At 67.0% G+C, this 57,671-nt stretch carries 50 protein-coding genes, 2 tRNA genes and 2 pseudogenes (2 of these 54 running past the window's edge); 25 read left to right on the forward strand and 29 right to left on the reverse strand.

Annotated elements, in window-relative coordinates; translation table 11 throughout:
• The 8 genes from E1269_RS13625 to E1269_RS13660 all read left to right on the forward strand — a co-directional run.
• On the forward strand, positions 1-1,042 hold the final stretch of the coding sequence (locus E1269_RS13625; RefSeq protein WP_131895331.1) for a GH116 family glycosyl hydrolase. It extends 2,711 nt beyond the left edge of the window; 1,042 of the gene's 3,753 nt are visible here — the last part of the coding sequence; its start codon lies off the left edge, out of view; its stop codon occupies positions 1,040-1,042.
• The gene (locus E1269_RS13630) at positions 1,039-2,229 is read left to right on the forward strand and encodes a GTP-binding protein (RefSeq protein ID WP_131895333.1); all 1,191 of its coding nucleotides are present in this window, start codon (positions 1,039-1,041) and stop codon (positions 2,227-2,229) included. The genes E1269_RS13625 and E1269_RS13630 overlap by 4 nt, the downstream gene beginning before the upstream one ends.
• 89 nt (positions 2,230-2,318) lie before the next feature.
• The gene (locus E1269_RS13635; RefSeq protein WP_131895335.1) at positions 2,319-3,869 is read left to right on the forward strand and encodes a sugar ABC transporter ATP-binding protein; all 1,551 of its coding nucleotides are present in this window, start codon (positions 2,319-2,321) and stop codon (positions 3,867-3,869) included.
• Positions 3,866-4,906: an ABC transporter permease gene (locus E1269_RS13640; RefSeq protein WP_131895337.1), complete on the forward strand. Its 1,041-nt coding sequence runs from the start codon at positions 3,866-3,868 to the stop codon at positions 4,904-4,906. Before E1269_RS13635 ends, E1269_RS13640 begins: the two co-directional genes overlap by 4 nt.
• 20 nt (positions 4,907-4,926) lie before the next feature.
• Positions 4,927-5,946, forward strand: a complete 1,020-nt coding sequence (locus E1269_RS13645) for a substrate-binding domain-containing protein (protein ID WP_131895339.1) — start codon at positions 4,927-4,929, stop codon at positions 5,944-5,946.
• Between the two features lie 7 nt (positions 5,947-5,953).
• Positions 5,954-9,160 carry a DUF2961 domain-containing protein gene (locus tag E1269_RS13650; protein WP_131895341.1) on the forward strand — a complete coding sequence of 1,069 codons (3,207 nt, stop codon included), beginning with the start codon at positions 5,954-5,956 and terminating at the stop codon, positions 9,158-9,160.
• 156 nt (positions 9,161-9,316) lie between these two features.
• A tRNA-Gln gene (locus tag E1269_RS13655) sits at positions 9,317-9,388 on the forward strand.
• Between the two features lie 90 nt (positions 9,389-9,478).
• Positions 9,479-9,551 (forward strand) — tRNA-Glu (locus E1269_RS13660).
• 371 nt (positions 9,552-9,922) lie between these two features.
• On the opposite strand, the gene E1269_RS13665 is transcribed toward E1269_RS13660, so the two are convergent.
• The 11 genes from E1269_RS13665 to E1269_RS32240 all read right to left on the reverse strand — a co-directional run bounded on the left by E1269_RS13665 (position 9,923) and on the right by E1269_RS32240 (position 22,654).
• Positions 9,923-10,921 (reverse strand): LacI family DNA-binding transcriptional regulator, encoded by a 999-nt coding sequence (locus tag E1269_RS13665; protein ID WP_131895343.1) that lies wholly within the window; start codon positions 10,919-10,921, stop codon positions 9,923-9,925.
• A 129-nt stretch (positions 10,922-11,050) separates the two neighbouring features.
• Entirely contained in the window at positions 11,051-11,764 is a 714-nt protein-coding gene (locus tag E1269_RS13670) for a gluconate 2-dehydrogenase subunit 3 family protein (RefSeq protein ID WP_131895345.1), read from the reverse strand.
• 24 nt (positions 11,765-11,788) lie between these two features.
• Positions 11,789-13,432, reverse strand: a complete 1,644-nt coding sequence (locus E1269_RS13675) for a GMC family oxidoreductase (protein ID WP_131895347.1) — start codon at positions 13,430-13,432, stop codon at positions 11,789-11,791.
• 5 nt (positions 13,433-13,437) lie between these two features.
• Positions 13,438-14,409 carry an aldo/keto reductase gene (locus tag E1269_RS13680; RefSeq protein ID WP_131895349.1) on the reverse strand — a complete coding sequence of 324 codons (972 nt, stop codon included), beginning with the start codon at positions 14,407-14,409 and terminating at the stop codon, positions 13,438-13,440.
• Complete coding sequence (locus tag E1269_RS13685) at positions 14,406-15,464, reverse strand: LacI family DNA-binding transcriptional regulator (RefSeq protein ID WP_203433512.1); 1,059 nt, start codon at positions 15,462-15,464, stop codon at positions 14,406-14,408. Before E1269_RS13685 ends, E1269_RS13680 begins: the two co-directional genes overlap by 4 nt.
• Positions 15,461-16,432: a Gfo/Idh/MocA family protein gene (locus tag E1269_RS13690; protein ID WP_162606403.1), complete on the reverse strand. Its 972-nt coding sequence runs from the start codon at positions 16,430-16,432 to the stop codon at positions 15,461-15,463. The genes E1269_RS13685 and E1269_RS13690 overlap by 4 nt, the downstream gene beginning before the upstream one ends.
• A 69-nt stretch (positions 16,433-16,501) precedes the next feature.
• Positions 16,502-17,602: a nitrilase-related carbon-nitrogen hydrolase gene (locus tag E1269_RS13695; protein WP_131895353.1), complete on the reverse strand. Its 1,101-nt coding sequence runs from the start codon at positions 17,600-17,602 to the stop codon at positions 16,502-16,504.
• Positions 17,603-17,641: 39 nt separating this feature from the next.
• Positions 17,642-18,673 (reverse strand): substrate-binding domain-containing protein, encoded by a 1,032-nt coding sequence (locus tag E1269_RS13700; protein ID WP_131895355.1) that lies wholly within the window; start codon positions 18,671-18,673, stop codon positions 17,642-17,644.
• A 132-nt stretch (positions 18,674-18,805) separates the two neighbouring features.
• A complete protein-coding gene (locus E1269_RS13705; RefSeq protein ID WP_338033573.1) occupies positions 18,806-19,948 on the reverse strand; it encodes an ABC transporter permease in 1,143 nt (380 codons plus the stop codon).
• A 21-nt stretch (positions 19,949-19,969) separates the two neighbouring features.
• Complete coding sequence (locus E1269_RS13710; RefSeq protein ID WP_162606404.1) at positions 19,970-21,478, reverse strand: sugar ABC transporter ATP-binding protein; 1,509 nt, start codon at positions 21,476-21,478, stop codon at positions 19,970-19,972.
• A 1,020-nt stretch (positions 21,479-22,498) separates the two neighbouring features.
• A complete protein-coding gene (locus E1269_RS32240) occupies positions 22,499-22,654 on the reverse strand; it encodes a hypothetical protein (RefSeq protein WP_162606405.1) in 156 nt (51 codons plus the stop codon).
• A 529-nt stretch (positions 22,655-23,183) separates the two neighbouring features.
• Between E1269_RS32240 and tgmA the strand changes: the two genes are divergently transcribed.
• The 5 genes from tgmA to E1269_RS13735 all read left to right on the forward strand — a co-directional run bounded on the left by tgmA (position 23,184) and on the right by E1269_RS13735 (position 27,801).
• Positions 23,184-23,429 (forward strand): putative ATP-grasp-modified RiPP, encoded by a 246-nt coding sequence (gene tgmA / locus E1269_RS13715; protein WP_131895361.1) that lies wholly within the window; start codon positions 23,184-23,186, stop codon positions 23,427-23,429.
• Positions 23,430-23,437: 8 nt separating this feature from the next.
• On the forward strand, positions 23,438-24,403 hold the full coding sequence (gene tgmB, locus E1269_RS13720; protein ID WP_203433516.1) for an ATP-grasp ribosomal peptide maturase: 966 nt from the start codon (positions 23,438-23,440) through the stop codon (positions 24,401-24,403).
• The gene (gene tgmC, locus E1269_RS13725; protein ID WP_162606406.1) at positions 24,400-25,611 is read left to right on the forward strand and encodes an ATP-grasp peptide maturase system methyltransferase; all 1,212 of its coding nucleotides are present in this window, start codon (positions 24,400-24,402) and stop codon (positions 25,609-25,611) included. Before tgmB ends, tgmC begins: the two co-directional genes overlap by 4 nt.
• A 106-nt stretch (positions 25,612-25,717) precedes the next feature.
• Positions 25,718-27,244, forward strand: a complete 1,527-nt coding sequence (locus tag E1269_RS13730) for a helix-turn-helix domain-containing protein (protein WP_131895365.1) — start codon at positions 25,718-25,720, stop codon at positions 27,242-27,244.
• The gene (locus E1269_RS13735; RefSeq protein WP_162606407.1) at positions 27,241-27,801 is read left to right on the forward strand and encodes a flavoprotein; all 561 of its coding nucleotides are present in this window, start codon (positions 27,241-27,243) and stop codon (positions 27,799-27,801) included. The genes E1269_RS13730 and E1269_RS13735 overlap by 4 nt, the downstream gene beginning before the upstream one ends.
• A gap of 433 nt (positions 27,802-28,234) precedes the next feature.
• Here the strand turns inward: E1269_RS13735 and E1269_RS13740 are convergent, their stop codons facing one another.
• Positions 28,235-28,510, reverse strand: a complete 276-nt coding sequence (locus tag E1269_RS13740; protein WP_131895369.1) for a GntR family transcriptional regulator — start codon at positions 28,508-28,510, stop codon at positions 28,235-28,237.
• A 69-nt stretch (positions 28,511-28,579) separates the two neighbouring features.
• On the opposite strand from E1269_RS13740, the gene E1269_RS13745 reads away from it, so the two are divergent.
• The 4 genes from E1269_RS13745 to E1269_RS33810 all read left to right on the forward strand — a co-directional run bounded on the left by E1269_RS13745 (position 28,580) and on the right by E1269_RS33810 (position 30,709).
• The gene (locus E1269_RS13745; protein WP_131895371.1) at positions 28,580-28,891 is read left to right on the forward strand and encodes a hypothetical protein; all 312 of its coding nucleotides are present in this window, start codon (positions 28,580-28,582) and stop codon (positions 28,889-28,891) included.
• 310 nt (positions 28,892-29,201) lie between these two features.
• Positions 29,202-29,732 carry a hypothetical protein gene (locus E1269_RS13750; protein ID WP_131895373.1) on the forward strand — a complete coding sequence of 177 codons (531 nt, stop codon included), beginning with the start codon at positions 29,202-29,204 and terminating at the stop codon, positions 29,730-29,732.
• A 306-nt stretch (positions 29,733-30,038) separates the two neighbouring features.
• Positions 30,039-30,533 carry a relaxase domain-containing protein gene (locus E1269_RS13755; protein ID WP_203433518.1) on the forward strand — a complete coding sequence of 165 codons (495 nt, stop codon included), beginning with the start codon at positions 30,039-30,041 and terminating at the stop codon, positions 30,531-30,533.
• Positions 30,446-30,709: a relaxase domain-containing protein gene (locus E1269_RS33810; protein ID WP_203433520.1), complete on the forward strand. Its 264-nt coding sequence runs from the start codon at positions 30,446-30,448 to the stop codon at positions 30,707-30,709. Before E1269_RS13755 ends, E1269_RS33810 begins: the two co-directional genes overlap by 88 nt.
• An 82-nt stretch (positions 30,710-30,791) precedes the next feature.
• On the opposite strand, the gene E1269_RS13760 is transcribed toward E1269_RS33810, so the two are convergent.
• The 4 genes from E1269_RS13760 to E1269_RS13775 are packed head-to-tail and all read right to left on the reverse strand — an operon-like array spanning position 30,792 to position 34,958.
• The gene (locus tag E1269_RS13760) at positions 30,792-31,727 is read right to left on the reverse strand and encodes a carbohydrate ABC transporter permease (RefSeq protein ID WP_131895374.1); all 936 of its coding nucleotides are present in this window, start codon (positions 31,725-31,727) and stop codon (positions 30,792-30,794) included.
• Positions 31,724-32,647 (reverse strand): carbohydrate ABC transporter permease, encoded by a 924-nt coding sequence (locus E1269_RS13765; RefSeq protein ID WP_131895462.1) that lies wholly within the window; start codon positions 32,645-32,647, stop codon positions 31,724-31,726. The genes E1269_RS13760 and E1269_RS13765 overlap by 4 nt, the downstream gene beginning before the upstream one ends.
• Before the next feature lie 13 nt (positions 32,648-32,660).
• Positions 32,661-34,139, reverse strand: a complete 1,479-nt coding sequence (ngcE, locus tag E1269_RS13770) for an N-acetylglucosamine/diacetylchitobiose ABC transporter substrate-binding protein (protein ID WP_131895376.1) — start codon at positions 34,137-34,139, stop codon at positions 32,661-32,663.
• 54 nt (positions 34,140-34,193) lie between these two features.
• Positions 34,194-34,958, reverse strand: coding sequence for a sugar isomerase domain-containing protein (locus E1269_RS13775; RefSeq protein ID WP_203433524.1), 765 nt, complete (start codon positions 34,956-34,958; stop codon positions 34,194-34,196).
• 229 nt (positions 34,959-35,187) lie between these two features.
• Between E1269_RS13775 and E1269_RS13780 the strand changes: the two genes are divergently transcribed.
• A complete protein-coding gene (locus E1269_RS13780; protein WP_162606408.1) occupies positions 35,188-36,159 on the forward strand; it encodes an N-acetylglucosamine kinase in 972 nt (323 codons plus the stop codon).
• 80 nt (positions 36,160-36,239) lie between these two features.
• Here E1269_RS13780 and E1269_RS13785 read toward each other — a convergent pair whose 3' ends face one another.
• The 3 genes from E1269_RS13785 to E1269_RS13795 form a co-directional block, all read right to left on the reverse strand.
• A complete protein-coding gene (locus E1269_RS13785; protein WP_131895380.1) occupies positions 36,240-38,207 on the reverse strand; it encodes a 3-keto-alpha-glucoside-1,2-lyase-like domain-containing protein in 1,968 nt (655 codons plus the stop codon).
• 291 nt (positions 38,208-38,498) lie between these two features.
• Positions 38,499-39,944 carry a hypothetical protein gene (locus E1269_RS13790; RefSeq protein WP_131895382.1) on the reverse strand — a complete coding sequence of 482 codons (1,446 nt, stop codon included), beginning with the start codon at positions 39,942-39,944 and terminating at the stop codon, positions 38,499-38,501.
• Positions 39,945-40,125: 181 nt separating this feature from the next.
• Positions 40,126-41,073, reverse strand: coding sequence for a MurR/RpiR family transcriptional regulator (locus E1269_RS13795; RefSeq protein WP_131895384.1), 948 nt, complete (start codon positions 41,071-41,073; stop codon positions 40,126-40,128).
• A 358-nt stretch (positions 41,074-41,431) separates the two neighbouring features.
• Here E1269_RS13795 and E1269_RS34235 point away from each other — a divergent pair.
• Both E1269_RS34235 and E1269_RS13805 read left to right on the forward strand, forming a co-directional pair.
• Positions 41,432-42,039: pseudogene (locus E1269_RS34235) on the forward strand (SDR family NAD(P)-dependent oxidoreductase).
• A 26-nt stretch (positions 42,040-42,065) separates the two neighbouring features.
• Positions 42,066-43,070 (forward strand): aldo/keto reductase, encoded by a 1,005-nt coding sequence (locus E1269_RS13805; RefSeq protein WP_203433530.1) that lies wholly within the window; start codon positions 42,066-42,068, stop codon positions 43,068-43,070.
• Positions 43,071-43,088: 18 nt separating this feature from the next.
• Here the strand turns inward: E1269_RS13805 and E1269_RS13810 are convergent, their stop codons facing one another.
• The 8 genes from E1269_RS13810 to E1269_RS13845 form a co-directional block, all read right to left on the reverse strand.
• Positions 43,089-44,138 carry an Ldh family oxidoreductase gene (locus tag E1269_RS13810; RefSeq protein ID WP_131895388.1) on the reverse strand — a complete coding sequence of 350 codons (1,050 nt, stop codon included), beginning with the start codon at positions 44,136-44,138 and terminating at the stop codon, positions 43,089-43,091.
• A complete protein-coding gene (locus E1269_RS13815; protein WP_131895390.1) occupies positions 44,138-44,911 on the reverse strand; it encodes an SDR family NAD(P)-dependent oxidoreductase in 774 nt (257 codons plus the stop codon). The genes E1269_RS13810 and E1269_RS13815 overlap by 1 nt, the downstream gene beginning before the upstream one ends.
• Positions 44,912-45,019: 108 nt before the next feature.
• The gene (locus E1269_RS13820; RefSeq protein ID WP_131895392.1) at positions 45,020-45,736 is read right to left on the reverse strand and encodes a FadR/GntR family transcriptional regulator; all 717 of its coding nucleotides are present in this window, start codon (positions 45,734-45,736) and stop codon (positions 45,020-45,022) included.
• The gene (locus E1269_RS13825) at positions 45,723-46,586 is read right to left on the reverse strand and encodes an SMP-30/gluconolactonase/LRE family protein (protein WP_131895394.1); all 864 of its coding nucleotides are present in this window, start codon (positions 46,584-46,586) and stop codon (positions 45,723-45,725) included. Before E1269_RS13825 ends, E1269_RS13820 begins: the two co-directional genes overlap by 14 nt.
• Before the next feature lie 18 nt (positions 46,587-46,604).
• Positions 46,605-47,435: a carbohydrate ABC transporter permease gene (locus E1269_RS13830; protein WP_131895396.1), complete on the reverse strand. Its 831-nt coding sequence runs from the start codon at positions 47,433-47,435 to the stop codon at positions 46,605-46,607.
• Positions 47,432-48,238 (reverse strand): carbohydrate ABC transporter permease, encoded by an 807-nt coding sequence (locus tag E1269_RS13835; protein WP_162606409.1) that lies wholly within the window; start codon positions 48,236-48,238, stop codon positions 47,432-47,434. Before E1269_RS13835 ends, E1269_RS13830 begins: the two co-directional genes overlap by 4 nt.
• 116 nt (positions 48,239-48,354) lie before the next feature.
• Positions 48,355-50,607 (reverse strand): alpha-amylase family protein, encoded by a 2,253-nt coding sequence (locus E1269_RS13840; RefSeq protein ID WP_131895400.1) that lies wholly within the window; start codon positions 50,605-50,607, stop codon positions 48,355-48,357.
• 4 nt (positions 50,608-50,611) lie between these two features.
• Positions 50,612-51,997: an extracellular solute-binding protein gene (locus E1269_RS13845; RefSeq protein ID WP_162606410.1), complete on the reverse strand. Its 1,386-nt coding sequence runs from the start codon at positions 51,995-51,997 to the stop codon at positions 50,612-50,614.
• Between the two features lie 961 nt (positions 51,998-52,958).
• On the opposite strand from E1269_RS13845, the gene E1269_RS13850 reads away from it, so the two are divergent.
• Positions 52,959-53,336, forward strand: coding sequence for an ATP-binding domain-containing protein (locus tag E1269_RS13850; protein ID WP_131895404.1), 378 nt, complete (start codon positions 52,959-52,961; stop codon positions 53,334-53,336).
• 112 nt (positions 53,337-53,448) lie between these two features.
• Positions 53,449-53,670: pseudogene (locus E1269_RS34240) on the forward strand (four-helix bundle copper-binding protein); the annotation flags it as partial.
• 192 nt (positions 53,671-53,862) lie between these two features.
• Here E1269_RS34240 and E1269_RS13860 read toward each other — a convergent pair.
• On the reverse strand, positions 53,863-55,314 hold the full coding sequence (locus E1269_RS13860) for an MFS transporter (RefSeq protein WP_131895466.1): 1,452 nt from the start codon (positions 55,312-55,314) through the stop codon (positions 53,863-53,865).
• Between the two features lie 272 nt (positions 55,315-55,586).
• On the opposite strand from E1269_RS13860, the gene E1269_RS33815 reads away from it, so the two are divergent.
• The 3 genes from E1269_RS33815 to E1269_RS13875 all read left to right on the forward strand — a co-directional run bounded on the left by E1269_RS33815 (position 55,587) and on the right by E1269_RS13875 (position 56,752).
• The gene (locus E1269_RS33815; protein ID WP_131895406.1) at positions 55,587-55,913 is read left to right on the forward strand and encodes a metal-sensitive transcriptional regulator; all 327 of its coding nucleotides are present in this window, start codon (positions 55,587-55,589) and stop codon (positions 55,911-55,913) included.
• Positions 55,914-55,956: 43 nt separating this feature from the next.
• Positions 55,957-56,163: a heavy-metal-associated domain-containing protein gene (locus E1269_RS13870; RefSeq protein WP_131895408.1), complete on the forward strand. Its 207-nt coding sequence runs from the start codon at positions 55,957-55,959 to the stop codon at positions 56,161-56,163.
• Positions 56,164-56,419: 256 nt separating this feature from the next.
• A complete protein-coding gene (locus E1269_RS13875; RefSeq protein WP_131895410.1) occupies positions 56,420-56,752 on the forward strand; it encodes an FAD-dependent monooxygenase in 333 nt (110 codons plus the stop codon).
• A gap of 642 nt (positions 56,753-57,394) precedes the next feature.
• Here the strand turns inward: E1269_RS13875 and E1269_RS13880 are convergent.
• Positions 57,395-57,671, reverse strand: partial view of a hypothetical protein gene (locus E1269_RS13880; protein WP_131895412.1) — the 3' portion only. It continues 116 nt past the right edge of the window; only the last 277 of its 393 coding nucleotides appear in the window; its start codon lies beyond the right edge, outside the window — the gene reads right to left on this strand; its stop codon occupies positions 57,395-57,397.

Raw genomic sequence — 57,671 nt, forward strand, 5'->3', positions numbered from 1 at the left:
CCCGTGGATCACCGGCCTCTACGTCGCGGCGCTTCGGGCCGCCGCGGAGATGGCCGACGACGTCGGCGACACCGCGTTCGCCGCCCGGTGCCGGGCACTCGCCGACGCCGGCAGCGCCCACCTGGACGGCGCGCTCTGGAACGACACCTACGGCTACTACGAGCACGTCGTCGACCCGGAGCACACCGACGCCACCAACTCCAACCGCGGCTGCCACATCGACCAGATGTTCGGGCAGACCTATGCCCACCAGCTCGGACTGCCCCGCGTGTTCTCCGAACGGAACGCGCTGACAGCGTTACAAAGCCTGGTCCGCAACAACTACCTGCCCGACGCGCAGTCCTACCAGGACGAGTCCGGCATCGTCGGCGGGCGCACGTACAGCACCGAGGGCGAGGCCGGCACCGTCATGTGCACCTGGCCCTTCGGCGGCGCCGACACCGCGCCCGGCAACGGCGACCCCGGCCTCGTCGCCTACTTCAACGAGGTCTGGACCGGCCAGGAGTACCAGCTCGCCGCGCAACTGTTCGCCGAGGGCATGGTCGACGAGGCGCTGGCGGTCACCCGCGCGGTGCACGACCGCTACACCGCGGAGAAGCGCAACCCGTACAACGAGATCGAGTGCTCCGACCACTATGCGCGGGCCATGATGAGCCACGCGGTCTACCTGGCCGCCACCGGTTACGAGTACCACGGCCCGCGCGGGCACCTGGGCTTCGCGCCGCGGCTGGGCGACCTCGACGACGTCGCGGCCGCGTTCACCGTCGCCGAGGGCTGGGGTCTCTACCGCCAGCAGCGCACCGAGACGCGGCAGCGCAGCGAGGTCGACGTCCGCTACGGCCGGCTGCGGTTGCGGACGTTCGCGACGCAGGTCCCGGAGCGGCCCGGCAACCGGCAGGTGGTCGTCGAGGTGGTCACCGACCGGCGGCGCCGCCGGCTGGACGTCGCCGATGTCGCCGTCTCCAGGTCGCGGGTGCTGGTCACGCTGGCCGCCGACGCCGAGCTGACCACGGCCGACACGCTGGTGGTGACGGTCGTATGAGCGGCGCTGTGCGTCGGGCCCGGTTCGTGGCGCTCAGCGGGTTCCTGGGCGCCGGCAAGACGACGACCCTCGGGGCGCTGGCCCGGCTGCTGGAGACCCGTGGCCGGCGCGTCGCGGTCATCACCAACGACCAGGGCGAGCAGCTGGTGGACACCCGGGTCGCCGCGGTGAGCAGCGGCGACGTCGCGGAGGTGACGGGCGGCTGCTTCTGCTGCCGGTTCGAGGACCTCGAGACGGTGGTGACGGCGGCGATCGAGCACGGCGCCGACACGATCCTCGCCGAGGCGGTGGGCAGCTGCACCGACCTGCAGGCGACGGTGGTCCGGCCGCTGCGCCGGCGCTTCGGCGACGGGTTCGCGGTGGCGCCGCTGGTGGCCGTCGTCGACCCGCTGCGCCACGCCCAGCTGGGCCGGTCGCTGGCGCTGCGCGACGAGCGGTCGGACCTGGCCTATCTGTACGACCGCCAGCTGGCCGACGCGGACGTCGTCGCCGTGAACAAGATCGACGCAGCGCCCGGCGGCGAGGTCGACCGCACCCGCGACGACCTGCGGCGACGGTATCCGTACGCGCGGGTCCTGGAGTACTCGGCGACGACGGGGGAGGGCCTGGCCGCGCTGGCGGACCTGCTGGCCGGCGACGGCGACGGTGATCGAGCGAGCGGAGACGCGGCCCCGGCAGCGCGGGACTTGGAGATCGACTACGACCGTTACGCCGCCGCCGAGGCCGAGCTGGCCTGGCTGAACCACACGGTGCGGCTGGAACCGGCCGGCACGGCGCCGGTCCCGCCGGCCCGGTGGGGCGAGGCGGCGCTGGCTCACCTCGGTGCGGCGGCGGCCCGGCGGGGCTGGACCGTCGGGCACGCGAAGGTGGCCATCGAGACGGCCGGGCGGATCACGAAGCTGAGCCTGGTCGACGCCGTCCGTCCGCCGATCGCCGACCTCGACGCCGGCACGCACGCCGCCACGCACGCCGCCACGCACGCCGCCACTCATGGCGCGACGGCCGTGCTCAACGCCCGGATCGCGTGCGGTCCGCGGGAGCTGGACGCCGCCGTCGCAGCCGCGGTCGCCGCCGCGGACGGCGCCACCGGCACGGTCTCCACCTCGGACGCCGGGCCGCCGGCGTCGTTCGCACCGTCGTTCCCGACCCCGACCCACCGCCTTCCATCGGCGATCGACAAGGCCTAGCCGCCCACTCCAGGGGCAGCAGGTCCCTGGTGATCACCGGAGAGGAGAAATCGATTGCTCTTCGTGGCGTACTCTCTCCGGAGGTCACCATGACGGCCCCGCCGCTGCTCGCGATGCGCGGCATCGTCAAGCACTTCGGCGGCGTGCACGCGCTGCGTGGCGTCGACCTCACCGTCGGCGCCGGTGAGGTGCACGCCCTGCTCGGCGAGAACGGCGCCGGCAAGTCGACGCTCATGAACATCCTGTCCGGGGTGGTCCGGCCCGACGGCGGCGGCATCGAGCTCGCCGGCGAACCGGTCGCGCTCGGCTCGCCCGCCGAGGCCCAGGCCGCCGGCGTCGCGATGATCCACCAGGAGCTCGACCTGGTGCCGCAGGCGACCGTCACCGAGAACCTGTTCCTCGGCCGTGAGCCGCGCACCCGCCTGCGGACCCTGGACCGGGCCGCGATGCGACGGCACGCGCGGGAGCTCCTCGACGACATCGGCGTCGAGCTGGCACCGTCGCGGCGGCTCAGCTCGCTGCGGGTCGGCGAGCAGCAGATGGTCGCGATCGCGAAGGCGCTGAGCCTGGACGCGCGCATCCTCGTCATGGACGAGCCGACGTCGGCGCTGTCGGACTCCGAGGTGGAGCGGCTGTTCGCGATCATCCCGGGGCTGCGCCGCCGCGGCGTCGGGGTCGTCTTCATCTCGCACCGGATGGACGAGATCGCCGTCGTCGCCGACCGCGGCACCGTGCTGCGCGACGGGCGCAACGCCGGGTCGTTCGTCGTCGCCGAGACCCCGCCGGCCGAGATCATCCGCATGATGGTCGGCCAGCCGATCGAGCAGCTGTTCCCCGACCGGGAGCCGCCGGCCGAGCGCGTCCGGCTGCGCGTGCGCGACCTCACCGTCGCCGACGGGTCGGACCTCGGCGGGCGCAGCGAGCCGCGCGGCGTCGACCTCGACGTGCGCGAGGGCGAGGTGCTGGGCCTGGCCGGACTGCTCGGCGCCGGCCGTACCGAGCTGCTCGACGCCCTGTTCGGGCTGGCCGGGCACCGGCTGTCCGGCACCGTCGAGCTCGACGGCGAACCCGTCCGGTTGAGCGACCCGCGCGACGCCATCGCCGCCGGAATCGGCTACGTGCCGGAGGACCGGCGCGCCAGCGGGCTGGTGATGATGGAGTCGGTCGCCGCGAACATCGTGCTGGCCGCGCTGCCGGCGCTGGCCCGAGCCGGCTGGCGGCGGGCGGCCCGCGAGCGCGAGGCCGTCGCGTCGTCGATCCGCGACCTGCACATCAAGACCGCCAGCGCCGAGTCCGCCGTCGGGACGCTGTCCGGCGGCAATCAGCAGAAGGTGGTGTTCGCCCGGCATCTGCTGCGCCAGCCGCGGCTGCTGCTCCTGGACGACCCCACCCGCGGCGTCGACATCGGCGCCAAGTCCGAGATCTACCGGCTGCTCGCGGGCCTTGCCACCAGCGGACTGGCCGTCGTCGTCGCGTCGTCGGAGCTGCCGGAACTGCTCGGCATCTGCGACCGCATCGCGGTGCTGCGCGGCGGCCGCATCGTCACCGTGCTCGACGGCCGCGACGCCACGCAGGAGGCGATCCTCGCCGCCGCGAGCATCGAGCAGAACAGCAACCCCAGCCGCATGGAGGCCGGATGACCGTCGACACCACCGACCCCGTCGAGAAGCCAGTCGAGCAGTCCAGGAGACGGCGGTTCGTCATCCCGGAGCGGTTCTTCACGTTCCAGAGCTACGTCGCGCTGATCCTGGTCTTCCTTGCCGCCATCATTTTCTCGCCGCGACGCAACGGGGAGATCGTCTTCCTGAACTCGGAGAACCTGCTCAACATCGTCCGCGCGGTCTCCGAGATCGGCATCCTGGCGATCGGGATGACGTTCGTGATCCTCATCGCCGGCATCGACCTGTCGGTGGGCGCCATCCTCGGGCTCGCCGCCACCGGGACCGCCAGCCTGCTCATGGTGAACGACTTCGGCGTGGCCATGACCGTGCTGATCATCCTCGCGATCGGGATGGCCTTCGGCGCCACCCAGGGCTACCTGTCCGCGCGGCTGGGCATCCAGGCGTTCATCGTGACGCTGGCCGGACTGCAGGTGGCCCGCGGCCTGGCCCGGATCTGGTCCGGCGGGCAGGGCATCGCGCTGGCCTACGGCGACGGCCCCGACGTCGCGCCGCAGGCGTTCTCGCTGCTCAACTCCCGGACGTTCAACGGAACGGTGCCCATCCCGGCGCTCATCTTCGCCGGCGTCGGCGTCATCGCACTGATCGTCGTCCGTAAGACGGTGTTCGCCCGGCACGTCTACGCCATCGGCGGCAACGAGCGGGCGGCGCGCCTGTCCGGCATACCGGTCACCAGGATCAAGGTGACCGTGTTCGCGATCTCCGGCCTGCTCGCGGCCCTGGCCGGCATCATCCACGCCGGCCAGCTCAACCAGGGCAGCCCGAACGACGGCATGGGCTACGAGCTGGACGCCATCGCCGCCGTCGTCATCGGCGGCACCAGCCTCATGGGCGGCGTCGGGACGGTGTCGGGCACGCTCGCCGGCGCCCTGCTGCTCGGCATCCTCAACAACATCCTCGCCCTCAACAACATCGACTCCAACGTCCAGCTGCTGATCAAGGGCGTGATCATCGTCGCCGCGGCCGGCATCCAGGCCTTCAGGTCTCAGCAGAAATGACTCCCACGAGAGGAACCGTCATGTCCAGAACCATCCGCGCACTGACCGCGCTGTGCGGCACCGCCGCCCTGTTCGCCGTCGCTGCCTGCGGCACCGAGTCCGACGTCCCCGAGTCCGCCGGCGGCTCCGCCCAACCCGACGAGGGCACCGAGTGCGCCGGCGCCGACGGCGAATACCTCATCGGGATGAGCCAGGCCAACGTCGCCGAGCCGTACCGCCAGCAGATGGACGACGACATCGAGGCGGCGGCCGCCGAGGTCGACCAGTTCGAGGTCGTGTTCGCCGACGCCGCCCAGGACAACGCCAAGCAGGTCGCCGACGTCGAGAACTTCCTCACCCAGGGCATCGACCTGCTCATCATCAGCCCCAACGAGGCCGCGCCCCTGACCGCCGTCGTCGAGCGCGCCTACAACGAGGGCATCCCGGTCATCGTCCTGGACCGCAAGATCGAGGGCGACTCGTACACGCAGTTCATCGGCGCGGACAACACCGAGATCGGCCGTGCCGCCGGCGAGTACGTCGCCACCGAGCTGCTGCCCGACGGCGGCTCCGTCGTCGAGCTGAAGGGCCTGCCCGGCTCCACGCCCGCGCAGGAGCGGGCCGACGGGTTCCGTGCAGGCATCGCGGCCAACCCGAACATCGAGATCATCGCCGAGGGTGTCGGCGACTGGCTGCGCGAGAAGGGGCAGAGCCAGTTCGAGGCGATCCTGCAGGCGCAGCAGGCCATCGACGTCGTCTACGCGCACAACGACCCGATGGCCGAGGGCGCGTACCTCGCCGCCCAGGCCGCCAGCCGGCAGTCCGAGATGAGCTTCATCGGCATCGACGCCCTGCCCATCCCGTCCGGCGGCATCAAGGCGGTCGAGGAGGGCCGGCTCTCGGCGACGTTCGTCTACCCGACGGGCGGCAAGGAGGCCATCGCCACCGCCGAGGAGATCCTCGTCCAGTGTGCCGAGGTGGACAAGGAGCAGATCCTCGAGACGGAGCTGATCACCGTCGAGAACGCCGCCGAGATCTACGCCCGCAACGCGACCCAGTAGGAGTGTCATGAAGCTGGCACGACTGACCCTGATCGCCGCACTACTCGCCACCCCCGCCGCGACCGCGAACGCCACGACCACCGCGGACGCCGCGCCCGACCCCGTCGTCGGAGTGTCGCAGGCGAGCCCCAACGGACCCGTCGGCTGGGACGTCTACCGGCAGCTGGACCGGCTGCCGGAGCTGGCCGCCGGGGTCGGCACCGAGCAGTTCTCCAGCTACGACCGGGCCGGCGGCAACGACGACGGCTTCGTCGGCACCTACTCCTGCCTGAGCCAGGGCGAGCACGGCTGCGTCATCGCCGAGCACACCGGCGCCGGCGAGATCGGCTCCATTTGGTTCACCCGCGACGGTGGCAACGTCTCGGCCACCGGCAACATCGTGATCGAGCTGGACGGGTCGGTCGTGCTCGATGCGCCGATCCAGGACGTCGTCGACGGCGAGCTGGGCGCGCCGTTCGTGTTCCCGCTGGTCGCCAACGCCGACCAGAGCTCCGGCGGCGTCACGATCAAGGTGCCGATGACATACCGGGAGTCGATGCGGGTCTCCACCACGAACAACCCGCTGTTCCACCACGTCAGCTACCGCACGTTCCCGACCGCCGAGGGCGTCGCGACGTTCGACCCGGACGAAGTGCCGACGGATGTCCTGGAGATGCTGGCCGCCTACGGGACGCAGGATCCGAAGCCGGCGCGTTCCAACGCCCAGACGAGTGAGCGCGACGTCGAGCTGGCGGCGGGGGAGAGCGTCCGGCTGGGCCGGTTCAGCGGCAGCGGCCTGCTGACCGAGCTGGCGTTGCGGCTGCCGCAGGTGGTGGGCCCGCAGGAGGGCCCGAGCGTCACCGACGACGGCCGCGCCCACGTCGGGACCAGCACGTTCACCGTCGCCGTCGACCCTGCGAACCAGGGCGTCCTGCTGACCCGCCGGCTGGACACGTTCTCCGCCGACCAGGTCGCCACCGTCTCCGTCGACGGCGTCGAGGTTGCGCAGTGGCAGCCGCTGCCCGGCACCGGCGGCGAGTGGGCCGACCAGACGGTGGAGCTGCCGGCGTCGGTCACGGCGGGCAAGTCGGAGATCACGATCACGAACGCCTTCGTCTCCGCCGGCATCGACTACAACGAGTTCCGCTACTGGGTCGACTCGGTGGTGGACGGTCAGGCGGTGCGGACGGACGAGGTGGACGTCGGCACGTCGGCGGCGGCGCTGCAGAGCGAGGCCGCGCACGACTATGTCATCGTCGAGCCGCGCTGGGACGGCGAGCGGACCTACCGGTACCCGCCGGCGCCGGGCCAGGAGGACGAGGTCGCGGTGTCCGACGCGCTCCTGCGCGACCTGCGGCTGCGCATCTCCTTCGACGGCCAGCAGACGGTCGACGCTCCGGTGGGCGAGTTCTTCGGCTCCGGGCTCGGGGAGACGTCGGTCCGGTCGCTCATGTACGCGATGGAGGACGGTGACGGCGGCTGGTACCGGTCGTGGTGGCCGATGCCGTACGCGCGGTCGGCCGAGGTGTGGCTGGTGAACGAGTCGGAGGTGCCTGTGACCGCGGGTTCGTCGTCGATCACCTGGGCCCGGGACACGTCGGTCGCGCGGTCACTGCGCGGCGAAGAGCCGGCGATCGGGTACTTCCAGGCGACGAGCCGGCGCGGTGACACCGAGTTCGGCCGCGACTGGGTCTTCCTCGACGTCGACGGTCACGGCAAGTTCGTCGGCGTCAACCACACCATGGAGGGCCGCATCACCGGAGGCAACATCCGCAACTACCTGGAAGGCGACGAGCGCGTCTACGTCGACGGCATGCGCACGCCGCAGCTCAACGGCACCGGCTCGGAGGACTTCTACGAGGGCGGGTGGTACTTCAACCGCAACGAGTTCTCCAACCCGATGAACGGCGCGCCGGAGATGGAGACCCGCAGCTTCGGCTGCGAGCACCAGTGTGACGCGGCGTACCGCCTGATGATCGCCGACGCGGTCGGCTTCCGGACGGGGCTGCGCTTCGGCATCGAGCACGGCCCGACCGCCAACGAGCCGGCGGTCTACGGGTCGACGGCGTTCTGGTACGGCCACGCCGGGGCTGTGGGGCTGCGGACGACGGACACCGTGCCGGCGGGCTCGGGGGGCCGGGAGCTGACCTCGACCTTCGAGGGCGACGACGACACCGTCGCGGTGACGGGGACCGTGGCCGACTCCACGGAGCCGGTGACGTTCACCGTCGACATCGACCAGAAGAACGACGGGGTCCGCTTGCGGCGGCTGTCGGACCAGGCTTCGCCCGGGCAGGCAGCGGCGGTGTCCGTGGACGGCGTGGACGTCGGGGTATGGCGGCAGCCGCTCGGCAACACGTCGTCGCGGTGGCTCGAGGACGAGTTCGAGCTGCCGGCGCCGGTGACCGCGGGGAAGTCGTCGGTGACGGTGACGCTGTCCCCGGTTCCCGGGGCGCCGGCGTGGACCGCGGCGACGTACCAGGTGCTGTCGCACGTGCGGCCGTTCGCCGACCGGACGCCGCCCGGCGCGGTGTCGTCGCTGGTGGCGACGGGATCGTCGGTGAACGCGGTGTCGCTGTCCTGGGCGGCTGCCTCGGACGACGTCGCCGTCGCGTCGTACGAGGTGCACGCGTCGCGGACCGCCGACTTCACGCCGTCGTCGTCGACCCTGGTGGGCACCGTGTCGGCGCCCGGTTTCCAGCACGGCGGACTCGGGCTGGCCGAGACGTGGCACTACCGGGTCCGGGCGGTCGACGCCGCCGGGAACGCCGGCCCGTGGTCGGAGGTGGCGTCGGCGACCACCGGACGGACCCTGAACGTCGAAGGCGAGTCCCTGCTGCCGGCCGTTTCCGCGACCGCGCCGATCGAGGCGCAGGGCAACTGCTGCGGTGTCTCGTGGTCCGGGGGAGCGCAGCTGTGGTTCCGGGCTGACTCGGCGGACGATGCCGCTGTGCTGTCGTTCGACGTTCCCACGGCGGGCACCTACGACGCGTCGGCCGTACTGACCCAGGCGGCCGACTACGGCGTGGTGCGGTTGTCCGTCGACGGCGGCTTGGTCGGAGCGGCGTTCGACGGGTACAACGACGGCGTCCGCGTGGCCGACCCCGTGTCGCTGGGCTCGCTGACACTGTCGGCCGGGCAGCACGAGCTGGCACTGACGCTCACCGGGCGCAACGCGTCGGCCACCGGCTTTCTCGTGGGCCTCGACCAGCTGTTGCTCGAGCTGAGCGGGTGACGTGTCGCCCCCCACCCCATGATCATCAACGGCTGGCTACGCCATGGCGTCGCTGATCGTTGGTGATCATGGGGGTGGGGGGCTGCCGGTTTGGAGCGGACCCGGCCCGACCGCTATCCTTACCGGGCGGTCGAGCGGCATTCCCGCCCGATCCGGTGGGGTATGGTGTAATTGGCAGCACGACTGATTCTGGTTCAGTTAGTCTAGGTTCGAGTCCTGGTACCCCAGCGCCCGGCACCGTCCGTGGCGGCGTCTCCAGCCGGTTTGGAGACGGCCTGTGGCTCGGGTACAGTTTCACCTCGCGACCTCGGTCGCAACGGCCCCGTTGTGTAGCGGCCTAGCACGCCGCCCTCTCAAGGCGGTAGCGCGGGTTCGAATCCCGTCGGGGCTACCCTCGTGAAACGGCCCCTCACCTGCTAGAACGCAGGTGAGGGGTCGTTTCTGTTTGTCCGGCCGTCCCCGGCCGTGGGCGGCTCTCTACGAACGTTCTCGCCTAGTACGCGCCCAAGTTTTCGCGGCGTCGGCGGTGAGGCCGAGCCACTGGGCGACGGGCGCGCCGACGTCGGCGAGGGAGGCGAGGTCGCGGCCGTGGCGGAGCGACGCCCCGCCGCCCGTTCCGGCGAGTACGGGAGACCCACACGCGGGTGTGGAAGGGATGCCCGATGGCCGGGTCGTTGCCGTGGTCGCCGGTGACGATCGGCAGGTCGCCGGGGCCGAGCCGCTGGTGTGGTCACGACCGTCAGCTCGTGCGGCAGGAAGCCGTCACTGGGCCGATGGGCGGTGCGGCGGCGCGGTCGAGGACCGTACGACCAGTGTCGGCGTCGGGGCCTCGACGCTCCCGGCGGCGTCGACGCCGAGCAGGCCGAGTAGCCGCCGCAACGCGGCTTGCCCCGCGGCGGCGAAGTCCAGTCGGACAGTCGTCAGCGGTGGCTGGTAGTAGGCCGCCTCTGGGACGTCGTCGAAGCCGACGACACTGACGTCCCCCGGTACCGTGAGGCCCGCTTCGTGCAATGCGGTGTAGACACCCAGGCACATCGCGTCGTTCGAGACGAGGATGGCGCTGACGCCGCCGCGCTCGAGGAGCGATCGGGCCGCCTGGTAGCCGGATGCGACACCCCAGTCTGCGCATGGCGCTGGTGCGGGAGGCCGGCGACCGGCGAGCGCCAGCTCGCGCCGCCAGCCGGTCTCCCGGGCCTCGGTGGCCATCCATCCGTCCGGGCCGCGGATGAAGTGCACGGTGTGGTGTCCCAGCTCGAGGAGGTGGCGAGTGGTCAGTTGCGCGGCGAACTCCTCGTCCAGGGTGACGGCGTCGCGCGAGCCGGTCGTGCCCTGTTCGAAGGAGACGACCGGCATGGGAGCCTGGGTGGCCTGGAGGGCACGGGGCGCATCGACCATCGGCGCCAGCAGGACCGCGCCGTCGACCGCGTCGTCCGCCAGGTGCTGCAGTGCGGTCTGCAGGGACGACGCAGAGACGTCATCGAGCGTCACGAGATTGGTCGAGTAGCCGAATGCGCGTGCCTCCTCAGATACCCCGAACAGTGCCAGTGACGGACTGGTGACGGAGAGGGCGTAGGTGATTACGCCGAGGTGCATCGACCGGTTCGTGACCAAGGCCCGTGCCATGGTGTTCGGCCGGTAACGCAGTTGCGCGATCGCCTCGCGTACGCGCTGGCGCACCGCCGGCGTCACATGTGGGTAGTCGTTGATGACGCGAGAGACTGTGATCACGGACACGCCAGCCAGACGCGCGACGTCAGCCATCCTCGGCGGCCGGCTCGTCTCCCGCTTCAACGTCGCTCCTCGTTCCGGGCACCCGCGCCATGCGCACGGACCACGAAGGAGCCTAGTCGGATGCCGGCCGGGCGGTGGTCCGCCCGGCCGGTGACACGGTCATGGCCGGTGGTAGCGCAGGACGGCCGGATGTCGCTCGTAGGGCCATTCCGCCTCTGGGATCATGTACTGCGCCGTCGTGTACGACCCGTCGGTCGTGCTCTTGAGCGTGGGTGGCCCGTCGAACCCGATCACCCGCCATCCGATCCGGTCGATGTTGCCGCCGTAGACCGGGTCGGCGTAGAAGCCCTGCCGCGTGTTGAGTACGAGCAGCGGGAAGAAGTCGAGAAAGTCCTCGTTCATGGGCTGGTTTCCTGCAGGTGCGCCGCCGCCGCCGGCCTCGTCCCGGTGGAGCTCGTACGGACCTGGCTTCGCGGCGCCGGAGAGCCGTTCGAGCACGCGATCCTGCTCGTCGTCGCCGAGTTCGGCGAACGGTGCGCCGCCCTCTGTGTCTGCGAGCTCGTCGAGGTCTTGCACACCCTGGCGGTAGAGCTCGCCGCGGCGGCGGATCCGCTCCTCCCACGACTCGCGCTCCTTGCCGGTCAGCTGCAGAAATCCCGAGCCGTCGGCCGACGCGTAGACGAAGTCGATGCCGGCGAGCATGCGGTCGATGAACCGCACGACCCGTGCCTCCCGGGCCCCAGGGTGGCGGTCGGTCGGGATGATGCGCGCGGTGGCGGCATCGACGGTATTCCATTCGTGCGAGGTGAAGAACAGCGGCTGCTCGTTCGTCGCGGCGCTGATCGGCACGACGGCCCAGTCTGCTTGTCCCATTCTGTGTCCTTCCTGCCAGGCTCGTCAGCGCCAGTCGTGGCGGTCGTGGGTGAGCATGTGGTCGACGCACCGCCACGTGTTGGCCATGATCGTCAGGGCTGGGTTGATGCCGGTGGCGGTCGGGAAAAAGCTGGCGTCGAAGACGTAGAGGTTCGGTACGTCGTGCGCGCGGCACCAGCGGTCGACAACCGAGGTCGCCGGGTCGTCGCCCATTCGCGCGGTGCCGAGCTCATGCGACGTGTTCCCGGTGATCCGTTCCATGTTCACAGGGATGATCTTGCTGGCTCCCGCGGCCTCCAGGATCTCCCCGTTCTTGGCCACCTGCCACCGCTCCTGCGCGTAGTCGTTGGGGTGAGGCGTGTGGGTGATCCGGGCGACCGGCAGGCCCCAGGCGTCCACGACATCAGGATCGAGATCGACCCGGTTGCTTTCCACCGGGAGGTCGTGGAGCAGAACTCCGATCTTCATCGAGTGGTTGAAGAAGTCGCGGTCGGCGTCCTTCGCCGCCTGTCCCCATGTCGGCCTGCCGGGGAAGGTCCAGTTGATCGGATGTCCGATCATCGACGGGAAGATCAGCGAGCCGAGCACGTGGCCGCGCGACTCGTCGGTTTCGTAGAAGTCGAACGAACACAGATTCATGTAGTGCCCCGACCAGCCGTACAACGGGTGGTGGAGCTGACGGTCGAAGAGGCCGACACTGAACGAGTACTGATGGAACGTGGCGTTCTTGCCGACCATGCCGGAGGAGTTGGCGAGGCCGTCGGGAAACAGCGCGGACGTCGACATCAGCAGCAGGCGAGGTGTCTCGATTCCACCACAGGCCACGATGACGGCCTTCGCTTCCTGGACGATCTCCGTGCCTTCGCCGTTCTGGTAGAGCACCCCAGTGGCACGGCCGTCCTTGCCCACGAGGATCTCGCGCACGTAGCAGTCGGGGCGCGGGTCGTACCGGCCCGTGGCGACCGCATCCGGGACGAACGTGATGAGGGTCGAGCTCTTGCCGGAGCCCGGGTCGGGGTACTGCTGCCAGAAGCCGTTCTCACTGAACGGTTCGCGTCCCCGGTACAGTTCGGTGACCATGCCCTGCGGCATCGGGAACGTGCTATGGCCGAGCTCGTCCATCGCGGTGGCGAACACTCGGCCGATTTGGCTGAGGTTCGACGGCCTGGTCGGGTAGCCGCGGCTGCGCCAACCCTCCCAGCGATTGGCGCCGGCGAGCCCGGACGTGCCGAACTCCCACTCGACGCGAGTGTAGTAGGGCTCCATCTCGTCGTAGGTGATGGGCCAGTCGACCAGGCTTGCGCCGTCAACATCGCCGATGAGCGAGCGCATCCGGAAGTCGTTCTCCGTCATGCGCGGCACCATCGCGCCCCAGTGGGTCGTCCCGCCGCCGACTACCTGCGGAGTCGCCGAGAAGTTGGTCACGACCGCCGTCTCCTGATCGTTGCGGCGGAACGTCCGGGGTTTGATCTTCGGATCCTGCCAGAGGTAATTGCGGTTGAGGATCTTCAGCTCGTCGCCCGAGGCGTGCTCGGGCTTGAGCCACGGGCCACGCTCGAGCCCGACGACGCGAAGGCCGGCCTCGGTGAGAACCTTGGCTGCGGTCGCACCGCCGGCCCCGGCGCCGACGATGACGACGTCGACCGGGTCGGGGTTTTTCTCGGGCATCGCGATCACACCTCTCGAGACGACGAACCAGTCTGGATGCCTGCGCGGCCAGGTTTGATGAGGGGATCCAGGGCAGCCCACAGCTCGTCGGGGACGGAGACGCCGAGCAGCTGCCGAGTCTGCTCGGGACGATCGGGGCGGGACATGCCGACAATCGTGGAGGCTACCCGTGCGTCCCGCGTCGAGAACTGGAGCGCGGCCGCGGCAAGGGGCACGTCGTGATCACGGCAGAGCGACTCTATGGCCTCCACCCTCCCCAGCACGTCGGGCGCGGCAGGGGCGTAGCAGTAGGTCGGCACCGCAGCCGGCCCGCGGGCCAGCATGCCTCCGCCGAAGGGGGCAGCGTTGACGAACCCGACGCCGCGAGCCGCGCACTCGTCGATGAGCTCGTCTGCGGACGAGTCCACCAGCGTCCACCGGTTGTGGCTGAGGACGACGTCGAAGAAGCCGGTCCGCAGGTAAGCCAGCTCCAGCTCGATGGGTCCGCCCGCGACACCGAGATGTTCGATGACGCCCTGTGCGCGTAGGTCCAGCATGGCCTCGACCGCACCGCCCGGGCCGGTGGCCTCGTCGAAGGAGATCTTTTCCGGGTCGTGGAGGTAGACCAGAGGGAGGGTGTCCAGGCCGAGTCGCTCGATGCTCTCGTCGACGGATCGCCGCACCCGCGCGCCTGAAAAGTCGGTCGTCCGCGGAAGTGGGTCGACCTTGGTTGCCACCAGAGCTCCGGACGGCAAACCGCCTCGCTCTGCGATCGCGCGGCCGATGCGCCGTTCGCTGTCACCGCCGCCGTACTCGTTGGAGGTGTCGATGAACGTGAACTCGCTGTCGAGCGCGGCCAGAATGGTGTCGATCGCGGTTCTCTCGTCGACGTCGTAACCGTACTGTGCCGGGAAGCTGCCGAGGGCGCTGGTCCCGACGCACACCGGCGGGACTGACAGCCCCGTACTGCCCAGGTGTCGATGCTCGGTCGTGCTCATACCGTGCCTTCCTGTCGCTGGTGGCGGTCCGGGCCGCCCGAGCTCGCGCGTACCACGAGCTCGGGGACGACCGGACTGCCGGCTTCTGATGTCTCCCTCCGGAGGAGAGCGAGGATCTTGTCGACTGCGAGCCGTCCTAGCGCCGCGAAGTCGACGCGCACCGTCGTGAGCGAAGGGCTGAAGTAGGCGGCCTCGGGAAAGTCGTCGAAGCCGACGACTGCGATGTCGTCCGGGATCCGCACACCTCGTTCGGTGAGGCCGGCCATGAGGCCCAGGGCGGTTTGGTCGTTGGCGACGAAGACAGCCGTGATGTCCGGCTGACCGGTGACGATCTCGGCGGCGCGGTAACCGGAGGCCGCGTCCCAGGACGTCGGGACGGGAATCGGGGCATGCAGACCGGCGGAGGTCAACGCCTCACGCCACCCGCGGATGCGAGCCTCTGTCGCGAGCCAACCTGGGGGGCCGCACAGGTGCAGGACCTTCGTGTGCCCGCGGGTGAGGAGATGCTGCGTGGCGATCCGCGCCCCGGCGACCTCATCGACGGCGAAGCTGTCCGGCCGGGGTACGCCGCCGGGCTCGAATACGACGAGCGGGACGACGGTGCGCACGCCGTCGAGCGCGTGGAGAGCCGCCTCTACCGGAGCCAGCAGGACGATCCCGTCGACATGGTCGTCTACGAGGTGCCCGATCGCCGCGCGCATCGCCGCCTTGTCCGTGTCGGCGAGACCGACGAGGTTCGTGGTGTACCCCTCCCGCCGAGCGGCCTCGGCGATGCCGGTCAAGGCGACCGACGGCCCGTGCTGGGCCAGTCCCCAGCTGACCACGCCGATGCTCATGGTCCGGCTGGTGACGAGTGAGCGTGCGGCGGGGTTGCGCCGGTAGCGCAACTGGGAGATCGCCCACTGGACGCGTTCGCGCACGTGCGGCGTCACGTTGGGGTGGTCGTTCACCACACGTGAGACGGTCTGCGGCGAGACGCCCGCCAGCCGTGCGACGTCGATCATGCGCGCCGCCCGCGGCGTGGTGGGCCGTGCCTTCGACCGGGGGTCGTTCATGTCTCGACCTCGACAGCTGCGCCGACAGCCGCGGCTTCGCGCATCGACAGGACGAGGCCCAGGCTGCGCGCATGGTCCGCGGCCGACGTCGGCACCGGGCCACCGCGGGTGGCGGCGACGAACGTGTGCAGCACGGCCGCGAGGTCATTGTCCGGCGGATCCAGCGGCCTCGGGGCGGTGTCGGCGACGACGGCGCCGTCGCGCCGCACGACGAGGTCGCGCAGCTCGATGACGCCGTTCTCGCCTCGCAGCGTCCAGTCTCCGTCGTACGGCGTCTCGCCGCCGCGGGCCGCCCAGGTGCCGCGGTAGGTGACGATGGCTCCGTCGTCGAGACGCAGCAGCGCAGCGACGTCGGGTTGCCCGTCGTACGTCGTCCAGGGCGGACGCCCACTGGTCGCGGCGAGCACCGACGCATCTTGAGCGGTGAGGTGCCTGAGAAGGTCGAGGTGGTGGATCGCGAGGTCGTCGAGCAGCGGATGAGGCAGACGGGCCCGCCCGCCGTCGAGGAACTCGCCCCGAGCCACCTCGATCGAGACCTGGCTCAACCGGCCAAGCGTGGCGAGGTGATGGCGTACCACGGCCACCCATGCTCGCTCTCGGTAGTTCTGACACACCATGACGACGCTCGGCGCTGTGGCTGCGGTGGAGCACAGCACATCCAGCTCGGCCCGGTCGGCCACGGCCGGTTTCTCGACCAGAACGTGAAGGCCTCGCTCGGCCGCGGTGACGACGGCGTCGAGGTGCAGCCGCACAGGTAACGTCACGACTACCGCGTCGAGGTCCGGTTGGTCGAGCGCCTGGCGGTAGTCGCCCAAGTGCGCCAACGGGCGCCCGTCAGGGATGCCGCCGGCCGTCAGGACGACCTCGACGCCCGGCTCCCGGTCGAGCACCGGAAGCCACGTCCGGCCCCAGCGGCCGAGCCCGAGGACGGCCGTGCGCAGCGGGCGGTGTTCGCGGGTGGCCATCATCGCGGAGTCACCTCGATTCGATCGGATCGGAACGCGCCCGGACATGAGAGCCATGGCCGGGCGTCTCGGTCAGACAGCGGGGGGCGTCCACCCTTCCGGCGGTGTCAGCACGCCCCGCTCGACCAACATCCGGATCGTTGCGGCGCGGGTGCGCTCCTCGCGCTGGAGCCAGCCCTCGGCGGGCGGCGCGTCGAGATATTGGTTCTTCGGGTAGATGGGCTGGTCGTAGATCGCCCGGTACTGCTCGGTGCGCAGGTCCTTGAACTGGTTGTAGAGGCCGTTCGCTACTCGCGCGCGTCGCAGCGCCTCGATGTCGACGGTCGTGGTCACGAACGAGTCCCCGGTGGTCCATCCCTGCTGACGGGTCAGGATCTGCCCCCGGGGGCCGACGATCATCGAGTTGCCGCCGAACAGATCCTGCACGCCGCCGTCGTCGCGATGCTCCGGACCGAGGTTGGGTGCGACGACGTAAGCCGAGTTGAACATCGCGTGGGCGCGGTTCTGCAGCTCCCACATGCCGTTCTGCACCGAGGGCTCGATCAGTGTCGGACGGATGACGATCTCCGCGCCGTTCATGGCGAGCCCGCGGACGACCTCCGGATAGACGCCTTCGTGGCAGATGGCGATGCCGATGTTGCCGATCTCGGTACGCGCGACGGGAAAGATCGCATCCATGACGTTCCCGTCGCCCTTCTTGGCGATGAACTCGTCCCACACGTCGTGCGGGTTCATGTTGCCGAGCATCCCGCCTTCGTAGGCGTCACTCGTGGCCTTGTACCGCTTGTAGACGATCTCGCCCGACGGATCGATGACGAACGCGACGTTGAAGTAGCGGTCCGGGAAGTCGGGGTCGGCGACCATGTACAACTCGGCCGCGATGTACGTGTCGAGCTGGACCGCCTTTTTCGCCAGTTCGTCGGTCTCCGGGCCGGGGATCGTCATCGCGAAATGCTTCTCCTGCGCCCGGTTGCCAGGAGTGTTGGCGATCAGGCCCTGGATCGCCATTTCGGGGATGACCACGAGACGGACCGGAGCGCCCTCCCAGGCACCCACCATGACAGCGGTATCGATGAAGTCGTTGATTCTCTGCACGTTGCGGAGGGCGTCGCCAGGCTGCTTGACGGTGAACGTCCGCGGGGACACGGCGACGACGGCATACGGGTCGATCACGGGACTTCTCCTTCGTTCGAGGACTGTTCGGAACGGCCGTCAGAACGGCCGGCTGGGGTCGTAGAACTCGGCCGCGTTCTCCGGGACGGCCAGGAAGGTATCGATCCACATCTCCCCGTCCGGGCACACGGAGTCCTGGGACTCGCCTTGGGCGGCGGCGACGGCGGTCTCGACGGCGACCTGACCCTGCCGGTACGGCTCGTTGGAAGCGTCGGCCTGCACCGGGCCGTTCGGGTTGTCGATCAGCTCCTTGACGACGGACATCTGGCCGTCATAGGTGCCGATGATCACTTGATCGAGGATTCCGGCGTCGCTCAGCCCCTGCTTGATCCCAGGGAGCATGACGTCGCTGAGGCTCAGCACGACCTGGAGATCAGGGTTCGCGGTGGCGATGTCGCGCACGGGCGCCAGCGCGCGGTCCGGCAACCACTCGCCGTAGCGGATCGGCAACCACTCGATGTCGCCGCCATAGCTCTCGAACCCCTCGACGACCCCTTCGTTGCGCAGGTCGGTGACGGTCTCGCCCGAGTAGCCGCCGATCACCACGGCTTTGACCTTCGCGCCGCCGAACCGCTCGTCCGCGACCTTCGCAATGGCTTCCCCGAGCCCTTGGGCGACCGCCGGCTGGTCCTCGGCGACGTAGCAGAACTGCTGCGACGCGAGTTCGTCGGACAGGTTGGAGTTGACGACCACGAGCGGGACGTCCGCCTGAGTCACGGCAGACACCGCCGGCGCCACGCCAGTGGGGTCCTGCGGGTTCATGATGACGACGTCGGCTCCCTGTGTGAGCAGGGTCTGGACGTCGGAGTTCTGCTTGACCGTGTCGCCGCCGGCGTCGGTGACGATGACCTCGGCGCCGAGTTCCTGCGCCTTGTCCTCCGCACCCTGCAGCAGGGTGGCCCACCAGTCGCTTCCGGCCAGCCGGCGCTGGGAGAAGCCGATGGTGATCGACGCGTCACCGCTCGCTCCGTCGCCACCTGATCCGCCGCTCCGGACACCGGAGCACGCGGTTAGCGCGAGCCCGGTCGTCAGCACGACGGCAACCGTTCGCGTCTTTGCGAGCTTGCTCATGATCGGTCCTTTCCCGTGGTCGAGCGAAGGTGTGGTCCGGCGGTCTCGTACGTGCCGAGTCCGTCGGCCGACGGATGGTTGCGTGAGGCTGCGGGCACGACGCATCGCGGGTGTCGGGTCGTCGCGGTGGCATCAGTGGCCGGTTCGTCGCGGCGTGGTCTGCTGGGCGGCAGCGTCGGACGGAGTCGGCGCATCGTCGTTCGCGGCGGTGAGGCCCGAGCCCATGAGACCCGAGCGCTCTCCGGCCGGCGGCCGGCGCAGGAAGCCAGCCGCGCCCTGCCGGAGGCGCTGGATGCCATTGCCCGACGTGAGGAACACCGCGAGCAGGATTACCAGGCCCCGGATCACCAACTGCGGCTCGGACTGAATGCCCACGAGGTTCATGATGTTGCCGATCATTCCGATGATCAGCGCGCCCAAGACGGTCGAGATCGGGTCGCCGGTACCGCCGAACAACGAGGTGCCGCCGACGACGGCCGCGGCGATGGAGTCCAGCTCGTAGCCCTGACCGACCAGCGAAGAACCCTGCGACAGCCTGCCCGCCAGCATGAGGCCGGCGAGGCCGGCGAGGAATCCCGATGTGACGTAGGCCAGCACGGTATCCCGATTGACCGGCAGACCGGACAGACGGGCCGCCTCGGGATTGCCACCCAGGGCGTAGAGGCGCCGCCCGATCGGGCTGAACTTCATCGCAAACGCGGCGGCGAGTGTGACGACGAGAGCGATGAGCACGACGTTGGGGAGCGCGCCGGTGCGGCCGCCGAAAAGCTGCATGAACTGCTGGTTGCTGATCACGATGAGTGTGCCGACCTGGACGATGAAGGCCACACCTCGTGCGATCGACATCATGGCCAACGTCGCGACGAACGGGGTGATGCGCGCGTACACGACCATGACGCCATTGACCAGGCCGGCCAGGGCGCACGACAGCAAGGCGACGACGATGGTCGCGACGACGCCGACGCCCTGCCGAAGGAGGACGGCCGCGATGACGGTCGACAGCGCCGCGATCGATCCGACCGACAGATCGATGCCACGGGTCACGATGACGATGAACTGCGCGACGCCGAGCACGGCGACTACCGCCGCGGCTACGGCGATGTTCTCGAGGTTGCGCGCGGTGAGGAAGTACGGCGAGGCCAGGGTGCCGACCACGCCGACGGCCAGGAACACCAGCAAGAGGTAGGCCTGCGGGCCCGGCCGAGGGATGAACCTGCGCCGCGGCCGGGCTGTGGGGGAGGGCGCGGTCGGTGTATTGAGGGTCTTGGACATCATCGTCTCCGGAAGGTGGTCGGCTCAGCGCAGGTGCGCCAGGAAGCCGTCGTGGTCAGCCTGGATCTGGTCGTGGTCCATTTCGGCAACGATGCGTCCGTTGGACAGGACGAGCACGCGGTCGCACAGCGCGGCCTCGGACACTTCGGACGTCACGACCACAGCTGCTCCGCCGCCACGCAGATGCCGCCGGATCAGCCGGTAGATCTCCTCTTTGGCGGCGACGTCGACGCCGCGGGTCGGTTCGGCGAGCAGGAGCACACGGCTGTCCCTTGTGAGCCATCTGGCCAGCAGCACCTTCTGCTGATTTCCTCCGCTCATGGTGCGCACGCGCTGGTCGACCGAACTGCACTTGATCTGGAGTTCTTCGACGAAGCGCCGGGCGTGTGCCGCTTCACGGCGCCCCTGCAGCATCGAGAAGCTGGTGAACCGGTCGATGGACGCGAGTGTCATGTTCTTCATGGCGCTCATGTCCAGGACGAGGCCCTGCGTCTTGCGGTCCTCCGGGATCAGCCCGATGCCGTGCGCGATGGACTTGCGCGGCTTGTTCGGCGGGACGGTACGACCGGCCACGATCGTCCTGCCGGACGTCACCGGCCGGATGCCGAAGATGCACTCGGCGAGCTCGTTCTGGCCGGCACCGAGCAGACCGGTCACCCCCAGGACCTCGCCGCGACGCACCTGGAAGCTGCACGGCTGGAGCCGCGCACCGTCGGTGACCCCGTCGACCTCGAGCACGACGTCCTGCTGGGCGACGCCGCCGAGTTTGCCTTCCGCGCCCTCGGCCGCCGCGGCGGCAAGCGAGTTCTCGTACCGGTCTCCGACCATCGCCCGGACGATCTCGTGGTGTGGCGGCGGCCGGTCGAAGCGCGTCACCTTGCGGCCGTCACGCAGCACCTCGACGCTGTCGCAGACGCCCGTGACCTCGTCGAGGCGGTGCGAGATGAAGATCAGGCCGACCCCATCGCGGGCCAGATCCCGCATCAGCGAGAGCAGGGCCTCGACATCTCGCGGCGGCAGCGTCGTGGTCGGCTCGTCGAGCAGGAGCATCGCCGGTTCGCTCTTGAGCGCCTTGGCGATCTCGACCAACTGCTGCTTGGCGATCGAGAGGTCGGCCACCCGTGTGTGCACGTCCACGTCGGCGCCGAGACGGCCGAGCAGCCGGCGGGCAACCGTCTCCAGCCCCCGTCTCCGAACGACCATGCCTCGCCTGCGGAAATCGTCGAGAAAGATGTTGTCGAGGACGGTCATCTGCGGCACCAGGCTCAGTTCCTGGTAGATCGTGCAGATGCCCGCCTGGCGCGCGGCGTGAGGTGTCGCGAGCCCCTGCACCTCGCCGCCGACGGCGATGCCGCCGCCATCGGGTTGCTCGGCACCGGAGAGGATCTTCACCAACGTCGACTTGCCCGCGCCGTTCGCTCCGCACAAGCCGACGACTTCGCCCTCAGCCACCCTCAGATCCACCCCGCGCAGGGCCTGCACGCCGGGATAGGACTTGTGGATCCCGGTCACCTCGAGCGCCGAGTTCGCCATGCCCGTCGACCTCCTGCCGAGCCACATCGCTCGTCGGTCCTGATTGGTAGCGCTATCAACGTGCCACACCGAGCACCTGTCCTGCAAGACCCCGAATGGCCTCCAGTTCGGGTTCGTGCATAGCGTCGACTCATGAATGGAGTGCCCGTTGAGCGGTTGACCAGCGTCGATGAGAGTTCGAGAGAGCCCGGTGGATGGCTAGGATCAGTCGGGCAGGGCAACTTGCATGAGCGTCGAGACACTTGGTAGCGCTAACAGGATGTCGGTGGGAAGCGCATGTCGTGGGATTCGGTGCGACAGCCGAGGCTGCCACCGCGTCCGGCGGGCGGCTACGAACGCCGTAGGCGCTTCCGTCGTGGCCGGCTCGACCAGCGTCGATGACTGCTTGAACGTGTCCGACTGTGAGCGACGATGTCCGGCCACCTACGGCCATGGTTTGGCGAGTACGTGTCCGAGTCCGCCCGTCGGCCCTTATTCGCTTGCATGGCAGCAGGTCAGAGCGAGTCCGCCTACTGACGGCAAACCGCTCTCTCAAGGCGGTAGCGCAGGTTCGAATCCCGTCGGGGCCACCAGTGGTAGATCGCCTCTCACCTGCTATAACGCGGGCGAGGGGCGATCTTGTTCTGTCCGGTTGTCAACGGCTCTGAATGGCTCGCTACGGGTATCTGTGCCATATGCGTGCCCAAGATTCTTTCCGCTCTGGGAGCCGGCCCAACGCTTGCTCGATCTTCGCCCGGTGTCGGTCTGCGTCGCCGTCGATGCACTTGGCGTAGATGGTGTGACCAGGCCGCTGGTCTCGGTGCCGGACGGGTCGGCGCCGGCGAGGAAGACGTTTGCGTAGTCGCGGGGGCTCAGCCCGGAGGCGGTGTCCCAGGTGAACAGGGCCTCGGCGACCGCTTGGGCGTACACCAGCGGCTGGTTGGTGTTCGGCAGCGCCGGCAGGTCTTGCCCACTGCCCCTGATCTCAAGGTCGGGCGTGGCGCTCGGTTCGGGCGTGGTGGTCTGTGCCGTGTTGGGGACCTACTCGAGCGTCAGAGCTGGGTCGGTCTCCTCCGGAGCGCCGGCCAGTCCGTACAGGGCGGCGAGGACGACGGCCACAACCGCGACGGCGACGGTGGCTACGACGGCCGTCCGGCGCCGGGCGGAGAGAGTGGATCGCGAGCTGGTGAGATTCACCGGGCGTAGGCATCCGGAGTGTGTAGCCGGTTCCACGGCAGTTCCACGCACGGTCATGGTCTTGCCGTCTTGCGGTCGGCACGATCGGAGCACGGCTCACGAGACCGAGCGTGCGTGGCGGCTCGTCGGGCTTGACCGGACAACGGAAACGGTGAGGTACCAGATGTTGCGTCGTGACACTGAGTACGTGCTGGTCTGGAACGCGCGGGGCCATTGCTGGCTTGCGCGGCCGGTGAAGCATGAGGGCGACGTCCTGGTGCCGATCGGGAGCGCAGTGACGGCGGTCGAACTGCCGGTGTGGACTGGCCGGCCAGGTGACTCGGGGGCGGAGGAGTGAGCACCGGCGTCGTGCCGCGGCGCTACGCGCTGCGCCGGCATCGCGACCCGCCAGCGGTGCCCGGCGCCGGATCGTGGCGCACGGACCTAGTACCCGAGTGGTTCGGCGATGTTGGCGTGGTGCAGCGAGCAGCGCGCGAAGCGCGCCCGAAGCCCTGGTGATCAACGACAACGAGCAGAAGGACACACGACGATGAGCGACCACGACCTCATGAACGAATCTGCTGAGGCGCTACTACAGCCCTATGGGATGCGGTTCCTGCAGGCACCTCGTCGGGCGGCCCAGGGGCGTCCGGATGGTGTTCACTACAGCTCCGAGCTGCAGCTGACTGTCGGCGCGGACGGGAACCCCTGGAAGACCGACGCGATGGCCTCCGAGACGTCGACGAACAATGACGGTAATCAGTCCGGCGAAGACACCAATACCGATCCATGGTGAGCGGCAGGATGCCGGACCAGACGGCGGTGATGGTGATGACCACCGAGTCCGATACAACCGCCGATCTGGTGGTGGAGGAGTTGAACGAGCGGAGCGTGCCGGTGTTCCGGTTCGACACCGCGCACTTTCCGACCGACGTAACGCTGACGGCGCAGCTCGAGGACGGTTGGCGCGGCTCAGTGCGGTTTGGGGAGCGGGAGATCGAGCTGGCCCGAGCGGGCTCCGCGTACTACCGGCGGCCGAGTGAGTTCGTGATGCAGGGGTCTATGAGTGGGGCTGCGCGGCGGTTCGCTGCAGCTCAGTCTCGGGCCGGCTTGTTAGGTGTGCTGGTGTCGCTGGACTGTCTGTGGGTGAACCATCCGGGCCGAAACGGGGACGCGAGCTACAAGCCGTGGCAGCTTACCGTCGCGGAGCAGGTCGGGCTGCGTCCGCCGCGAACGCTCATCACGAATGGCCCAGAAGCGGCGCGACGGTTCGTCAAGGAGATCGATGGACCGGTGATCTACAAGACGCTGGCTGGCGGCGTGGTCGACGACGATGGTGTGCCGAAGGGGATGCCCACCAGCATCGTGGATCCGGATGGGTTGGACGACTCGATCGCGCTGTGCGCGCACCAGTTCCAGGAATGGGTCGACAAGCACCACGAGGTGCGTCTCACCGTCGTGGGAGATGAGTTCTTCGCGGCCGAGATCCACGCCGGCAACGACGCGGCACACGTGGACTGGCGCAACGACTACGCAGCCCTCACCTACGAGATCGTCGACGTGCCCGACGATGTCCGGCGTGGTGTGGTGGAGTTGATGTGTCGCTTCGGCCTGGTGTTCGGAGCGTTGGACTTCGTCGTGACGCCGGCGGGAGAGTGGCGGTTCCTGGAGATCAATCCCAATGGCCAATGGGGTTGGATCCAGACGGTCACCGGCCTGCCGATCTCGACGGCCCTGGCCGGTCTGTTGCAGGGAGGATCGACGACGTGACCACCGAGACGCCGCTGGGTGTGGACGAGGAACGAGCCCAGCAGTTGCGGGACCGACTGGTCGACCAGCTCGCGACGAACGGAGACTTGAAGACACTGGGTTGGTCCGACGCGGTCCGGCGGGTGCCGAGACATGTGTTCCTTCCGCGGTTCTACGCCTGGCAGGACAGCGATCGTGGTCCGACGGCGTGGGTGCCCTTCACCCGCGAGACCGCAGGAGATGACGCGTGGCTGACGAAAGTGTACGAGAACACGACCTGGACCACGCAGTTGGACGGTAACGACGACTCGTGGGACCGGGAAGGGCCGCAGATCGGGAGCCCGACCAGCTCGTCGACTCTGCCGGGGCTGTTGGTGATGATGCTCGAACACCTTGACGTCGCCGACGGCGACCGGCTGCTACTGGTGGGCACCGGGACTGGATACTCCACCGCTCTCGCCTCCGAGCGTCTCGGCTGCGGTCAGGTCGTCAGCGTCGACGTCGACCCGGGCCTCGCTCATCGAGCCCGCGACCGTCTCCGACAGGCCGGATACACGCCCGCTGTCGTCGCAGGGGACGGCCTCGAAGGGTATGAGGCAGGCGCACCGTATGACCGGGTCATCGCCTTCTGCTCGCCCACCTCGGTCCCAGCGGCCTGGCTTGCCCAGGCACGGCCGGGCGCTGTCGTCGTCACCGCCCTCACTGGCGCGCTCGGTGCCTACGGCCTGGTCAGACTCGTCGTCAACGACGACGGCGGCGCGTCCGGGAGGGTGCTGCCGGAGGCTGCGTCCTTCATGCTGGCCCGCAGCCAGGCCAACCCGCAGCCCATCGGCATCAAGGAGCGCATGGGTCCCAGTCACCGCGCCCCGCACCCGGTGCGGCTCACGCCAGGGATCCTCGACGACAACGCCTTCCGGTTCACCGCCCAGTGCGCGCTCCCGCACGTCATGCACTTCACCGCTACGGAGGGCGGTGTCTCCTACACGTACCTCGCCCATCACGCCGACGGCAGCTGGGCGCGGATGCATTGCGATGGCGGCGACTGGCTCGTCGAACAAGGCGGCGACCGAGCCCTCTGGGACGAACTCGCAGCTGTCCACGACACCTGGCGCGATGACGGGAATCCCGAGCCACACGCGTACGATCTCGAGGTCGGCGTGGGTGGTGCTCAGCATCTTTGCTTACGAGGCACAGCTCGACAGTTCCAGCTGGCGGCCAGCCCGTCGTAGACCCGGGTAAGGCGCGCACGGTCATCCAGACAGAACCACGATGATCTGTGCGAGCATGACGTCGCGCTAGGCTGGGGCGAGTCGCCTCGACGAAGGATCCGGGTGCATGGACACCGTTCGCAATTGGACGGGGGCACAGACCACGGCGCTGCGTGGTGCATTGCGCATGAGCGTCCGTGATTTCGCAGCGCACCTCGGGGTCGCGATCCGCACGGTCAGCAAGTGGGAGGCGCGCGGGTCTACCATCACGCTGCAGCCGGACAGCCAAGCGATGCTTGACGTCGTCTTGAACCGGGCGTCAGACGACCAGAAGACCAGATTCCGCCAACTAGTCGAAGCCGAACACGGGACATCACGCGTCGAGGAACTGTCGGCGGCCGTCATGAGATCAGGCGTGCTCGTCCCATTGGTCGTCGATGGCAGAACCATGTTGACCCCGATCTCCGTCGATCCTGCTGATGGCCGAGCGGTCCTCGACCTTTCTGCAAGTGTCGCCCATGCACAGGCCGACCTACCCGCTGTTGCCGCGGACACCGAGCACCTCAGGGAGGACGTCACCGGGAGAGACGACATGGAGATCGCGCGACGACGAGCGTTGGGTGTACTCGCCACCGGGCTTGCGGCCACCGCGTGGGGCGACACTCAGCAGCGGACCGACGGGCGGCATCGGCGGTACCTGCGGCCTGATCTTGTTGACCGCGTTCGGCTGGCCGTCATGGACTACGACCACGTAGCCGAATCGGAGGCCGTGCCGTTGACCGAACGCCAGGCCGCCGTGCGCCACGCTGAGCTGGAGTACCAGGCCGCGAACTACGCGGCCGTTGCACGAATGCTCCCAAGCCTCATCAAGACCGCCGGCACGGTCGGTGACGCATCACGAAGCGTGCAGGAGAGCCGCAGCTCGTCATACGCGGTCGCAGCCAAGTTGTTGACGAAGGTCGGCGAGGCCGAGCTTGCCTGGGTATGCGCCGACCGCGCCGCGACAGCGGCGATGATCGCGGATTCCACCGGGGCCAAGAGTGCAGCGGCCTACCAGCTCGTGGGCGCCATGCTCGCAGCAGGGGAGAACCCGTCCGCCGAGCGGCTGGCCGTCCAGACCGCTGAACAATTGACGAGGTCGCGTAGGACACTCCACGAGCCAGTGCTGCTTTCCCGCACTGGCGCTCTGTGGTTGATCTCAGCTGTCATCGCAGCGCGCCGCGGAGACCAAGCGGAAGCGAACCAGCGGCTTGCTCAGGCTGAGGGCCTCGGTGAACGCCTCGGCCGGAACGCCAACCACGGATGGACGGCTTTCGGGCCGACCAATGTCATCATTCACCGGCTGTCTGCTGCAACGGAGATTGGCGATCCGAAGGCGGTGTTGAGGCTCGCCGGCTTGATCGACACCGAGACCCTGCCCATCGGTCTTCGCGGAAGACGAGCTCAGGTTCACGTGAACCTGGCGTGGGCACACGCACAACTGCGCGACGACGCCGCTGCCGTTGGGCAGTTGCAGGCGCTCGAGCGGACTGCACCGGAGATGCTCTGTTTCGACGGCGTCACCGAGGACGTGATCCGTGACTTGCTGCGCCGAGATCGCCACATCCGCACTCCCGCTCTCCGCCAGATCGCTCAATTGGCCGGGATAACGTGACCGACGTCAGCCCAGTGCTCTATCTGGTGGTCACGGGCGCCCCATTGACCCGGCATGTCCACCATGCAGTTGAGTCGGGACGCGCCCAGGGTTGGCGGGTGGCTGTGGTCGCTACCGATGCTGCATTGGCATGGATGGATCACGATGAACTCGAACGCCTCGACGTGCCGGTGCTCAACGAGCACCGGCAGCCGGATACGGCCAAACGGCTGCCACGGCCCGACGCCGTCGTCCTCGCGCCCGGAACGTTCAACACGATCAACAAGCTTGCCGCCGGAATCGCCGACACATACGCGCTGAGTGTGCTGTGCGAATCGCTCGGTGCGCGACGACACATGGTGATCGTGCCGTTCGTCAGTCAGTCTCTGGCCGGTCATCCGGCCTGGACACGGTCACTCGCGACGCTTCGGCGGGCGGGCGCGTTTCTCGTGGACCCTCGAAGCGGACGACTCGGCTTCGAGGAGGCGCTGGAGTCCGGTACTGGGGACGCAGTGGCTGATGCGTTCCGCTGGGATTGGGCACTGGCACCCATCCGCTTCGAGGCCCGGTACACCTAGGGCGCTGATCCTCGGGGTCTGATCGCGGCGCTTCCCAGGCGGATCAAGCTCGGTGGTCGTCCTCTTGTGCGGGTAGGTAGGCCTCGAGCGCGTTCATGATCAGTGCACTCATGGGAAGTCGTTGGGAGCTGGCGTACGTCTTCGCACGCTCCCATAGTGCTACGTCTTCTTCACGGACGTATATCTGCTGTCGAGGCACGACCACATGCTGTCATTGTGTGTAGAGATACTGCTGCGTATGTTGTAGCGTCGGCGATCTGGTCCGCGGGTCGTTGCAGATGCTGAGCTTGGCGAAGGATGTAGAACACGTGGTGAACAGTGAATCTGGGCGGGCCATCGTCACTTGTCAGGCGAGTCGTGATGACCTACTTGAGCGCATACTTCAGCCGCCTTGGGGCGGCCAGCCTGCGTCCACCTGAGCCAGCCTCCGGGGTCATTGGTCCCGGCGCTGTTGCTGCTCTCTGGTCTTGGGCCCGATTGCGTAGCTTCCTCGGCCGTGCCAGGTGACGATTAGCCCTCGTTCGCGCAGGTCCTCCAGCGCACGCAAGACCGTGCCGACCGCCACGCCGTGCTGCTCGGCGAGCTCACGCTGTCCCGGTAGCTTGCCGTCGGGAGGGATGGTGCCGTCGCTGATCTGAACGGCCAGCAGGTCAGCCAGCCGCGGCGAGACGTATCCGGGCCCTTCTGCGATCGGCTGTTCGTCCTCCACACAGTGAAATGTAGACAGCCCTGAAACTCCATTGATGCCTGCGAACTACTCGGCATTCAACCGTCGGTCATGGAGAACCGGCTGGCCCAAATCGTGGACGAGACCCCGCACCAGGCACCCCACGTTCTTCTCGCCGTCGCGCTCGGCGTTTTGGAGGGCTCCACCAGCCGCAACACCTGGCGCCAACCCGACAACACAGCGCGGCGCTACTTCATCCAACTTGCCGCGTGGGGCTACACCCTCTCCGACGTCGAGCAGCAGGTCGCAACAGCGTCCGACGACGCCGTAGCCGACGGCGGCATCGGCGACGCCACCGAGCCCTCGGCTGAGGAACAGCCACCGACGACAGACCACGCCATCAGCCTTGTCGACGAGAACTGACCACCTCGAGCGGAGCGATGGGCCAGGCTACGTTGTGGCCTGGACCATCGTGCACGGCCGCGATCGCGCGAATATGGCTCAGGACCGACCTGGCACGGGGTGAGAAGACTCGTCCCGTTATCGTGCCGACGTGACGATCGCGGTGCGGACGATGACGGCGTCTGACCTCGACTGGGTCGTCGATCTGGCCGCGACGCGTCGAGAACGCATCGCCGCATTCGCACCGAGATTCTGAAGACCTGCGCCGGACGCGGTGCCTGCACACCGGGCCTATCTGGCCGGACTGATCCAGTCCGCCGCGGTTGGGAGTATGCGCACCGATCATGGGTTCCTCGTCGGTCTTCCCGAACACGGCCACATCGTGGTCGACGACATGGTGCTCGACGACGACGGGCTGTGGGGGAGCGACGGTGAGACGCTGCTGCGACACGCGGCCCGCAGCGGTGTGTTGCGAGTCGTCTGCCCGGTGCCTGAGCCGGAGCGGAGACGCACCGTGGCCGGCCTCGGGTTGAGCGTGGCGGAGACCTGGTGGCACAAGGACCTGGACGGTGTTCACGCGCCGAGGGAGCGAGGCGGCGCGGGAGAGCGTCTGGACGTCGACTCTGCCGAGGCAATCCTGGTGTGCGCGCCGCCGGTCTACGCGCCGGGCGGACCCGTCGTGATGGTTCGGTCCGCGCCGTCGACCTCGGCTCTTCGCGCCGTCGAGCAGGAGGCCACCCGCCGGGGATGCGTTGTTGCCGTGGCCAGCGCGAAACCAGGCATCGGTCCGCCGCCGGACATGCTCGAGGCGTCGGGGTACACGATGACGACGGAGTTCTTCGAGGGATCGGCCCGGCTCTGAGTCGGGCCAAACATCGATGTGGTGCGCTGATCGGCATCCTCCGACGGCGATGTCGCGGGGCGACCGTCGAACACGCTCCGACAGGCATGCCCGCGACGCATGGCGCCGACGGCGCGCTGATCCACTCGCTCTGGTCACCCACCTTCGGAACCCGCGCGCAGGTCATTCAGAGCCCGCGACGCTCAACCGCGCTGATCCCCGCCGACGAGGAGGTGGAGCACGGCACACGTCTTGCACTTGTCGGACCCGGCGTGCGGCCGCGCCCACCTGACCCGCGAGCCGAGGAGACCGGGGGAGTGGGCGCGGGTGACGGTGTCGATGCGGGTGCTGACCGCGGGCGAGGGTTACCGCTACCTGCTCAAGTCCGTCGTCGCCGGCGATGGGGACCGGGACCTGGCCACGCCGCTGACCTGGTACTACCAGGAGAAGGGCACGCGTCCGGGTTCCTGGCTCGGCAGCGGCGTGGCCGGCTTCGGCGCTGGGGCGATCGGCGTTGGTGATGTGGTGACCGAAGACCAGCTGCGGATGCTGCTTGGGCAGGGACGAGACCCGGTCACCGGTGAGGCGCTGGGCCGGGCGTACTTCCAGTTCAAAAGCGCCGCCGAGCGCCTCGCGTCCAGACTCGGCCAGCTGCCCCTGGACCTCGACAGTGCGGAGCGCGCGGAAGCGGTTCGGCGGATCGAGGCCGAGGAGGCGCGCGGCCGCGCCCGCGCATGGTGGCTGGCTATGACTACACGTTTTCGGTGCCGAAGTCGGTCTCGGTGCTGTGGGCGCTGGGGGACGCACCGGTGCAAGCGGTGATCGTGCGTGCGCACCACCAGGCGGTTGCCGACGTGATGGCGGTGCTGGAGCGTGACGTTGCAATGACGCGCACCGGACCGGGTGGTGTTGCACAGGTCGAGACGCGTGGTGTTGTGGCCACGGCGTTCGAAGACAGTCTCAACCAGGAGCTTCACATCGATCATGGTCGATCTTGATCATGCCGGCAGACTGCACCGGCCGACGACACGCCCGGCCACCATCGAAAGTGCGCCAGAGCCGTTTTCCGGACAGTTCCACTTATTTCAGGATTCCGGCGGTTAGGCCGGCCTGCACCTGCCTCTGGAACAAGATGTAGACGATCAGCACCGGCATGAGCGCGATGACGAGGCCGGCGAACAGAGCCGTCCAGTCGGCCCGAAAGCCGGTGGTGGCCGCCAGCGTGCCCAGGCCCTGGGCCAGCACCCGCTTGTCGTCGTCCTGCATGATGACCAGCGGCAGCACGTACTGGTTCCAGTGCCCCAGGAGGTTGAACAGCGCCAAGCTGATGATGCCGGGTTTGGCCATTGGCAGCATGACGCGGAAGAACAGCGAGAAGTGCGAGCAGCCGTCCACGATGCCGGCCTCGGCGACCGACGTCGGCAGCGTTCGGAAGAACGCGGCCAGGAAGAACACCGTGAACGGCATCGAGAACGCCACGTACACCAGCGCGAGGCTGAGGTAGCTGTTCAGGCCGAGTAGGCCGCCGATGACCGGGAGCGAGCCGGTGTTTCGGACCACGAAAAACATCGGCACCAGGGCGAGGAAGACGGGCAGGACCAGCCCGCCGAGGAAGCTGTAATAGACCAGACGGTTGCCCGGAAAGTCGTAGCGGGCCAGCACGTAGGCCCCCATGGCGCCGAACAGCATGGTCATGGTCAGTGACATCGTCACGACGATGACGCTGTTCATGAAGTACTGCCCGATGTTGGCGGCGTTCCAGGCGCGCGCGAAGTTGTCCCCTTCCAGGCCGTCGGGGAAGCCCATCGGATCGGTGCGGAACTCGCCGTTGGTCTTGAACGACGACAGGATCGCCCACACCAGCGGCAGGGTCGTGATGAGGCCCCAGAACAGCAGGAAGCCGCCGTTGAGCAGGCCGATGGCACGCCCGGCGCCCAACCCCGGCTGGCGGATCCGTGGTCTGAGGGGGCTCGGATCGGCCGACGTGCCCGGTGTCCCGGTTTCGGTGGTCGTCATGCCAGTTCCACCTTCTCCCGGCGCAGGATGCGCATGAAGAGCAGCACGATGGTCATGGTCAGTACGAGCATGAGCACCCCGATGGCCGCGGCGTAGCCGAAGTCGCTCTGGGCGAAGGCCGCCCGGTAGATCGCCACGCCGAGGACGTCGCCGGACCCTTGCACGCCGCCGTTGACGCCGAGCATGATGTGCACGATGGCGAAGCCGTCCATGGCCTGGATCGCCATGTAGACCCAGCCGACCTGCACGGTGTCCCACACCAGCGGCAGCGTCACCTTGCGGAACGTGGTCAGCCGACTCGACCCGTCGAGCAGCGCCGCCTCGTAGATGTCGAGCGGGATGGACTGCATCGCCGCGGAGAACAGCACCACGTAGAAGCCGACGAACGCCCACGTCATCACCAGGACGACGATCCAGATCAGATACTTCGGCTCGGCCAGCCACAGCTGGGTCAGCCCGCCGAGCCCGATGGCCTCGAGGACGTTGTTCAGAATGCCGCCGGCGTTGCTCGGCGCGAACACGTACGCGAAGACGATGGCGACGATCGCGTGCGGCAGCACCTGCGGGAAGAAGTAGACCACCTTGTAGATCGACGAGCCGCGCACGCCCGCGACCGCTGCCCCCCGGCTGCGCCCCCCGACGTTGAGCATCGAGGCGAAGAACAGGCCGAGCAGCAGCGTCAGGACGGGAACGACGACCAGCAGGATCAGGTTGTTGCGCAACGCCGTGCGCAGCTGGTCGTCGTTCCACATCTCCACGTAGTTGTCGAACCCGATGAACGTCTGGGTAGCGGTCAGCCCGCTCCAGTCGGTCATCGAGATGTGGATCGCCTGCACGTACGGCGACAACATGTACAGCGCATAGATCCCGACCGGTGGCAGCAGGAAGACCAGGATGAATGGATACTTGCCGTGCCGCAGCGCCGTCATGTCGCTATGCCTCGCGGGTCTGCTTCGTAATGGAGTCGTCGTTGCGGATCTCCGCCGCGGCCGCCTCGCACTGCTGAACCCACTCGTCCACGGTGATGTCCGCGCGCAGCAGCGTCGCGGTGGCCTGGTCGATCCCAGGACTCTCCATCGTGGGATACCAGGTCGAGTACAGCCAGTTGATGACGTTGTCGCCGGCGGCGGTCAGCGCCGCCTGCGCCGACGACAGGCCGGGAGCCTCGAACTCGACGCCCTCGTTCGCCTCGGCCACCGACGTCAGGCTGGTGACCGCCTCGGTGAAGCCGCGTGCGCCCTCCACTGAAAGCATCGCGCGCATGTACTCCATCGCCGCCCGCGGGTTGGCCGCGTCGGCCGGGATGATGTACGGCTCGCCGGCTGTGGCGCGGACCGTCTCCAGCGGCATCACCGAGTTCTCGGACAGCAGCGGCTCGGGCATCATCGTCATCTCGAACGTCGGGTTCTCCGCGATCGCGTCGGCTTCCTCGTTCTCCAGCCACGAACCCGACGGGCAGAACACCGCCTCACCCCTGGCCCACAGGCCCTGCGCGTCACGGAACTCCATACCCTCGACACCGGGCAGGAAGTAGTCGTTCTCGGCCAGGCTCCGGATCGCCGCGGCGGACTCCCGGATGGCCTCGTGGCCCCAGGCTCCCTCCTCGAGGTTGTCGACGGCGAGCAGGATCTCCGGCCCGGCCAACTTCGCGGCCATCACCAGCAGCGGCCAGTTCATATAACTCGGAGCGGTCACACCCTGATACACCCATGGCGCGATGCCGAACGCCTTGATGTCGGCGCAGACGTCCATCATCTCCTGCCAGGTGGTGGGCACTGGCCAGCCGTTCTCGTCCAGCAGCGTCTTGTTGTACCAGAGGCCGAAGACAGTGAACGCGTAGTTGAGCACCTGCGGCTTGCCATCACGCGTGCCGATCTCGATCGTGCCCGGGATCAGGATGTCGCGCACCGGCGTGTCAGGGTCGTCCCAGCTCGGCGCGTCGAACAACTCGGTCAGGTCGTACAGCTGCCCGTCGCTGGCCAGCTGACCTGTGTCCATCGCCCCGTCACCGGAGTTGTTGATGAAGTCCGGCGGGTCACCGGCGACGAACCGCGCCTGCAACTCCGCACCGATGTCGACCGCGGCGTTGTGATTGATCTGGACGTCCGGCCACTTCTCGCTGAAGATCGGCTGGTGAATCTCGGTGGCGTACTCGTCACCGAAGCCACCATCGAAGATGAAGATCTCCAACGGCTCACCGTCCGGCACACCAAACGGATTGTCTTCGGAGACCTCTCCCTGCGGTTCCTCCTCGGCTTCACCCTCGTCCTCGTCGGCACCTTCAGAGGTGGCACACGAGGCCAGAAAGACCCCACCCGGGCCCAACGCGACGCCGGCGACAGCCATGCGCTGCAAGAAGGTCCGGCGGTTGGTGGGCATACGTGGAATGGTGCGTTCGGTGCTGCTCGACATCAGGACTCCTCCGAACTGGGAGTTGAACGTTTTGACGTGCTGCAGGGCGATCCCCTAGCCGCCTCGCCGTATCCGGCCCGCGTAACGCTGCAAAAGGTTTTCGTTGTGAGAATCGCCCCCGGGCACATTCGCCGAGAGATAGACAGGCGGCGTCTCCCCGGCCTCGATCAGCCGGCGAACCATCTCTGCCGTCAGTAGCTGCGCGAGCAGGGCCGCGGTGATCGACGACACCGCTCCCGCGGCGCCGCCGCCGGGAAGCGGAAGCACCGCATCGCCGAACGGGCTGCCGTTGTCAAGGACGACATCGGCCATGTCCGTCAGCTTGAGTCCCGACGGATGCCGGGATTCGACCTGTGCGCTGTGCAGTCTGGACGTAATGGCGATCACGGCATGCCCGTTCTTCTTCGCCACCTCGGCTAGGCCCACCGTGCTGCCGTTGATGCCCGAGTTCGACGCGATCACGAACACATCAGCCGGATCCACGGGCGTGACGTCATACAAGCGCCGCCCGAGACTGGCGTCGCGCTCCAGATACGGGTCATCGAGCACCGAAAGGGGCTCACCGCCATACGTCACGAGGTCACGCAGCGCGATCTGGCTGGTCGGGATCAATCCCCCGGCGCGACCGGCGATCTCCATCGCCGTTGCCTGCGAATGCCCTGTCCCGAAAGCTTGGACGATACCGCCAGCCCGCAACGCCCTCGTCCCCATGTCCGCCGCCAGGCCGACGTTCTCCGCCTCATCGGCGGCGACCCGTTCGATCGTTTCCCGGACCACGTCCAAGTAGGCAACCGCGCTGACAGCGTGTACGTCGTTCACCGTTGTCCCCTCATTCGTCGCTCTTCCGCTACACATCGGCCGCGGACGGCAGGTGCGGCGCAACGACCGGCGCCGTCTCCTCTACTCCGTTCGCGCGACAGGCTCGGCGTGACTCGACAGGCAGATAGCTCGTCGCGGACCCGGCGTGAATCACTCTTGCCTGTCGCACATATGAATGATTCTCTATACAAGACCTACAAGTGTCAATTGTTCTCATGGGAGGTTCCTCTTGACCACTGAAGGCGGCCTCGTCATCGGCATCGACGCAGGCGGATCCCATACGCGCGCCTTGGTTGCCGGTACTGATGGGCAACGCGTTGGCGCGGCGTCGGCCGCAGGAGCCAACCCGGTAGTGCACGGCTGGGACCAAGCTCTGACCTCCGTTTCCGGCGCCCTGAGGGCGGCGCTGGTGGGAGTCGACCCGAACCGCGTGCGACTCCTCGTTCCCGCCATCGCCGGCATTGCCGCGAAGGACGCATCACGCCTGCAAGCAGACGTCCGGAGCCTCTGCCATGCGCTCGGGTTCGCCTGCCCGGTGTATCCGGTAAGCGATCTCGAGGCAGCGTTCGCAGGCGGAACCGCCAGCACGAACGGGGTCGTCGTGCTGTCCGGGACCGGAGCTGTAGCCGGCTTGATTCACGACGGACGGCTAGTTCGCCAGATCGACGGCTACGGATGGCTGGTGGGAGACGAGGGGTCCGGATTCTGGCTGGGCCGAGAGGCCGTCCGCGCGGCACTCGCCGCTCTGGACGGGCGTGGCTCGGCCACTGGCTTGGTGGCCGATGTGGCGGAAGCTCTCGATGTCACCCAAACGCCCGACGGCCTCGTCACCGAGGTCTACCAGCACCAGCCGATCCGGCTGGCCGAGCTGGCCCCGATCGTGACCAAAGCAGCGGCCGCCGGCGACGCTGTCGCCATCGACATCATCCGGTGCGCCGCCGACGCACTGCTCACCGCTGTGTCGGCACTCCACCCTCCCGGCCGAAGCCGAAGCCCCACCCGAATCGTCTTGGCCGGTGGTGTGCTCACCGGCCCAGGGCCGGTGGCGGACATCGTGATCGAGCGCTTGCGTGCGCAGTACGACCGGGCCCCGGTGCTCGGCACCGACGGCGCCGCCGGCGCAGCTTGGATCGGCCTCGGCCGCATACTCCAGCATCGGGCACCGAGCACGCATGCACGTCTGATCCAGTCGGCGGACTGAACCCAGCCTCGGCCAGGCGGCGAGCCGGTGACTCAGGCACCCATCGTGACTGATCAACGGCCCGCCTCCTGCCGCGTTCGTCAACCTGTGCCGGGCTGAAGCCGGTACAGGGCCGCAGCTCCCGGTGGAAGATCCACCGTGATCTGTCCACTGCCACGCTCCCGTCCGTAAACCCCCTCCTGTGGGTCGAACAGTTCGATCTCACCCACCGCAGCGCCAGGTGTCAGACGTGCGGACGCGGACGCGCTGTGGGCGCGGTTGGCGACCAGAAGCCAGCGGGTGCGGTCCGAGGCGTCGGCGCTTCGGAACCTGCCCAGAACCACGGCGTCGCCCCGGGCGGCTCGCACGTAGTCGTCGGCACTGAACGCCGTCGCCCCATTGGGCAGGGGGTCGTCATTGGCGTGGGTCACCGACTCCGACACCAACGGCTTGAGTTCGCGACCCACCGGGGACAACCACCCGGTATTGATCTCCTTCGCAGCGTCGTAACGTTCGGTCCGCTCACCGTCAAGTGTGATGAGGGCCGAGTGGAAATCTTCGGGAACAACCGTGTGCGGCGTCCAGTACGTGAAGTACTGGATGCCTTTACAGCCGTAAGCCAGACTCACATTGATCTGCCAGAGTATTTCAGCTGCCGTCGGCTCCCGGTGGCCCCGGTAGGCAACCGTCTGGATGAAGATCCAGGTATGCAGCTTGGCGCGCAGCCCTTCATCTCGGACGAACTTCCAATTCAAGAAGTAGTTTGGGTCGTCACTTCCGTCCAAAAGTAGTGGGTAACGGTCGAACGAAATCAACGGCGGCTTCACGACATCAACGAATTCGCGGACATAGCCAGGATCATTGGTGGGCAGAATGTTGATGTAGGGGAGTGACTCGGGACTCAATGCGCGTACGATCTCCACCTGGCGGGCCAAGGTTTCGAACCTGTCCGGCTGCGGCTCATCGTAGAGATTGATACCAACGAACGACGGAAAACCTCCTGCGGAGGGCTCCTTCCACTTCCCAAAATCACCACTGAAGTCGTCAGTCAGGACAAGCGATTCGTCCTCGGTCGTCACTTCCACATTGTCGAAGTACGCGGTCTCGTCGCCGGCCTCCCGGAATCCGACCCGTCCTTCCAGGTACGTATTGTCAGTCGTGACATCGATCACCTCGCCGTTGATGGATGTCGTGATCGTCTCACCCGAGAGAACCATCTCGACGTGATACCAGGTGTCGTGGGTGACTGCGAAGTCCAAGGGCACCGTGCGAATCCACACTGGGCTGCCATCGACGAACAGGACCTTCGCGAGGTGCCCGGGCGCCCCGTCGGCTCTCTCGGGGTTCGCCAGTAGCCATACGTAGGCGTTCTGTGGGTCCTGAGCTCGAAACGCCCATCCCCCTTGTGCGTATGCACCCCCGCCCCCGGTCTGCAGCGGTGCGACATCCAGCGCAAACGTGTAGTCGCTCCAGTCGGTTCCGTCGTTGGACAGCCCGATGGTGCCCGCGCCGCTGCCACCGTTGATGAAGAGATGCCCGTCCTGCAACTCCCAGAAGCTTCGTGGCCGATAGTGGTCGATGACCTGCTGGGTCTTGATGCGCGCCTGCTCGGGGCTGAGTGTGAAATCGCCGTCGCCGGTCTTGATGGAGAATTCATGCGTCATCCAGTAGATGGTGGGATCATCAACCACCAATTTGAGCCCCACCTGGTGCGCGATGTTCAGCGCGTACTGCTGCAAGGTGAAGTGCGCGTTGAGGTAGTTGTTGCTGTGGGCGTAGGTGAATCCGGCGTCTTTGATCTCCTGGTATCGCTCCACAGTAGTTTCCCACAACGGGGGCGGTAACCAGATACCGATCGGAAACTCTTCGCCGGCGATCAGTTGGGGATGGTGCGAGGAAGCCGCTGGCAACGTGCTATGACGGATGCCTGCGGACGGACTTGCCCCCGTGGCGGTTGCGACACCGAACACAGGTAGAGATCCTGCGGCCAGGGCTCCAGTACCCATGGCCCTGAGAACATCTCTGCGGTTGGGCATCATCTGCTGGTGTGGGCTGCCTTGCTCGTGCATCTCTACTCCCTGATTCGACGGCCACTCGGAGTAACGTCGCGCCCGCGTGAGCGCACTTCCTTCTCACCGCCCGGACGCGGTGGGTCGCGGGCTCTGTTCGTCGGTGATGCTCGCCTCGGAAACGGCTGCCGGACGATTCACGGCAACCTTCCTGGCAATGTGCTGCTACACCTGACGAGACTTGTCGGCATACATCGGAGCGCGGTGAGGCGGCACCCGCCTCCACTCACGTGGATCGGTCACCCCTTAGACTCGAGAGTCGCCTGATGGCGGTGGGTGGCGCCGACCGGCTTAGTCTCCCTGATTCGCGTGGAGTCGGTAGAGCTTGGCTTCTCCGGGCTCGAGATGTACCGCCAATGTCGCCGGACCGGTTGGTTCAGCCTTCTCCAGCGGGACGTAGCGACGTTCGGACGTGTCGAACTCGAACATCGCGCTGATCGTGTGGTGAAGGGTCAACGTCGTGTTTGCGGTGCTTTCGAATTCACGATTGGCCACGAGCAGCCATCGCTGGTTCGGTCGCTTGGGGTCGTGGAAGCGGCTGAGAATGGCAGCACTGCCAGATGCCGAGTCGACCCATTCGTCACCACTGAAGACCTCCACACCCATCGAGGGTTGGGCTTCACCGAAGTGCGCGACCGACTCTGAGGTGAGGGGCAGAAGCTGCTTACCTACCGGCTGAAGATAGTTGTTGTTGATACGTTTGGCGGCGTAATAGAGAGGCGTCAACTGTCCGTCGACGGTGACCAGAGCCTCGTGGAAGCCGGGCAAGGGCGGCGTCCAGTACGTGAAGTACTGGATGCCCTTGCAGCCGTACGCCAGACTGACGTTCACCTGCCACAGCAGTTCTTCGTCGGTCGGCAGCCGGTATCCGTAGTGCTCGCAGGCAAGGATGAACACCCACGAGGGCAGACCGGCCTGCAGGGCCTGGTTGCGGACCAACACCCAGTTGTAGAAGTAGTCCTCGCGGATGGTCGGTCTTGCGCCCACGAGCATGTAGTGGTCGAACGAGATGAAGTCCGGACGAGCTTCGCTGACATATCGGGCGAGGTGTTCCTGGTACGTCGGCGTGCCCAGCATGTCCGCACTGGCGTACGTCGGGAACAGATTGACATAGCCCAGCACGCCGGGGTCCAGCTGACCCAGGATGTCGTTGATGCCGCCGATCTGTGCAAAAGCACTTGCATTCGGTTCATCTCGAATGTCGAAACCCGCGAATGCTGGGAAGTCCTGGTACTCGCCCAGTATCGACTCGATCACGTCCCGCCACTGCTCGCTCGGGTGGTTCTGAATGTTGCTGATCCGGTGGTCGTAGACGATGGCATCGAGGTCGTTCGCCGCGGCGGCGTCCAGCAAGGCGGCGTTCTCCGCTGTCGCGGTCTCCCCCGGCGGACAGAAGCCGCCACACCCATCGATTCCGGTGACGAACGTGAACCCTGCGTCGGCGATCTCCGCATATCGCGCCACCGTCGTCTCGCCTGGTGGTGGTGCCACCCAGAGGCCCACCGGATAGGTACCGTTGCGAAGGAGGTTCGGCACTGTGCCTGAAACCTCGGCCGCCTCCGCCACCGATCGGCCGCCGCTGAGCAGGGCCGGCGCCGCCAACGCCCCGGCGCCCATCCCGGTCAACCGGAGGAAGTCTCGCCGATCGACGCGTTTACCCGTGGCGGTCTCGACGACTGATATGCTGTCGTCAGCGCTAAATCGCCGCTCCGGCACTACATTTCGGTCATTCATCATTCCTCCTCAGACAGGCAACGAATAGGTACCTCGTGGTGCACGTTCCAGGAGTGCCGCAGCGGTGCGAGGCAGTCGTGACGTTCCATTGGTGGTGGCACATCTCGCCGGAACGTCGGACAGCTGACCGAGGCGTTTGACGAGCGACGACGTCGGCAACCGATTGATCAGAAGCTCGGCAAAATCACCCCTCGTTTCCCGCGTGCCGGGTCGCCGGAGTGGATGCCGAAAGGCGATGCCCGCGGACCGCGTTCCTGGTTTCGGCGACCGCGTTCTCGCTAGCGACATGTGTCCGCTGAGCGATCCCGATGTAGATGCAGTCGATGACGAGCATCTGGGCGTGCCGCGCGGACAGGCCACCGGAGCGGAACGTGGTCTCCCTGGCTGCAGTCGTCAGCAGCACGTCGGCCACTTCGGCGATCGGCGAGCGGGGGAAGTTTGTGATCGCGATGGTGGTGGCACCGTGTTGCCGGGCCAGTCCGAGTGGCTCGATGACCTCACGGGTCTCGCCGGAGTGGGAGATCCCGAGTGCGACATCGGCGCGGGTCAAGAGGGCGGCGCTGGCAAGTGAGTCATGCACGTCGCTCCAGAGGTTGCAGGCGACGCCGATGTGGTGCAGCCGCAGCCGCAAGTCCAGTCCGAGTGCTCCGCTACCGCTGACGGCGTAGATATCGATGCTCCTCGCCTCACCCATCGTCGTCACGGCCTTTCCGAGCGCGACTGTGTCGAGCTGGGATGCTGTCTCCTCGAGAGCGCGCCCATCGGCTTCCACCAACACGGCGAGCACCCGCTCGGCGGGGTCGTCCGGACTGATCTCCGTGCCCTGTATCCAACTGCGTGATCGCGCCCAGCCGGCGTCGGTGGCAAGTGCCAGCCGGAGCTCCGGGTAGCCGGTCAGGCCCAGTGCTCGGCAGAAGCGGGTGACCGTGGTCAGCGAGGTCTGGCACTGACCTGCGAGTTCGGTGATGGTAGAGCGCCCGGCTCCGGTAGGGTCGGCAAGGATCTGCTCGCCGACCCTGCGTTCTGCAGGTGTCAGGGCAGGCAACATTGCGCGGATGCGCACTTCGATGCTGTCAGTCCCCGGCTCGCCCGTTTCACCAGAGGAGTGAGACGCTCTTTCCTGTTCCGACATAGGAGTGATTCTCTACACATCAACCAACTGTGTCAATTGTTCCCAGCGGAGCATCTCATCTCCCAGCCCTCGGCGCACTGCTTCTGAGCGAGAGAGATAGGGCGGCAGTACACGGCCAGCTCAGGGGCTTGCTACCGTCCTGGCGTGTGCGGTCTACTGGTAGAGCCATCCTACAGGCAGCCAATCATGGAGGGTTGCTGATCGTGTCGAGCTTCGAAGGACTACGCGCGATCGTGACCGGGGACGCGCCCGGGATCGGCCTGGCCGCCGCCAATCTTCTTGCCGCCGAGGGAGCCTCGGTGGCGGTACTGGATCTGGTCGAGAACGGTCCACCCGGACACGTCTACGTCAGGCCAATGTGTCCGATGGCACGCTTGTCGCCGACGCGGTCGCAGCGGCGATAGCCCTCCTGGGAGGGCTCGACGTTCTAGTCAACACTGTCGGCATCGGCGCGCAAGGCGGCGTGGGCGACAACGATGGCATGGAGTGGGCGCGAGTGCTGGACGTTAACGTCACCTGGTTGGTGCGGCTGACAAGCGCAGCGTTGCCGGCGTTGCGGCAGTCACCGAACGCGGCGATCGTCAACACGAGTTCGGTCGCGGCGGCCGTCGGCCTGCCGGAGCGCGCTCTGTACTCCGCCAGCAAGGGCGCCGCTGTCGACGCCTTGACGAGGGCGATGGCGGCAAACCTGCTCCCCGTGGGAATCCGGTGAACGCGGTGCGGCCGGGCACAGCCGACTCGCCACGGGTCGGCCGCCTCTTGGACCAGTCTCCGGACCCGGCCGCTGAGCGAGCCGCCCTCGAGGCTCGACAGGCACACGGCCGGCTCGTGAGCCCGAACGAGGTGGCCCAGGCAATCGCCTACCTCGCAAGTCCAGCCTCACTGTCGACCGCAGGGGTCTCGTTCGACGTCGACGGCGGCCTCCTCGCCCTTGGGCTCAAGCAGAACGCCGCGGCCGGCAGGTGAAGCACCGCGTCGTAGATCGCGGAGGAGTGCGCCTCACCGAGATCGGACTCGGAGGTGCACCGATCGGGAACCTCTTCGCTGCGGTAGAAGATGAAACGGCACATGCGGCGGTTTCGGCCGCATGGAACATGGGCGTGCGGTACTTCGACACCGCACCGTACTACGGTTTGGGCTTGTCCGAACGTCGCCTCGGTGAGGCGCTGGCGGACATGAATCCGGCCGAGTTCGCACTGTCGACCAAGGTCGGCCGCAGGTTGGTGCCGGAGTACAGCGTCGGCTCCACTGAACTCGTCGACGGCCAATGGGCCGTACCGCGCACTCACACGGTCGTACGCGATTATTCCCGCGACGGAATCCGCAGGACCCTCGACGGAAGTCTGGAACGACTGCGTCGAGACGGCGTCGACATCGTCTTCATCCACGACCCTGACGACCATCTCGACGAGGTGGAGATGACAACGGCACCTGCGCTCGCCTCGCTGAGAGACGAGGGAATCATCTCAGCCTTCGGCGTAGGGACGTCGGACTGGAGAGCAGCCGAGCGGCTCGTTCGGACCACCGACATCGACATCGTGATGATCGCAGGAAGATGGACGCTGGCAGATCGCTCGGCCACAACGCTTCTGGAAACGTGTGCAGCGCTGAGCAAGTCGGTCGTCATAGCCGGGCCGTTCAACTCCGGCCTGCTCGCCCGCCCCTGGCCCCGTGACGACGCGCGTTTCGAGTACCAGCCGGCACCGGATGCAACGATCCGACGTGCCCGTGATCTTGCAGTACTGTGCGACCGCTACGGTGTCACGCTCCCGGATGCGGCTGTCCAGTTCCCCCTCCGATCCGGTGTCGTTCGCTCCGTCGTCGTGGGGATGGCCACGCCCGAAGAGGTCATGGCCGACTTGGCGCACGCCTGCGCGAACATCCCCGACGAGCTCTGGCGTCAGCTCGACATCGCCGACCCTGTCTCGGTTCCAATCGTTGACACGAGAACCACGCTTGGTCGATCGCCTCGCCCGGGCCCAGTGCCCGATAGCTGAGCCCTTTAGGAATCTGCGTCACAGAGCGGATGCCGAGGATGGGACCAGGGCTATGCCGTGGCGTCGGCCGATCGCCTGGAGAGCGGTCCAGAGAGACGGGGAGAGCTCGTGGGAACCGTCGGACCGGCGCCATGCGTGAAGTTCGGGCTCACCTGGATACATGACCACCGGCTGTCCATCGACGGTCGGACCGCTGGTGCGAACGGCAGAGACCAGCGATGAGATCGCGGCACGGTACTGCTGAGGATCTGGTACGTCGATGGCGATGAAAACGAAGCCGAGGCCTTGAGCTGCTGATGGATCGCCGTAGAGCGGGGCGACATTCCTGCTGATGGTCGCACCACCGAGAGCCACCAGGGCGTCGATCATGAACGCAAGTGCATACCCCTTGGGGCCACCGGTAGGCACCAGCCCGCCTTCGAGCCCCTGGTGAGGGTCCTCGGTGGGGTTGCCGTGGACATCCACGGCCCAGCCCTTCGGGATCGGCTCACCCATCTGTGCCGCGACCACGAGTCGGCCGAGAGAGACCTGGGTCGTGGCCATGTCCATCCTGGGACCGGCCTCGCCTTGTAACGGGAGCGAGATGGCCAGCGGGTTGCTCCCCAGAACGGGCCGAGTCCCGCCAGGCGCCGACATCACCGCGTCCGTGTTGCAGACCGAGATGCCGATCATGCCGGCTTCCCGAATCAGGTCCGTGTAGTAGCCGGCCGCACCGTAGTGGTTCCCGCGACGGACCGCCGTACAGCCGATGCCGTGACGTCGAGCCCGTTCGACTGCCTCCGTCACGGCGAACACGGCGCTCGTGGCACCACAGGCGTCATCGCCATCGATGACTGCCATCGCCCCCCGATCCGCCACGACTTCCGGGCGCGCAGCCCGGTTGATCCCACCGGCCTCGATCCGATCCAGATAGACACTCAGTCGTGTGTAGCCGTGGCTGGCCAGCCCGCGTTGTTCGGCGTAGGACAAGGTGTCCGCGACGGTCGCGGCGTGCGCGGCCGGCAGACCGGCCGCTTCCAGAACAGCGGCCGCCCATCCCCGGAGGTCGACGGCGTCCACTGTCGGCATCAGTACCTCACCTGGGGAAGGCTTCCGTCCATCAGGTATCCCCCATCGATGTCCAAGGTCGTCCCGGTGATGTAGGCGGCGGCGTCGGAAGCCAGAAACAGTATGCCGGCTGCGATCTCGTGTGCCTCAGCAATCCGCTTCAACGGAATCCGCTGGTCGAGCGCGGCGAGGACCTCCGTCGTATAGATCGGTTCGGTCAGTTTCGTCCTCGTAGCTCCGGGCCGAACGCAATTGACGGTGATCCCGTGTGGCGCGACTTCCGTGGCGAGCGTTCTGGACATTCCCTCGATGCCTGCCTTCGCCGTGGTGTACGCAATCGCATTCGGCTCGGACCGCACGGCGTGGATCGAGGACACGTTGACGATCCGGCCCGTGGTGCCGGACTCGATCATCATCCGAACCACGCTTGTACTGAGGTAAAACGTGCTTCGCAAGTTGGTCTGCAGCACGAGGTCGAAGAGGTCGAGAGGCGTCTCCCATGCGCCGGCGAGGCGCAGAATGCCCGCGTTGTTGACGACCACGTCGATGCGTCCGTACTTCTCTTGCGTGGTCGCGAGAGTTCGGTCGATGTCTGCCGGGTCCGAGACGTCTGCCTCGATCACGAGGTGGTCGCCCGAACGCGCGAACCCGGCGACGGCATCGCGTGCTGAGGAGCCGTCGATGTCCACGGCGACGACGTTTGCACCCTCGGATGCAAACGCCGTCGCCGCCGCGCGTCCGATTCCCGCCCCGGCTCCGGTGACGATTGCGGTGTGGCCTGCGAACCTCGTCATGGTCGTTGTCCGTCTCCTCGCGATGAAAGTTTGCTGATGGCTGTCCGTTCTGTGCCCGCGGACCTGCGGTCGCGGTCCATCGCCTCGGCCATCCGTCCTCCTAGCTCTCTACGACAGGTGCCGGACGACGTACTCACGGACGTACCGGAGGTGCTCGGCCATCGCTTGGTTGGCACCTTCGACGTCTCCTGATACGACGGCATCGCAGACGCGACGATGGTGATCGTCGGAGTCGTCGACGGCTCGCGGTTCCTTGAGGCCGAGGAGCATGCTGCGGATGACGGAGTCTCGAACGGCGTTGACCATGGCTTCAAGCACATGGTTGCCGGACATTCGCGCGATGGTGGCGTGAAAGCGGATGTCTGCCTCCACATGCGCTTGGGCTGTGTCGGCGCTCTCCAATGCGGCCATGCAAACTCGCAGCTCCTTGGCGCGGTCATCGGTGATGTGCTCAGCTGCCATTGCCGCAAGCGTTGGCTCGATGGCAAGGCGTGCATCAGCGAGTTCGAGCAGTTGGACATGCCCGATGGCAAGTAACAAGTCAAGCGCTTCGGTGAGATGGGCGGGGCTGGGAAGGGCCACGAACGTCCCCCTTCCGGGCACCACTTCAACCAGACCCTTGCTCCCCAGCACACCGAGCGCCTCGCGCAGCACATTCCGGGAGACAGCGAGCTGCTGCGCCAACTCACGCTCCGCAGGCAACGCATCACCGGCCTTGAGCTTGCTGCCGATGATGAGGTCTTGCAGCTGAGCCACCACCGCGTCGGTCGTACGCATGCGTTCGACCGACGCGTAGATGCTGGTGGGTTCATCAGATGTGGTCACGGATCACCGTCCTACTGTCAGACGTCAACTCGGGATAGTGGAGGGCTTGGCCGGGCACGTCGACGTCGAGACTGCCGATGTGCCATCGTCCCAAGCTGGCGACGAGGAGGCGGTCGAGCTCCGCGCCGTAGAACGCAACATTCGTCGGAGCCGAGATCGACGTGCCTTGATAGTCGTCGGCGACGATGAGCAGCCGGTGATCGGTGCTCAGGTAGTAAATCCGGTCCGGACGGTAACAGCTGATGTAGAGACCACCCTCGCGGTCGAATGCTAGTCCGTCGGGCACACAGCCGGGCAGCGCGATCACCAACTCAGGCAGGCCCGGCTCGCCGTCGGAACCGATGGTGAGCCGGACGACACCCGGAAGGGTCGACTCTACGACGTAGAGGTGGCGGCCTTCGGCGTCCAGCGCCAGACCGTTGGGAAACTGTGGCGTCGCTTCAGTCCACACGGTCGTCCTGCCGGAGGGCTCGATGCGATAGACGCATCCGTTCCCTCCTTGCCAGTCGCCGCTGTCCGACACGTACAGCGTCCCGTCCGTCGCGAAGACGGGGTAGTTCGGCGCCACCATGGGGCGATCGGTCGTTCCGTAGGAGTAGACCGTGGCTTCACCGCCGGGTTGAATGCACTCGACCGCGCGATGCGTGGGATTGCAGGTGTACGCGTTCGCCTGAGCGTCCAGTGCGAGCCCGAGGATCCACCCGCCGTTGTCGGCGGCGACCGTGACGTCGCCGGTTCCGGTGTGTATGCGATAGAGCTGGCCCGCCTCGCCTCCGGCATATGCGAAGCCGTCCGGCCCCCAGGCGACACATTCGGGATGGTCGAGCCCATCCGCCACGACATTGATCATCTGGTGTCTCCTCCGAACTCATCCTGTTTGCGCACCGGCTGTCATGCCATCGACGAAGCGGCGTTGCAGCAAGAGGAAGAGCGCCACAGGCACAACGGAGATGAACACCGCCCCGGCAGCCAGTCCGGTCATGTCGGTCGAATACTCCCCCTGCATGGCCAGCAACCCCTGGCTCACCACGCCCATGCTGGGGTCTGACATCAAGGTCTGGGCGACGATGAACTCCTGCCACGTCGTCACGAACACGATCACGAGAACCGCCGCGACGACGGGGCCGGTGAGTGGGAGGAGGATTCGCACGGCTGCACCCAGCCGGGAGCAGCCGTCGATCGTCGCAGCCTCCTCCATGTCCACGGGTATCGAGAGCACGAAGGAACGGATCAGCCATGTCGCCAGCGGAAGCGCAGCCGCCACGTCGACCATGATCAGGCCGAGGGGATTGTTGATGAGGCCGGCAACGGCGTAGAACTGATAGATCGCGATCAGGTTGACCAGGCCGGGAACCGCTAGCGAGAACATGAAGACGAACAAGAGCAGGTTGCGGCCTTTGAAGCGGAATCGCGCGAACGCGTACCCGGCGAGCAGGCTCAGGGGCACGACGACGAGGCATACGGCAACACACAGAATCGTGGAGTTTTGTGTCAGGTCGACAAGCGATCCACGGCTCAGAGCTCGATGGAGGTTCTCGAGCGTCAGGACCGACGGAAGAGGGGAACTGCTGAGTGCCTCTGATTGGGGCCGCAGAGCCAGCAACAGGACCCAGAGCAGCGGAGCGAGGAAAACGAGCGTAACGATCCCCAATGCCGAGCTGAGCTTCCAGTCGGGCCGGCGCCGGGTACGTGTCCTCATCGCCTGACACCTCGCTCACGTTGCGCCAGCACGAAGCACACGATCGCTACGACATTGATCACGGACATGATGACGGCGATCGTCGATCCGTAACCGAGTGCGTAGTACTCGAACGACTGCTTGTACATGTAGAAGGCAGACGTCTGAGTAGCCTCGAGCGGGCCCCCATCGGTCACCGCGAAAATGATTGTGACCAGGTTGAAGTTCGAGATCGCCAACAGGATCGCTGCGATCAGAAGCGTCGGACGTACGAGTGGCAGGGTGATGTTCCAGATGGTGCGCACCGAGCGGGCGCCATCCATTCTGGCCGCCTCGTAAATCACCGGCGGTATCGCCTGCAACCCGGCAAGAGCGATGACGGTGACAAGACCGATACTGCGCCATGTCTCAACGAGGATCAACGTGACCATCGCACCGGACTTGCTCGAGAGCGGATCGAAGTCGATGCCGAGCTGCTCGAGGGCTGACGCGATGACTCCGTTCCCATTGAGCAAGATACGCGCGACTACGCCTGTGGCTATCTCACTCAGCACCCACGGCACAACGACGATAACCCTGATCAGGGTTCTGCCACGGAACCTGTTGTTCAGGAGAACTGCGATCAGGAACCCGAAGAGTACCGACAGGACGACGACCCCGGTCACGAAGAATCCGGATTTGATAAGGCTGTCACGGACACGTTCGTCGGCGAGTGCGCGCCGGTAGTTGTCCCAGCCGATGAACGACGTCTGCGGCCGGGACAGATCCCAGTTGGTGAAGCTCGCTCCCACCGTATAGATCAGCGTGAAAGCCGTGAAGAACAAGATGAACGCGCTGGCGGGTGCGACCAGGAGGTATGGTGCGGCCCTTCTACGGTATGGCCGACCAGGGCGAGCGGCCGGCCTACCCGCCGGCGCCTGAACCCGAACAGTGGTCGACATCAACCATCGAACCCGATCGTGACGATGGCGGGCGCCAGAGGCTCGATCTCAACCTCGATGACCAGGCCGTCCGGGGCCGAACCAGCGCTGCCACCCGAGATCTTGGACAGATCGGCTCCTCCGAGGACCTCGAGAGGGACGCGGATGGCTCGCGACTCGGGGCGCGAGCTCAGGTTGAACGCCAGGAGAACCGCCGTGGAGTCCTCGGTCGACACATGAAGGTGGGTCAACTGGTCGATGCCTACGAAGTCGCCTTGGACGAAAGGGTTGCGCAGCTTCTTGTATCTGGCGATGGCATCGACGAATCCGGGCCAGCGGAGGTTGTCCGGGCTCAAGCCCCCTACTCCGAGGTGTCGACAGGTCGACGCATACCACCAAAATGCAAGGTTGGTGTCGCTGTCGTGAGCGTTGTTGATATGCAGGTAGAGCGGTATGTCGTAGGCGAGGTTGTAGTCGTAAAGACTGAGCGCGCGGCCGGACAAGAGATCCATGTAGGGGTCCCACATGTACTCGAATCCCCAATGCTCGTCGAACGAGATCGGCGATCCGTGATCGAGGTAGAGCGGGAGGTAGTCGCCGAGACCTCCGGCGACCCGGTCGTGCAACTCGACGACAAGGCCCGGGTACTCCTTCTTGACCTCCTGTACAATGGTGAGAATTCCCGAAATGTGCTCCTCCAAGGTACAGGGAAGGCTGTGGCCGTGGCCTGGCGCCCAGCATCCATCTGTATTCCTCGATACACCCTGAAACTCTTCCGGCATTCGATAGTCGAGGAAGTCGAAAAGGAAGAAGGAGACACCGCTCGCGGCAAGCTGCAGCAGCCGCTGTGTCTTCAGCCGTTGCAATGACGGCGACGCGGGGCACACGAAGCCACCTGAATATGGCCCGGCCCAGATCTCGATCTTGCCTTCGCGGTCTCGGCGATAAATGTCAGGATGTTCTTCCTCGAGTCCTTTGGTATGCATCATTACGTGAAGCCCGAGCTTCAGGCCGTACTCCTGGTCGAGCGTCTGTACGAATTGCGAAAGCGGCCCGAGCCGTGCCTCGTCCCAGACCGTACTGCCTTCGTACAGATCCCACCCGGGGTCGAAGTAGAATGTTTCGGCGCCGCTCCTGCTCGCGATCTCGGCCTCGGCGAGGACTGTTTCCAGACTCGGTAGCGGGGCGTTCGTTCCCACCCGCCAGCTCAGCCGATAGAGTTCATTCCACTGCAGCGACGACTCATACCCCGGTCGAAGCCGGTGTCCGCGGCGCCGGAGCATCCGCTTGTAGGCTGCGTACCCTTCCTGCCAGGTGCCCCCGTAGCGGGCGATCAAGGTCTCCCCGAAATCCAGTCGAGCGTCGGGGCCGAGGACCAGATCGAAGCCGGGCGCTCCGTGACGTTGGGCGGCGCCGCCGAATCTGAGGCAGAGGTGACCGATCGAGACGGACGCTTCCGAGGGCACGTTACTCAGATGAGAGGATCCGCGCGCTGCAGCGGCGGCGTGGACGAACTCGGCGTCGATGACGCCGAACTCGATGTGTTGCTGGCTGTATTTGGCAACGAGAGTACCGCTCTGCGGGCCCTGGACGAGCCACGCTTCTGCCACCCGGTCGGGGCGCGGTGCATGCGAGAACCCCGAAGGAATGAGGTCCTGGACGGCGTATCCATCGACGCCGGCGTCCACGCGTTGCCCTCTCCGGCGCCGGAAAGGTGCCGCGACCAGCATCAGGGCGTCCGCACCATCGATCCATGTGTCGTCGGAGCGGTCGAAGAGCATCTTGCGCATCGCGAAGCGGAAGGCGGTCACGACGTGTCGGTCACGCCCGTGCTGGTGCAAAAGGGAAAGCTTCTCGCTAAGGGTTCCCTCTGCCGTGGACAGGGTCAGGACATGTTCGACGGCGATGTCCGTCGGACCGGTGTCGCCGAAGTCGACGCGCCCAAGAAGGACGACTCGAGTGCCCGTCTCATCCGTATCCACCTGCCACTGTAAGGGGAACACCGACTGCGCACGCTGGGCGGGCCCGGTGTAGCCAGGCCCGTCCGAAGCCGCAATCTGTACGTCATAGCAGTAGTCGTAGTCCGCGACGACAGTCCGGGTCGATCGGTGATAGATGAACCTTGGGTTCATCCTTGCTTCCCACTCGATCTCGACGATCCAGTTCTGGTCCGAGAGGACCAGGACCTCCACACCGTCCGCGGCTGTCTGGACGTCAACGGCCTGTGACGTCACTGACGACGCGAGCAATGATCGCACCTTGGCCTCGTGCACGCTGCTACCTTGTCCCCTCGTCGAAATCGTCCTGGGCCTGCGAGAGGGCGTCCTGTGGCGTCGCGCTGCCCGACAGGTAGCTCTCGAATGCGCGTTGAATGCAGTCGAAGAGCAGGGCGTTGTCCTCGGTGGTCGGCATCGCGCGGCCGTTGTCGATCGAGTACTTCGCGACGAAGTTCCACTGATCCGACTTCGCTTCGACGAGCGCCTTATCGTTCAGGACCGAGGGCCGCATCGGGAGCGCCTCAGTCTCGGCCACGTAGGTTCTCTGGCCTTCCGGCCCGCAGAAGTTCATCGCGAAGTCGAATGCCAGTTCGGTCTTCGCGTCGTCCTTCCTCTCCTGCGCCGGCAGCATCGCGGCCCAGAAGCCGCACAGCGTGACGTCCTTCGAATCTGTCGTCGGCCGCGGCGTCTTGAACACGTCGTACTGGTCACCCAATCCGGCGTTGTCGAGCTGCCCGAGAACCCATGTTCCATCGAACTGGCAGGACACGTCGCCATCGGTCAGCATCTTCACGTATTCGTCCTGGTCTGACACACCGAGCAGGGATTTCGGGGAGTACGTGTGGACGTTGATCAAGCTGTTGTAGTACTCGAACGTCTTGTACATCTCGACTGTTTCCAGGTCGGCCTTGCCCTGCTCGTCGACCACGTCGCCGCCGAGCATCCACAGCGTTGAGAGGACCGTCATCGTGGGGGTGTGGATGAAAGGTCCGGCCCAGAATCCGTAGCCGCCTTTGCCTGCGTCGACCAGGGTGGACAAGGCGTCGTCGAACTCAGCCCACGTCGTCGGCGGGGTGGTGACTCCCGCATCCGCGAAGGCGGCCTTGTCGTAGATCGTCAGACGTGCGTCAGTGGTGAAGGGCAGAGCTACCGGCGAGCCGTCGTAGGACGCAAGTGAAGTCAGTGGCTGCTGGTTGTAGTCGTTCCAGTCTCCCGGCAGATCCCCGAGATCGGTGAGATTGCCCCCGGCGGCAAGCTTGGGGATGTTGAGATCGTTGACCCAGATCACGTCAGCAGGATTGCCGGCCTTCGCCGCCAGCAACGCTGTGCGACTGACCGTCAACGGGTCGACCTCCTCGATCTTCAACTCAACATCGGGATGCTTCTTCTTCCAGTTCTGCAGCATGTTGAACAGGACGTGCGCATCGTCACCGATGCCCTTCGCTTCCTCTTTGGACAGGCTGGTGAGCGAATTGAGTTTGGCGAAGTTGTAGATGTTCGGGGAAACCACGCGCAGCGTCTTATCACGAGCACCTGCGCCACTTCCGCCATATCCACATGAGGTCAGCGCAGGGGGCAGCGAGAGACCAGCAGCAGCTGCCATCGCAGACTTCAGTACCGTCCGGCGGCTGAGGGGGTGGATCGGCTCGACACGGCGGTTACGCATGAACACCTCCGGTAGGGCCAGCCTGCCACATGGTGGCCATGCCAAAATGTCACACGGAAGGGTGTGGGTCAAGGGATGAGAACAACCGGTCATCACGAACCGACGCGGACAGCGTTTGCCTCTATGTCCGGGCGACAGGCGAGTGACGCCGACAGAGAATGAGGGGAGCGGCTGCGTAGTTGCCGTGGAAGGACGTCATGCCCACACCGCGATGCGGACGAGCTGGACCGCCTTGAATCGCTCCAAGTCGATGTGCATGTGCCGAAGGCGTCGTGGTGGTGGCCTGGCTGTTGGGAGCAGCCGGGAGTCGGTTCTCCGGTGGGTGGCCCAGGCCGGCGTCGACGCCGGCGCGATGCCGGTGTGCCCATCGAGGGTGCTCGCCGAGCTGGCGTTCGAGGGGTCCGTCCCGCTCGAACTCCAACCGTGCCTTCTGTCTCGGTGCGGCCTAGAGAGCCGGGGCCTCGAGCGAACCTCGACTCGCCGAGCGACCGCCTTTCTGCCCGCACGGCAGAGCGGCTGCCTGGCGGCCCGGCGACCTCGCTCCGCACCCGGGTGGCCGTCAAAAAGTCATCTGTCTTCGCTTGGACATCACACCTAGCCTCGGGATTTCATGTCGTCGGGTCGTGTTCGGCGTATGACGCACGGAAGTGCCTGTCCAACGCGGGATTCTTGGGATTGCTGAGGCCTCAAAATCGCCGAGTGGAAGGCACTCCGTAGGTGAAGGGCGAAGTCGCCAAGATCGACACCGGGCGGTGGCTGACGGCGTCGTTCGCGTTGCCGGATGCTCGCTTGCCAACCGTCAGCAAGGCGCCTTCGACTTCCGGCTGGGAGCCGGGACGGGCGACGCGGAGGCGGCGACGATTCATCTTGCTGACGCCGTGGTCCGGGCCCGGTAGGCCGAACGGGCGGCTCCGACCCGAGCTCCCGCAACGACCGCCGCCTCGCCGTCGGCACCGGCTGGGTGAAGAACGGCGATCGCTGGATCGTCACCACGAATCACGGCGACGGCGCGCTTACGGTCCGACGCGCCGATGGGCGCTGGCGGGGGACCGTCACACTGCCGTCCTGGTACGTAGCCGAACACGTCGATCTCGGCTATGCGATCACGGCCCACCGCGCGCGAGGGGCCACCGTCGATGCCGCCCACGTGGTCGTGCGCTCCCCGGCCATGACGCGCGAGGCCTTGTACGTCGCAATGACCCGAGGCCGGCACAAGAACATCGCCTACGTCGCCACCGATCGCGCACCTCAAGGAGCACCAGCGCGCAGGCGGCGACGACCCGACGGCGCGCTGGCCCATGGCGTCAGTTACTCACAGGGCCGGGACCGATCGACTTGAGCATGTGCCCCGTCGGCCACCCCCCGGCCCGCGACGCGTCGGCCCCACATTTGTAGGGCGGTGCGCCAGTGGTCGTGCCGGAGGCAGACCACCCATTGGGGAGAGCGCAGCATGCGCGGACATCTGCGACACGACCGGTCGGGCGTTGTCGCGGCACACCGGCTATGACGCCAACCTCACGCGCGCGTTCCTCGAAGCGGGCGCGACTGCATGCTTGGCATGCGGTGACGAGTGTGATCGGCACGCGGAGATGCACGAGCACTGCAGGATCTGTGCGGAGGCGTGTCGTCGCAGCGAGCAGGCATGCCGAGAGCTGCTCGGCTCGCTGGGCTAGCGAGCTGCGGGCTGCTGCGGGAAGCCCCCACACGGCGCCGACGAGGCGCCGTGCGGAGGAGTCGGCCGCTCGGTCAGTACGGCACGTCCGATGCAGTCCAATGCGCATGCCGGCACTGTCCTTGCCGCCGGATTCCGCACCGTTGCAGTCATCCGGGGGAGGGACGTCACCGCGAACTGCGCCTGTGACTTCTCATCGCCGCTCAGAAACACCCTCGAGCTGGTCCACCGACGCATCGTTCGCCCGGCGTGGCGAACGCAGCGTGATCGCGGCGAGCAGTGCACCGACCAGCGCAATGGCTGCGGCGCCGATAAACGCGGCGGAGAATCCCTCGGTGAGGGCGGGCAGGTCACCCAGCTGATCGGCGCCGTAGCCCGCGGCGACGGCGGTCATAGCCGCGAGGCCGAGGGCGGAGCCGACCTGGTAGCTGGTGTTGACGATGCCGGAGGCCAGGCCGCCTTCCTCGGGTCGGGCGGAGGAGATGGCGGTGCCCAGCGAGGGGATGAAGGCCAGAGACATGCCCAGGGCGGCGACGAGCGACGCGGGGAGCACGTCGACCCAGAAGTTGCCGTCGGGGCGGATCAACGAGAGCCACGCCATGCCGACGGCGAGGATCGCCAGGCCGGTGACCGTCATCGCCTTGGGGCCGAACCGGCCGATCGCACGCGGCGCCAGGGCGATCATGCCGATCATGATGAGCACCGTCATCGGCAGCAGTGCGGCACCGCTGGGGAAGGCGCTGTAGCCGAGGACCTGTTGCAGGTAGAGGTTCAGGAAAAACCACATGGGGATCCACGCGCCGCCGAGCAGCAGCTGGGCAAGGTTGGCGGCGCCGAGGTTCGGGGTGCGGAAGATCGACAGCCGCATCAGCGGTTCCCGGCGTGCGGCCTGGACCGCGAGGAAGATGCCGAGCAGGACGACGGCGCCGGCCAGCACGAGCCACGTCTCCCCGGAAGCCCAGCCGACCTCCGGGGCACGCACGATCGCATAGACGGCCGCGCCGAGGCCCGCCGTCACCGTGATCGCACCGACGACATCGATCGAGCCGCGGGCGCCGGCCCCGCCGGCCGGCATCAGCGCGGGCGCCGCGAACAGCGCGAGCAGCGCGATCGGGATGTTGATGTAGAAGACCCACGGCCAGGAGATGTATTCGGTGATAACGCCGCCGAGGAACACGCCGGCGGTGCCGCCGGCCGGCGCGGCCGCGCCGTAGATGGCCAAGGCCTTGGTGAGCTGCCGCGGCTCGGCGCCGAACAGCATCATGAGCAGCGTGAGGGCCGATGGGGCGATCAGTGCCGCGCCGACGCCCTGCACGGCCCGGCCGGTCAACTCGACGGCGACTGTCCCGGCGGCGCCCGCGAGCACGGAGCCGACCAGGAGGATGAACCAGCCCAGGCCGAACATCCGGCGAGCCCCGAACAGGTCCGACAGCCGTCCGCCGAGCAGCAGCAGACCGCCGAAAGCTACGACGTAAGCGTTGAAGACCCAGGACAGCTCGTTCTGAGAGAAGCCCAGATCGGCCTGGATCTGCGGAAGCGCGACGCCGATGATCGACGTGTCCATGATCACCATGAACTGTGCCATGGCGATCAAAGCCAACGCGGCCCAACGCCGCGAGGCCGCCGACGACGATGTCGTAGACATCTTATACTCCTTACCGGTAGGGGGTATCTGAATGTTGCACTGAACCCATTGGCTGTGAGTCGTGTGCTCCTTGCCTGCGTTGTGGTGTAGGTAACGGTCCCGTTGATCGGGCCTCGTGCTCGCAATCGCTTGATCTCGGCGCACGGCTGGCGCTGGCCGGTCGTCGGCGTGGCGTTGTGATATACCCTAGGGGGGTACGGTTACAAGCGCAAGTGCCCGAGAAGTCGCGGGACGCCGATTGTGATCGTGAGGCGAAGCGAAGGAGAGAACGGATGGTCAACGCGCAGCTCGAGCGCGCGGCCGACGAGCAGGCCGGCTCGCACGGCTACATCCATCGCAAGGACGACTACCTCAAGCGGCTCACCCGCATCGAAGGTCAAGCCCGCGGGCTCCAGCGGATGGTGGACGAGGAGAAGTACTGCATCGACATCCTCACCCAGGTGTCGGCGATGGCCAAGGCACTGGAGTCGGTGGCGCTGGACCTGCTCGAGGAGCACCTGGCCCACTGCGTCGTCGAGGCAGCCCGCGCCGGTGGCCCCGAGGCCGAGGCCAAGGTCAAGGAAGCTTCTGGCGCCATCGCCCGCCTCGTGCGGTCCTGAAGCCCAGCCCTATTGACACACCACTTCAGAAGGAGGGTTCGAGATGACCACGTCCACCTATACCGTCACCGGCATGACCTGCGGTCACTGCGTCAGCTCCGTTCACGAGGAGGTCAGCGACATCCCGGGCGTCACCGCCGTCGACGTCGACCTCGCCAGCGGCAAGCTCGACGTCACCGCTGAAGGCCCGGTCAGCGACGACGCCATTGGCGCCGCGGTCAATGAGGCCGGCTACCAGCTCGCTGGGTGACGCGCACGCGGCCGACGCGATCGGGTCGCCGCCTCGAGCCTGGCCACCCCGGCCAGCGCACTGCTGAATGTCGCCGTCGGGCCGACCATCGGGTCGCCCCGACGGCGACGGTGTCTGGCCGCCGTGGATGTGCGCGCTCTGGCTGCTCAGCATCAGCTGATCGTCGGAGTTGGTCGGCTGACCTGATGGGTACCCGATGCCTCGGGAAGGCGGCCGACGGCCGTTGCTATGCCCAAGCCGACGCGCGGAGCGACGCATGGTGACGAGAAGGGCGATCATCGCTGGTGGCGGCATCGCTGGGCTGGTGGTCGCGCGCGGGTTGCTCGGTCTGGGCTGGGACGTGACGCTCTACGAGCAGGCGCCGACGTTCGCGCCCGTGGGTGCCGGGATCATGCGCGCTCCCAACGGGGTTCGCGCGCTGTCCTGGCTGGGTCTCGGTCAGCAACTGCGGTCCATGTCGATGGCCCACGGCGAGGCGGCCATCCGAGACTCGTCAGGCCGTTGGCTGCTCAGGACGAGTGTCGACGCGTTCGAGCAGAGGTTCGGCGTGCCGACCTACGCCCTCGCGCTGACCTGCATCGCATGCTGACGCGTGCGGTCGAAGGCGCGGCGATGCGGACGGCTCATCGAGTCACGGGTGTGCGGCTTGCCTCTACGCCGGCGGTCACCTTCGGCGGACCTGATGGGCCGGGGCGAGGATCATGCGGACCTCGTCGTGACCGCGGACGGCATCGACAGCTCGATCCGGTCCGCACTGTTCGCAGGCCATCCCGGCACAGCTATGCCGGATACATCACCTGGCGCGGCGTCGTTCCACCAGAGGACGCACCGCCAGGAAGTCGCGATGTGGGTGTGACGGAAACGTGGGGTCGAGGTGAGCGGTTCGGCATCGTCCCGCTCGGCGACGGACAGATCTACTGGTTCGCCACCGGCGCGTTCCGGCCGGATCGCACGAGAACGATGGCCTGGACGACCTCCGCGTCCGCTTGCCCGAGAACGACAACCGCAGCGTGAACAGGTGACGCGGATCTGATCGCCTACGCCGTCAGCGGGCCGCCGCAGATCAACCTCGCACGCGTCGGGCCGCGCCCACGCGTCAGATCCCGCGGTGGGTGAAGCCCCGAGGTCCGGTGTGTCTGCTCGCGGTGCCGTTGTGGACGGCCGCAGACCCAGCGGCCGTCAGAGGTGTCGTCCTGTCGCACACCGCGAGAGCCAACTCCTGGACGCCATGTCAGGTGCAGCGGAGGAGAAGGTGGAGGGTGCTGTGGTTGGCGAGTCCGCCGAGGGCGGCGAGGGCGCGGAAGGTCAGGTTGACCTCGACCGTGGTCGCGGTGTGCAGCCGCACGCCGAAGGCCGTGTCCTGGCGATGGTGACCGGTGAGCTCGTGGACCGGAAGATCGAGATCCACGCCGTTGACCGGCGGTGCTTCGATGGCCAGGGGCCCGGCGACGAAGCCGTCGTTGCGGACGGCGACGCCGATGGTGTGCCATTGGCCTGGGATGAGGTCG

Source organism: Jiangella asiatica, assembly GCF_004349065.1.
In the GTDB taxonomy this organism is placed as follows: Bacteria; Actinomycetota; Actinomycetes; order Jiangellales; family Jiangellaceae; genus Jiangella; species Jiangella asiatica.

Bases quoted from the DNA above. Each gene is read 5' to 3' on its own strand.
- E1269_RS13810 (WP_131895388.1), bottom strand. From the start codon at position 44,138: ATGCCGACAGTGGACGCCGTCGACCTCCGGGGATGGGCGGCCGCTGTT.
- E1269_RS13710 (WP_162606404.1), bottom strand. From the start codon at position 21,478: ATGGCGAACTCGGCGCTCGAGGTGACCGGGATCCACAAGTCCTATCCC.
- E1269_RS13790 (WP_131895382.1), bottom strand. From the start codon at position 39,944: ATGATGAATGACCGAAATGTAGTGCCGGAGCGGCGATTTAGCGCTGAC.
- E1269_RS13815 (WP_131895390.1), bottom strand. From the start codon at position 44,911: ATGACGAGGTTCGCAGGCCACACCGCAATCGTCACCGGAGCCGGGGCG.
- E1269_RS13730 (WP_131895365.1), top strand. From the start codon at position 25,718: ATGGACACCGTTCGCAATTGGACGGGGGCACAGACCACGGCGCTGCGT.
- E1269_RS13630 (WP_131895333.1), top strand. From the start codon at position 1,039: ATGAGCGGCGCTGTGCGTCGGGCCCGGTTCGTGGCGCTCAGCGGGTTC.
- E1269_RS13640 (WP_131895337.1), top strand. From the start codon at position 3,866: ATGACCGTCGACACCACCGACCCCGTCGAGAAGCCAGTCGAGCAGTCC.
- E1269_RS33815 (WP_131895406.1), top strand. From the start codon at position 55,587: ATGGTCAACGCGCAGCTCGAGCGCGCGGCCGACGAGCAGGCCGGCTCG.
- E1269_RS13760 (WP_131895374.1), bottom strand. From the start codon at position 31,727: ATGACGACCACCGAAACCGGGACACCGGGCACGTCGGCCGATCCGAGC.
- E1269_RS13680 (WP_131895349.1), bottom strand. From the start codon at position 14,409: ATGAGCACGACCGAGCATCGACACCTGGGCAGTACGGGGCTGTCAGTC.
- E1269_RS13875 (WP_131895410.1), top strand. From the start codon at position 56,420: ATGGTGACGAGAAGGGCGATCATCGCTGGTGGCGGCATCGCTGGGCTG.
- E1269_RS13705 (WP_338033573.1), bottom strand. From the start codon at position 19,948: ATGATGTCCAAGACCCTCAATACACCGACCGCGCCCTCCCCCACAGCC.
- tgmB (WP_203433516.1), top strand. From the start codon at position 23,438: ATGCCGGACCAGACGGCGGTGATGGTGATGACCACCGAGTCCGATACA.
- E1269_RS13670 (WP_131895345.1), bottom strand. From the start codon at position 11,764: ATGGGACAAGCAGACTGGGCCGTCGTGCCGATCAGCGCCGCGACGAAC.
- E1269_RS13785 (WP_131895380.1), bottom strand. From the start codon at position 38,207: ATGCACGAGCAAGGCAGCCCACACCAGCAGATGATGCCCAACCGCAGA.
- tgmA (WP_131895361.1), top strand. From the start codon at position 23,184: ATGAGCGACCACGACCTCATGAACGAATCTGCTGAGGCGCTACTACAG.
- E1269_RS13635 (WP_131895335.1), top strand. From the start codon at position 2,319: ATGACGGCCCCGCCGCTGCTCGCGATGCGCGGCATCGTCAAGCACTTC.
- E1269_RS13675 (WP_131895347.1), bottom strand. From the start codon at position 13,432: ATGCCCGAGAAAAACCCCGACCCGGTCGACGTCGTCATCGTCGGCGCC.
- E1269_RS13685 (WP_203433512.1), bottom strand. From the start codon at position 15,464: ATGAACGACCCCCGGTCGAAGGCACGGCCCACCACGCCGCGGGCGGCG.
- E1269_RS13750 (WP_131895373.1), top strand. From the start codon at position 29,202: ATGCGCACCGATCATGGGTTCCTCGTCGGTCTTCCCGAACACGGCCAC.
- E1269_RS13795 (WP_131895384.1), bottom strand. From the start codon at position 41,073: ATGTCGGAACAGGAAAGAGCGTCTCACTCCTCTGGTGAAACGGGCGAG.
- E1269_RS13700 (WP_131895355.1), bottom strand. From the start codon at position 18,673: ATGAGCAAGCTCGCAAAGACGCGAACGGTTGCCGTCGTGCTGACGACC.
- E1269_RS13830 (WP_131895396.1), bottom strand. From the start codon at position 47,435: ATGAGGACACGTACCCGGCGCCGGCCCGACTGGAAGCTCAGCTCGGCA.
- ngcE (WP_131895376.1), bottom strand. From the start codon at position 34,139: ATGTCGAGCAGCACCGAACGCACCATTCCACGTATGCCCACCAACCGC.
- E1269_RS13745 (WP_131895371.1), top strand. From the start codon at position 28,580: ATGGAGAACCGGCTGGCCCAAATCGTGGACGAGACCCCGCACCAGGCA.
- E1269_RS33810 (WP_203433520.1), top strand. From the start codon at position 30,446: ATGGTGGCTGGCTATGACTACACGTTTTCGGTGCCGAAGTCGGTCTCG.
- E1269_RS13845 (WP_162606410.1), bottom strand. From the start codon at position 51,997: ATGCGTAACCGCCGTGTCGAGCCGATCCACCCCCTCAGCCGCCGGACG.
- E1269_RS13870 (WP_131895408.1), top strand. From the start codon at position 55,957: ATGACCACGTCCACCTATACCGTCACCGGCATGACCTGCGGTCACTGC.
- E1269_RS13665 (WP_131895343.1), bottom strand. From the start codon at position 10,921: ATGGCTGACGTCGCGCGTCTGGCTGGCGTGTCCGTGATCACAGTCTCT.
- E1269_RS13825 (WP_131895394.1), bottom strand. From the start codon at position 46,586: ATGATCAATGTCGTGGCGGATGGGCTCGACCATCCCGAATGTGTCGCC.
- E1269_RS13690 (WP_162606403.1), bottom strand. From the start codon at position 16,432: ATGATGGCCACCCGCGAACACCGCCCGCTGCGCACGGCCGTCCTCGGG.
- E1269_RS13645 (WP_131895339.1), top strand. From the start codon at position 4,927: ATGTCCAGAACCATCCGCGCACTGACCGCGCTGTGCGGCACCGCCGCC.
- E1269_RS13650 (WP_131895341.1), top strand. From the start codon at position 5,954: ATGAAGCTGGCACGACTGACCCTGATCGCCGCACTACTCGCCACCCCC.
- E1269_RS13860 (WP_131895466.1), bottom strand. From the start codon at position 55,314: ATGTCTACGACATCGTCGTCGGCGGCCTCGCGGCGTTGGGCCGCGTTG.